Origin of the sequence: Bradyrhizobium sp. Pha-3, assembly GCF_042258615.1 — a bacterium.
Classification (GTDB): domain Bacteria; phylum Pseudomonadota; class Alphaproteobacteria; order Rhizobiales; family Xanthobacteraceae; genus Bradyrhizobium.
Window position 1 is genome coordinate 3,926,422 of sequence record NZ_CP170152.1, and the last position, 55,447, is coordinate 3,981,868.

General features: G+C 64.7%; 53 protein-coding genes (2 of these 53 running past the window's edge). 29 read left to right on the top strand and 24 right to left on the bottom strand.

Features of this window, described 5'->3' with window-relative positions:
- Both ACE10Z_RS18445 and ACE10Z_RS18450 read left to right on the top strand, forming a co-directional pair.
- Positions 1 to 605, top strand: the 3' portion of a protein-coding gene (locus tag ACE10Z_RS18445) for an amidohydrolase family protein (RefSeq protein WP_375789182.1). Its footprint begins 295 nt before the window's first position; the window shows 605 of its 900 coding nt (coding positions 296–900); its start codon lies off the left edge, out of view; its stop codon occupies positions 603 to 605.
- A gap of 307 nt (positions 606 to 912) precedes the next feature.
- Positions 913 to 1,827 (top strand): PhzF family phenazine biosynthesis protein, encoded by a 915-nt coding sequence (locus tag ACE10Z_RS18450; protein WP_375789183.1) that lies wholly within the window; start codon positions 913 to 915, stop codon positions 1,825 to 1,827.
- On the opposite strand, the gene ACE10Z_RS18455 is transcribed toward ACE10Z_RS18450, so the two are convergent.
- Complete coding sequence (locus ACE10Z_RS18455; RefSeq protein ID WP_375789184.1) at positions 1,824 to 2,285, bottom strand: DUF488 family protein; 462 nt, start codon at positions 2,283 to 2,285, stop codon at positions 1,824 to 1,826. The two genes, ACE10Z_RS18450 and ACE10Z_RS18455, sit on opposite strands and share 4 nt — an antisense overlap.
- Before the next feature lie 10 nt (positions 2,286 to 2,295).
- Positions 2,296 to 3,123, bottom strand: coding sequence for a DUF72 domain-containing protein (locus ACE10Z_RS18460; protein WP_375789185.1), 828 nt, complete (start codon positions 3,121 to 3,123; stop codon positions 2,296 to 2,298).
- A gap of 141 nt (positions 3,124 to 3,264) precedes the next feature.
- Between ACE10Z_RS18460 and ACE10Z_RS18465 the strand changes: the two genes are divergently transcribed.
- The 10 genes from ACE10Z_RS18465 (at position 3,265) to ACE10Z_RS18510 (ending at position 14,467) form a co-directional block, all read left to right on the top strand.
- The gene (locus ACE10Z_RS18465) at positions 3,265 to 3,651 is read left to right on the top strand and encodes a hypothetical protein (protein WP_375789187.1); all 387 of its coding nucleotides are present in this window, start codon (positions 3,265 to 3,267) and stop codon (positions 3,649 to 3,651) included.
- A 67-nt stretch (positions 3,652 to 3,718) separates the two neighbouring features.
- Positions 3,719 to 3,922, top strand: a complete 204-nt coding sequence (locus ACE10Z_RS18470) for a hypothetical protein (RefSeq protein ID WP_375789188.1) — start codon at positions 3,719 to 3,721, stop codon at positions 3,920 to 3,922.
- A gap of 438 nt (positions 3,923 to 4,360) precedes the next feature.
- Positions 4,361 to 5,494 (top strand): glycosyltransferase, encoded by a 1,134-nt coding sequence (locus ACE10Z_RS18475; RefSeq protein ID WP_375789189.1) that lies wholly within the window; start codon positions 4,361 to 4,363, stop codon positions 5,492 to 5,494.
- A gap of 7 nt (positions 5,495 to 5,501) precedes the next feature.
- Entirely contained in the window at positions 5,502 to 7,004 is a 1,503-nt protein-coding gene (locus ACE10Z_RS18480; protein ID WP_375789190.1) for a glycosyltransferase family 39 protein, read from the top strand.
- A gap of 79 nt (positions 7,005 to 7,083) precedes the next feature.
- Complete coding sequence (locus ACE10Z_RS18485; protein ID WP_375789191.1) at positions 7,084 to 7,779, top strand: DUF899 family protein; 696 nt, start codon at positions 7,084 to 7,086, stop codon at positions 7,777 to 7,779.
- A gap of 425 nt (positions 7,780 to 8,204) precedes the next feature.
- On the top strand, positions 8,205 to 9,335 hold the full coding sequence (locus ACE10Z_RS18490) for a tlde1 domain-containing protein (protein WP_375789192.1): 1,131 nt from the start codon (positions 8,205 to 8,207) through the stop codon (positions 9,333 to 9,335).
- 190 nt (positions 9,336 to 9,525) lie between these two features.
- A complete protein-coding gene (locus ACE10Z_RS18495; protein ID WP_375789193.1) occupies positions 9,526 to 10,482 on the top strand; it encodes a GAF domain-containing protein in 957 nt (318 codons plus the stop codon).
- A gap of 427 nt (positions 10,483 to 10,909) precedes the next feature.
- A complete protein-coding gene (gene adh / locus ACE10Z_RS18500; RefSeq protein WP_375789194.1) occupies positions 10,910 to 12,427 on the top strand; it encodes an aldehyde dehydrogenase in 1,518 nt (505 codons plus the stop codon).
- 84 nt (positions 12,428 to 12,511) lie between these two features.
- Complete coding sequence (locus ACE10Z_RS18505) at positions 12,512 to 12,862, top strand: DUF779 domain-containing protein (protein ID WP_375789195.1); 351 nt, start codon at positions 12,512 to 12,514, stop codon at positions 12,860 to 12,862.
- Between the two features lie 108 nt (positions 12,863 to 12,970).
- Positions 12,971 to 14,467 (top strand): AMP nucleosidase, encoded by a 1,497-nt coding sequence (locus tag ACE10Z_RS18510; RefSeq protein WP_375789196.1) that lies wholly within the window; start codon positions 12,971 to 12,973, stop codon positions 14,465 to 14,467.
- A 22-nt stretch (positions 14,468 to 14,489) separates the two neighbouring features.
- On the opposite strand, the gene ACE10Z_RS18515 is transcribed toward ACE10Z_RS18510, so the two are convergent.
- Together ACE10Z_RS18515 and ACE10Z_RS18520 are read right to left on the bottom strand one after the other, a co-directional pair.
- A complete protein-coding gene (locus ACE10Z_RS18515; protein ID WP_375789197.1) occupies positions 14,490 to 15,119 on the bottom strand; it encodes a glutathione binding-like protein in 630 nt (209 codons plus the stop codon).
- A 9-nt stretch (positions 15,120 to 15,128) separates the two neighbouring features.
- The gene (locus tag ACE10Z_RS18520) at positions 15,129 to 15,722 is read right to left on the bottom strand and encodes a cysteine hydrolase family protein (protein ID WP_375789198.1); all 594 of its coding nucleotides are present in this window, start codon (positions 15,720 to 15,722) and stop codon (positions 15,129 to 15,131) included.
- Positions 15,723 to 15,850: 128 nt separating this feature from the next.
- Between ACE10Z_RS18520 and ACE10Z_RS18525 the strand changes: the two genes are divergently transcribed.
- Positions 15,851 to 16,690, top strand: a complete 840-nt coding sequence (locus tag ACE10Z_RS18525) for a LysR family transcriptional regulator (protein WP_375789199.1) — start codon at positions 15,851 to 15,853, stop codon at positions 16,688 to 16,690.
- 80 nt (positions 16,691 to 16,770) lie between these two features.
- Here ACE10Z_RS18525 and ACE10Z_RS18530 read toward each other — a convergent pair whose 3' ends face one another.
- The gene (locus tag ACE10Z_RS18530) at positions 16,771 to 17,364 is read right to left on the bottom strand and encodes a TetR/AcrR family transcriptional regulator (RefSeq protein ID WP_375789200.1); all 594 of its coding nucleotides are present in this window, start codon (positions 17,362 to 17,364) and stop codon (positions 16,771 to 16,773) included.
- 256 nt (positions 17,365 to 17,620) lie between these two features.
- Between ACE10Z_RS18530 and ACE10Z_RS18535 the strand changes: the two genes are divergently transcribed.
- The 3 genes from ACE10Z_RS18535 (at position 17,621) to ACE10Z_RS18545 (ending at position 23,048) form a co-directional block, all read left to right on the top strand.
- Entirely contained in the window at positions 17,621 to 18,466 is an 846-nt protein-coding gene (locus ACE10Z_RS18535; protein ID WP_375789201.1) for a DUF3313 domain-containing protein, read from the top strand.
- Positions 18,467 to 18,652: 186 nt separating this feature from the next.
- Positions 18,653 to 22,015 carry an adenylate/guanylate cyclase domain-containing protein gene (locus tag ACE10Z_RS18540; protein ID WP_375789202.1) on the top strand — a complete coding sequence of 1,121 codons (3,363 nt, stop codon included), beginning with the start codon at positions 18,653 to 18,655 and terminating at the stop codon, positions 22,013 to 22,015.
- A gap of 253 nt (positions 22,016 to 22,268) precedes the next feature.
- Positions 22,269 to 23,048 carry a Crp/Fnr family transcriptional regulator gene (locus ACE10Z_RS18545; protein ID WP_375789203.1) on the top strand — a complete coding sequence of 260 codons (780 nt, stop codon included), beginning with the start codon at positions 22,269 to 22,271 and terminating at the stop codon, positions 23,046 to 23,048.
- Between the two features lie 17 nt (positions 23,049 to 23,065).
- Here the strand turns inward: ACE10Z_RS18545 and ACE10Z_RS18550 are convergent, their stop codons facing one another.
- The 5 genes from ACE10Z_RS18550 to groES all read right to left on the bottom strand — a co-directional run bounded on the left by ACE10Z_RS18550 (position 23,066) and on the right by groES (position 26,324).
- Positions 23,066 to 23,263, bottom strand: coding sequence for a hypothetical protein (locus ACE10Z_RS18550; protein WP_342728233.1), 198 nt, complete (start codon positions 23,261 to 23,263; stop codon positions 23,066 to 23,068).
- A 40-nt stretch (positions 23,264 to 23,303) separates the two neighbouring features.
- On the bottom strand, positions 23,304 to 23,519 hold the full coding sequence (locus tag ACE10Z_RS18555; protein ID WP_375789204.1) for a hypothetical protein: 216 nt from the start codon (positions 23,517 to 23,519) through the stop codon (positions 23,304 to 23,306).
- Positions 23,520 to 23,735: 216 nt separating this feature from the next.
- Entirely contained in the window at positions 23,736 to 23,870 is a 135-nt protein-coding gene (locus ACE10Z_RS18560; RefSeq protein WP_375789205.1) for a hypothetical protein, read from the bottom strand.
- Positions 23,871 to 24,325: 455 nt separating this feature from the next.
- The gene (groL, locus tag ACE10Z_RS18565; RefSeq protein ID WP_223976311.1) at positions 24,326 to 25,966 is read right to left on the bottom strand and encodes a chaperonin GroEL; all 1,641 of its coding nucleotides are present in this window, start codon (positions 25,964 to 25,966) and stop codon (positions 24,326 to 24,328) included.
- Between the two features lie 43 nt (positions 25,967 to 26,009).
- Complete coding sequence (groES, locus tag ACE10Z_RS18570) at positions 26,010 to 26,324, bottom strand: co-chaperone GroES (RefSeq protein WP_097674118.1); 315 nt, start codon at positions 26,322 to 26,324, stop codon at positions 26,010 to 26,012.
- A 391-nt stretch (positions 26,325 to 26,715) separates the two neighbouring features.
- Between groES and ACE10Z_RS18575 the strand changes: the two genes are divergently transcribed.
- A complete protein-coding gene (locus tag ACE10Z_RS18575) occupies positions 26,716 to 27,006 on the top strand; it encodes an usg protein (RefSeq protein ID WP_106329501.1) in 291 nt (96 codons plus the stop codon).
- A 109-nt stretch (positions 27,007 to 27,115) separates the two neighbouring features.
- Positions 27,116 to 27,688 (top strand): cupin domain-containing protein, encoded by a 573-nt coding sequence (locus ACE10Z_RS18580; protein ID WP_375789206.1) that lies wholly within the window; start codon positions 27,116 to 27,118, stop codon positions 27,686 to 27,688.
- Positions 27,689 to 27,873: 185 nt separating this feature from the next.
- Here ACE10Z_RS18580 and ACE10Z_RS18585 read toward each other — a convergent pair whose 3' ends face one another.
- Positions 27,874 to 29,130, bottom strand: coding sequence for a NupC/NupG family nucleoside CNT transporter (locus ACE10Z_RS18585; protein WP_375789207.1), 1,257 nt, complete (start codon positions 29,128 to 29,130; stop codon positions 27,874 to 27,876).
- A 115-nt stretch (positions 29,131 to 29,245) separates the two neighbouring features.
- Here ACE10Z_RS18585 and ACE10Z_RS18590 point away from each other — a divergent pair, with 115 nt between their 5' ends.
- The gene (locus ACE10Z_RS18590) at positions 29,246 to 30,469 is read left to right on the top strand and encodes an MFS transporter (protein WP_375789208.1); all 1,224 of its coding nucleotides are present in this window, start codon (positions 29,246 to 29,248) and stop codon (positions 30,467 to 30,469) included.
- 515 nt (positions 30,470 to 30,984) lie between these two features.
- On the opposite strand, the gene ACE10Z_RS18595 is transcribed toward ACE10Z_RS18590, so the two are convergent.
- Entirely contained in the window at positions 30,985 to 31,746 is a 762-nt protein-coding gene (locus ACE10Z_RS18595) for an SDR family oxidoreductase (protein WP_223976325.1), read from the bottom strand.
- A gap of 12 nt (positions 31,747 to 31,758) precedes the next feature.
- Positions 31,759 to 32,520 carry a peptidase gene (locus ACE10Z_RS18600; protein WP_375789209.1) on the bottom strand — a complete coding sequence of 254 codons (762 nt, stop codon included), beginning with the start codon at positions 32,518 to 32,520 and terminating at the stop codon, positions 31,759 to 31,761.
- A gap of 309 nt (positions 32,521 to 32,829) precedes the next feature.
- On the opposite strand from ACE10Z_RS18600, the gene ACE10Z_RS18605 reads away from it, so the two are divergent.
- Positions 32,830 to 34,440, top strand: coding sequence for an ABC transporter substrate-binding protein (locus tag ACE10Z_RS18605; protein ID WP_375789210.1), 1,611 nt, complete (start codon positions 32,830 to 32,832; stop codon positions 34,438 to 34,440).
- A 137-nt stretch (positions 34,441 to 34,577) separates the two neighbouring features.
- Here the strand turns inward: ACE10Z_RS18605 and ACE10Z_RS18610 are convergent, their stop codons facing one another.
- Complete coding sequence (locus tag ACE10Z_RS18610; protein WP_298373414.1) at positions 34,578 to 34,871, bottom strand: GYD domain-containing protein; 294 nt, start codon at positions 34,869 to 34,871, stop codon at positions 34,578 to 34,580.
- Positions 34,872 to 35,725: 854 nt separating this feature from the next.
- Between ACE10Z_RS18610 and pdhA the strand changes: the two genes are divergently transcribed.
- From pdhA to ACE10Z_RS18625, 3 genes are read left to right on the top strand one after another with little or no spacing between them, the layout of a single operon-like run.
- Entirely contained in the window at positions 35,726 to 36,736 is a 1,011-nt protein-coding gene (gene pdhA, locus ACE10Z_RS18615) for a pyruvate dehydrogenase (acetyl-transferring) E1 component subunit alpha (protein ID WP_375789867.1), read from the top strand.
- Positions 36,729 to 37,709: an alpha-ketoacid dehydrogenase subunit beta gene (locus ACE10Z_RS18620; protein ID WP_298373406.1), complete on the top strand. Its 981-nt coding sequence runs from the start codon at positions 36,729 to 36,731 to the stop codon at positions 37,707 to 37,709. The genes pdhA and ACE10Z_RS18620 overlap by 8 nt, the downstream gene beginning before the upstream one ends.
- Before the next feature lie 20 nt (positions 37,710 to 37,729).
- Positions 37,730 to 38,830 carry a dihydrolipoamide acetyltransferase family protein gene (locus tag ACE10Z_RS18625; RefSeq protein ID WP_375789211.1) on the top strand — a complete coding sequence of 367 codons (1,101 nt, stop codon included), beginning with the start codon at positions 37,730 to 37,732 and terminating at the stop codon, positions 38,828 to 38,830.
- A 73-nt stretch (positions 38,831 to 38,903) separates the two neighbouring features.
- On the opposite strand, the gene ACE10Z_RS18630 is transcribed toward ACE10Z_RS18625, so the two are convergent.
- The 3 genes from ACE10Z_RS18630 to ACE10Z_RS18640 all read right to left on the bottom strand — a co-directional run bounded on the left by ACE10Z_RS18630 (position 38,904) and on the right by ACE10Z_RS18640 (position 42,269).
- Entirely contained in the window at positions 38,904 to 39,746 is an 843-nt protein-coding gene (locus tag ACE10Z_RS18630) for a transglutaminase domain-containing protein (RefSeq protein WP_375789212.1), read from the bottom strand.
- 152 nt (positions 39,747 to 39,898) lie between these two features.
- On the bottom strand, positions 39,899 to 40,843 hold the full coding sequence (locus tag ACE10Z_RS18635; RefSeq protein WP_375789213.1) for an alpha-E domain-containing protein: 945 nt from the start codon (positions 40,841 to 40,843) through the stop codon (positions 39,899 to 39,901).
- A gap of 7 nt (positions 40,844 to 40,850) precedes the next feature.
- Positions 40,851 to 42,269 (bottom strand): circularly permuted type 2 ATP-grasp protein, encoded by a 1,419-nt coding sequence (locus tag ACE10Z_RS18640; protein WP_375789214.1) that lies wholly within the window; start codon positions 42,267 to 42,269, stop codon positions 40,851 to 40,853.
- Between the two features lie 227 nt (positions 42,270 to 42,496).
- On the opposite strand from ACE10Z_RS18640, the gene ACE10Z_RS18645 reads away from it, so the two are divergent.
- From ACE10Z_RS18645 to ACE10Z_RS18655, 3 genes are all read left to right on the top strand, one after another.
- Complete coding sequence (locus ACE10Z_RS18645) at positions 42,497 to 43,249, top strand: molybdopterin-binding protein (protein WP_223976339.1); 753 nt, start codon at positions 42,497 to 42,499, stop codon at positions 43,247 to 43,249.
- A 6-nt stretch (positions 43,250 to 43,255) separates the two neighbouring features.
- Positions 43,256 to 43,783, top strand: a complete 528-nt coding sequence (gpt, locus tag ACE10Z_RS18650; protein WP_375789215.1) for a xanthine phosphoribosyltransferase — start codon at positions 43,256 to 43,258, stop codon at positions 43,781 to 43,783.
- 186 nt (positions 43,784 to 43,969) lie between these two features.
- On the top strand, positions 43,970 to 44,593 hold the full coding sequence (locus tag ACE10Z_RS18655; RefSeq protein WP_375789216.1) for a hypothetical protein: 624 nt from the start codon (positions 43,970 to 43,972) through the stop codon (positions 44,591 to 44,593).
- 16 nt (positions 44,594 to 44,609) lie between these two features.
- On the opposite strand, the gene ACE10Z_RS18660 is transcribed toward ACE10Z_RS18655, so the two are convergent.
- Positions 44,610 to 45,632 (bottom strand): methionine synthase, encoded by a 1,023-nt coding sequence (locus tag ACE10Z_RS18660; protein ID WP_375789217.1) that lies wholly within the window; start codon positions 45,630 to 45,632, stop codon positions 44,610 to 44,612.
- Between the two features lie 99 nt (positions 45,633 to 45,731).
- Between ACE10Z_RS18660 and ACE10Z_RS18665 the strand changes: the two genes are divergently transcribed.
- The 3 genes from ACE10Z_RS18665 (at position 45,732) to ACE10Z_RS18675 (ending at position 48,171) form a co-directional block, all read left to right on the top strand.
- A complete protein-coding gene (locus ACE10Z_RS18665; RefSeq protein ID WP_375789218.1) occupies positions 45,732 to 46,436 on the top strand; it encodes a glutathione binding-like protein in 705 nt (234 codons plus the stop codon).
- A 149-nt stretch (positions 46,437 to 46,585) separates the two neighbouring features.
- The gene (locus tag ACE10Z_RS18670; protein ID WP_375789219.1) at positions 46,586 to 47,197 is read left to right on the top strand and encodes a 2-hydroxychromene-2-carboxylate isomerase; all 612 of its coding nucleotides are present in this window, start codon (positions 46,586 to 46,588) and stop codon (positions 47,195 to 47,197) included.
- Positions 47,197 to 48,171 (top strand): NADPH:quinone oxidoreductase family protein, encoded by a 975-nt coding sequence (locus ACE10Z_RS18675; protein ID WP_375789220.1) that lies wholly within the window; start codon positions 47,197 to 47,199, stop codon positions 48,169 to 48,171. Before ACE10Z_RS18670 ends, ACE10Z_RS18675 begins: the two co-directional genes overlap by 1 nt.
- 153 nt (positions 48,172 to 48,324) lie before the next feature.
- Here the strand turns inward: ACE10Z_RS18675 and ACE10Z_RS18680 are convergent, their stop codons facing one another.
- The 6 genes from ACE10Z_RS18680 to ACE10Z_RS18705 form a co-directional block, all read right to left on the bottom strand.
- On the bottom strand, positions 48,325 to 48,999 hold the full coding sequence (locus ACE10Z_RS18680) for an esterase/lipase family protein (RefSeq protein WP_375789221.1): 675 nt from the start codon (positions 48,997 to 48,999) through the stop codon (positions 48,325 to 48,327).
- Positions 48,996 to 49,886 carry a crotonase/enoyl-CoA hydratase family protein gene (locus tag ACE10Z_RS18685; protein ID WP_375789222.1) on the bottom strand — a complete coding sequence of 297 codons (891 nt, stop codon included), beginning with the start codon at positions 49,884 to 49,886 and terminating at the stop codon, positions 48,996 to 48,998. The genes ACE10Z_RS18680 and ACE10Z_RS18685 overlap by 4 nt, the downstream gene beginning before the upstream one ends.
- A 128-nt stretch (positions 49,887 to 50,014) precedes the next feature.
- Complete coding sequence (locus ACE10Z_RS18690) at positions 50,015 to 51,433, bottom strand: amidase (protein ID WP_375789223.1); 1,419 nt, start codon at positions 51,431 to 51,433, stop codon at positions 50,015 to 50,017.
- Positions 51,426 to 52,598, bottom strand: coding sequence for a M20 aminoacylase family protein (locus ACE10Z_RS18695; protein ID WP_092115210.1), 1,173 nt, complete (start codon positions 52,596 to 52,598; stop codon positions 51,426 to 51,428). The genes ACE10Z_RS18690 and ACE10Z_RS18695 overlap by 8 nt, the downstream gene beginning before the upstream one ends.
- Positions 52,599 to 52,605: 7 nt before the next feature.
- Positions 52,606 to 54,126: a M81 family metallopeptidase gene (locus ACE10Z_RS18700; RefSeq protein ID WP_375789224.1), complete on the bottom strand. Its 1,521-nt coding sequence runs from the start codon at positions 54,124 to 54,126 to the stop codon at positions 52,606 to 52,608.
- 275 nt (positions 54,127 to 54,401) lie between these two features.
- Positions 54,402 to 55,447 carry the 3' portion of an ABC transporter ATP-binding protein gene (locus tag ACE10Z_RS18705; RefSeq protein WP_375789225.1) on the bottom strand. Its footprint extends 604 nt past the window's final position, so 1,046 of the gene's 1,650 nt are visible here — the last part of the coding sequence; its start codon lies beyond the right edge, outside the window; its stop codon occupies positions 54,402 to 54,404.

The window sequence follows — 55,447 nt, forward strand, 5'->3', positions numbered from 1 at the left end:
GCCTCAAGGCGACCAATGGCCGCCTGCGCGGCATCGCCGTGGTCGACGTTGCCGCTACCGCCGACGAACTGCGCGCGCTCGATCGCGCCGGGGTGGCGGGCATTCGTCTCAATCTGGTCGGCCAGAAGCTGCCTGATCTTTCGTCGCCGGAGTGGACGGCGCTGCTGGCGCAGATCAGGACGCTCGACTGGCAGGTCGAGATCCAGCGCAACGCCGGTGATCTCGCGACGCTCGCACCTCAGCTGCTCGACCAGGGCGTGAAAGTCGTGCTCGATCATTTCGCCTTGCCTGATCCGAAGCTCGGCATCGACGATCCCGGATTCCAGTCGGTCCTCAAGCTTGGCGCGACGCGAAATGTCTGGGTGAAGATTTCGGCGCCCTATCGCAACGGCGCGGCCGGTGAGGCGTTCGCGAAGCAGGCCTATCCGCTGCTGCGCCAGGCTTTCGGCGTCGACCGGCTGCTGTGGGGCAGCGACTGGCCGCACACCCAATTCGAGGCGACGCAGAGCTACGCGAAGAACCGAAAGTTTCTCGACGAGCTCGTCACCGACGCCGACGAGCGCGCCCGCGTGCTCGCGTCACCACGCGAGCTGTTTCGGTTCTAGAGCGGGATGAGTCTTGGTTGAACCGGCTTGCCGCGGCTTCGGTTCACCTCTCCCCATCGGGGAGAGGTCGGATTGCAAAGCAATCCGGGTGAGGGCTCTTGCTCTCTCGATAGACCGTAACCCCTCACCCGATTTGCTGCGCAAATCGACCTCTCCCAAAGGGAGAGGTGGACTTTCGACGCCGTTCCAGCTCAACCTAATCTCATATGCTCTAGCTCGCGCGCGATTGCACCGAGTGCTCTGAAGGGCGTCATCGCTGCTGTGCTACGATGACGCCATCGGAATGACCGGCACAAGGACACGCAAGATGCAGCGCCGCTATATCACCGTCGACGTTTTCACGGACCGCGCCTTCGGCGGCAACCCGCTCGCCGTGGTGCTCGACGCCGAAGGTCTCTCGACCGAACAGATGCAGGCGATCGCGACCGAGTTCAATTATTCCGAGACGACCTTCGTGCTGCCGCCGCAGGATAGGGCCAACGACGCCCAGGTTCGCATCTTCACGCCGGTCAGAGAACTGCCGTTTGCCGGGCATCCCAATGTCGGCACCGCCTTCGTGCTGGCACAGCTTGCGAAGGAGCCGAAGCCACGTCTGATCTTCGAGGAAAAGGCGGGGTTGGTTCCGGTCGATGTCGCGCGAGAGGGCGGCAGGGTCGTTGCCACTGAACTGACCGCGCCGCAGCCGCTATCGCGCCTGTCGCAGTTCTCCGCTGCCGAGGTCGCTAGCCTGATCTCGCTCACGGCAGACGACGTCAGGACGGATCGCCAGGCACCGCAGGTGGTCGGCGTCGGAACGCCGTTCCTGGTCTTTGAGGTCGCATCGCGCGATGCAGTCCGGCGGGCAAAGCCGGATGCGGCGGCGTTCGCCCGCTTCTTCCCGCGAGACGGAGCCTTCTCCGCGTACTTCTACACGCGCGACGTCCCCGTCGCCGAGGCGCCTTGCGATATGCAGGCACGGATGTTCTTTCCGGGATCGAGCGGCCTGATCGAGGACCCGGCCACCGGCAGCGCCACGGTCGCCGCGGCCGCGCTGCTTGCCACGCTCGATGCGTTGCGCGACGGCATCCTGAAGCTGACGGTCGGCCAGGGTTTTGACATGGGCCGGCCGAGCCTGCTGCTGACGCGCGTGCGCAAGCAGGATGGCGCAGTCCTATCCGCACATGTCGGCGGGGCGTGTGTGCAGATGATGGAGGGGACGTTGCGCCTGGTGGGTAAGGGCTAGACCTGCGGTGCGGCCAGGTTTTCGATCCTGACGCCGTCGCGCTCCTCGATGATCTCGGCGATCCAGCGACGGTGGCAGTGTTCGTGGTCGCGCTCGTAGCAGAGGATGCAGACCGGACCGGACTTCTTCACCAGCGCCGACAGCTCGTCGAGCTCCTCCTTGGCCTGCACCGTCTTGAGGTGCGCCGAATAGATCTTGTGCAGCAGCGCATATTGCCCGCTGCGCGCCGCCTCGCGCCCGCTCTTCGGCGTGCCGAGGCCGCGGAGGTGGACGTAGCCGATGCCGCGCTCGTCGAGACCAGCGGCGAGCTGGGTCTTGGAGAAGCCGGGGCGGCGCGAGGAGGCGACCGCGCGGACATCGACGAGGAGCTTGACGCCGGCATGCTGGAGTTCGTCGAGCACGGCCTTGGACGGCGTCTGCTCGTAGCCGATGGTGAACAGCTTTTTCGCCTTCGCCATCGGTTCTCCCTCACTTCACCCGTTCGATCAATTCCATCGCGCCCGCCGGCGCGCGGATCTTGCCCTCGTGGATCACGTAGGCGAACACGTCGCGCGGCGCCTTCTTCGGCGCTGATTTGTCGACCCGCGGCAGATCGTCCGGCTCGCTGCCGCCGGCCCAATCCTGAAACCGCTTGGCCCATGCGTCGAGCTGTTTCGGCGGATAGCAGGTCTTCAATTCGTCATTGCCCTTCTGCAGCCGGGCATAGACGAAGTCGCTGGCGATATCGGCAATCGCCGGATATTTGCCGTGCTCGGCGAACACCACGGGCACCTCGAACTGCCGCAGCAGCGCGATGAACTCCGGCACGCAAAAGCTGTCGTGGCGCACTTCGACGACATGGCGCAGCGCGCGGCCGTCGAGCTTGCGCGGCAACAGCTCGAGGAACTTGCCGAAATCGGCGCCGTCGAATTTCTTGGTCGGCGCGAACTGCCAGAGCACCGGCCCGAGCCGGTCCTTCAGCTCGAGCACGCCCGAATCATAGAACCGCTTCACCGAATCGCCGGCCTCGGCGAGCACGCGGCGGTTGGTGGCGAAGCGCGGCCCCTTCAGCGAGAAGATGAAGCCGTCGGGCACTTCGCTCGCCCATTTGCGAAAGCTCTCCGGCTTCTGCGAGCCGTAATAGGTGCCGTTGATCTCGATCGAGGTCAGCTTCGATGCGGCGTAGGACAGCTCCTTCGCCTGCGTGAGCTTCTCGGGATAGAACACGCCGCGCCATGGCTCGAAGGTCCAGCCGCCAATGCCGATATAGATGTTGCCTGCGTTTGTCTTGGTTGCCTTGGTGGGAGCTTTGGCCACGACTGCACTCATCGCGAGGAGGGGGAACGGGGATCGAGAGTAGTCAAAATAATCGTGATTGGCCAGTTTACCAGATTGGCGCGGGGGTGCTTATCGTCGTTGTCGCTCTTCGCTACGATGCGCCAAAATGGAGAACAACACATGCGCATGCTGGTTGCGGCCGCCCTCTTGATCACGTCCTCCGCTGCCATATCGTCCGCTGCCATATCGTCTGCTGCAATGGCCGACGAGGTCGACGATGCGCACAAGCTCGCGATCACCGGTCGCGACGCCTACTGGAATTGCCTCGCCCGCGAATATCCCCGCGACAGCAACAAGACGATGTCCGACCAGGAGTTCAGCTCGCTGATCGCCAATGTCTGTCCCTCGGAGCGGCAGAACTTCCGGGTATCGCTGATCGACTTCCTGTCGCTGCAGTTTCCCAAGCAGGATGCCGACGCCAATCTGACGACGGCCAATCGCGCGATCGAGCTGGCGCAGAAGGACATCGTGACCGCCTTCACCCGCCGCAGGGCCGCGGCGAAATAGGTTCCCGAATCCTGTTGCGGCCGGCCGATTTTTGATATCAATCCGCGCAGGCGAGGGGATGATCGGCATGAGCTCACAATCGACGGCAGGCTTCTTGGGCGCAGTGGTCGCGGCCGTGGCGCTGGCGGCCGCGTTCATCTACGGGCCGTCGCCGAGCCAGCTCCGTAATCCGACCCAGCCCGCAGCAGCGCAGCCGCAGGCGGCTCCCGCCGCCGAGGCCGCGCCGGCGGCCCCGCGCGGCCCGGTGATCCGGGAAGTCCCGAACAACTAGACCGGGATGAATTTTGGTTGAATCGGCTCGCCAAGGTTTCGGGTCACCTCTCCCCGCCGGGGAGAGGTCGGATTGCGCTTGGCGATGCGAAGCATCGTCCAGTGCAATCCGGGTGAGGGCTCTTGCTCTCTCGATAGACCGTAACCCCTCACCCGATTTGCTGCGCAAATCGACCTCTCCCAAGGGAGAGGTGATCATTGCCCCTTGCGGACCGCATGGGGGCTACTTACTTAGGTCATAACGGCGACGTTGCAGCTTAAGGGCTCCGGCGCCGGGACGACCACGACATTGTTTGGCTGCGCCGGATGTACGCGCGCCCCTTGTTCGTGGTCGTTGGCATTTTCGGACGGTTTTTGCCCCGTTTTCCCGCTTCCCGAGACAGCGTTTGGGCCGGCCCGCCTTGGCAGCGGGGGAGGCTGCGGCTATACGCTGGCGCTCATGAATGACGCCATCAAGCTAGCCCCCGAAACCTCCACGCAGGCAGCAAGTCTGCCGCAACTTTCGGTGGTCGTCCCGACCTTCAACGAACGCGACAATGTCACGGTGCTGTACCGCAGGCTCGACGCGACCCTGAAGGACGTGTCCTGGGAGGTCATCTTCGTCGATGACAATTCGCCCGACGGTACCTGGGACGTGGTGCGCGCCCTGGCACGGAAGGATTCGCGCGTGCGCTGCATCCGCCGAATCGGCCGGCGCGGCCTGTCCGGCGCCTGCATCGAGGGCATCCTGGCGTCGAGCGCGCCCTATGCCGCGGTCATGGACGCCGACCTCCAGCATGACGAGACCCAGCTCCCGAAGATGGTCGCGCTGCTGCAGAGCGGCGAGGCCGAACTCGTGGTCGGCAGCCGCTATATCGAGGGCTACAAGAGCGAAGGCTTCAACAAGCAGCGCGCCGGCGCCAGCGCCTTTGCCACCGAGATCGCGCGCCGTTCCTTGAAGGTCGAGATCGCCGATCCCATGAGCGGCTTCTTCATGATCCGCCGCGACCGTTTCGAGCAGCTTGCGCCGCAGCTTTCGACCCAGGGCTTCAAGATCCTGCTCGACGTCGTGGCGACGGCCGAAGGCAAGCTGCGCGCGGTCGAAATTCCCTACACGTTCGGCGCCCGCCAGCATGGCGAGAGCAAGCTTGACTCGATGGTCGCGCTCGACTTCCTTGGCCTGGTGCTGGCGAAGCTGACCAACGATCTGATCTCGCTGCGCTTCATTCTGTTCGCAGCAGTCGGCGGCCTCGGCCTGCTGGTGCATCTCAGCGTGCTGTTCATCGCGCTGGAACTGTTCAAGGTGCCGTTCCCGGAGGCCCAGGCCACCGGCGCGATCGTCGCCATGACCAGCAACTTCATCCTCAACAATTTCCTGACCTATCGCGACCAGCGGCTGAAGGGCTTTGGCATCCTGCGCGGCCTGCTGCTGTTCTATCTGGTCTGCAGCGTCGGCCTGCTCGCCAATGTCGGCGTCGCGTTCTCGGTCTACGACCAGGAGCCGATCTGGTGGCTTGCGGGCGCGGCCGGCGCGCTGATGGGCGTGGTGTGGAACTACGCGATGTCCGGGCTGTTCGTCTGGCGCAAGCGATGACGGTGGCATGAACGCGAACGAGGCGCGGCTGGCCCGGAACACCGCTCTTGCGGTGTGCGCGCTGGTCGTGTTGCGGCTGGCCGCCGCCGCATGGACGCCGCTGACCTTCGACGAAGCCTATTACTGGATGTGGTCGAAGGCGCTCGCCGGCGGCTATTACGACCATCCGCCGATGGTCGCTGTCGTGATCCGGCTCGGCACCATGATCGCGGGCGACACGCCGTTCGGCGTGCGGCTGGTGTCGATCCTGCTCGCGTTGCCGATGAACTGGGCGATCTACCGGGCGGCCGAGATCCTGTTCGGCGGCCGGCGCATCGCCGCGAGCGCAACGATCCTGCTCAATGTTACGCTGATGGCCGCCGTCGGCACGCTGATCGTGACGCCGGATGCGCCGCTGCTGGTTGCCGCGAGCTTCCTGCTGTATTCGCTCGCAAAGGTGCTGGAGAGCGGCCGCGGCGCCTGGTGGCTTGCGGTCGGCGTCAGCGCCGGCCTGGCGCTGCTGTCGAAATACACGGCGCTGTTCTTCGGACCCGCCATCCTGATCTGGCTCGCGATGGTGCCGAAGCTGCGGCGCTGGTATCTCTCGCCATGGCTCTATCTCGGCGGCCTGGTTGCGGCCGGCCTGTTCGCGCCGGTCATCCTCTGGAATGCCGATCATCAATGGGTGTCGTTCATCAAGCAGATGGGGCGCGCCCGGATCGAGGATTTCCGGCCGAACTACATCGCCGAGCTGATCCCGACGCAGTTTGCGTTCGCGACGCCCTTGGTCTTCATCCTCGGTGTGATGGGTCTCTACGCGCTCTACCGGCGCCGCGCCGGCGCGATGCCGGCGCGCGTGCTGGTCAACACGATGTTCTGGACCATCGTGGTCTACTTCACCTGGCACGCGCTGCATGCGCGGGTCGAGGCCAACTGGTTCGCGCCGGTCTACCCGGCCTTTGCGGTGGCGGCCGCGGTCGCGGCAATCCAGGTGCAGTGGGCACCGCGCGAGCAGCGCACGATCGATTTCTGCCGCCGCTGGGCCGCGCCCACAGGCGTCGTGCTATTCGCGCTGCTGATCGTGCAGGCCAACACCGGCATGCTCTCGGGCTACCGCCGCGACGCCACCGTGCGCAGCGTCGGCGTCGGCTGGCAGGAGCTCGCGGGCGAGATCGAGGCGGTGCGCGCGCGGTCCGGCGCGAGCTGCGTGCTGGCACCGGACTACGGCACCACCGGCTGGCTGGCCTTCTATCTCCCCAAGGGCACCTGCGTCGCGCAACAAGGCCAGCGCATTCGCTGGGTCAACATGCCTGAGCCGAGCCCGGCGCAGCTGTCCGGCAAGCTGCTGTATGTGCATGAGGTCGAGCAGGCGATGCCGGCCTCGGTGCGCGACAATTTCGCCCATGTCGAAACCGTGGCCGAGGCCAAGCGCATGCGTGGGCCGCTGGTGATCGAGACCTACGCGCTCGATCTGCTCGACGGCGCAAAGGGCAAGGTCTTCGACCGTTCGCCGCCGCCGGAGCTACAGTAAAATCGCCGCCGCTGGGTGTCGGATTGCCCGGTTCCGGCTCGTCTTCCAGGGAGCCCGTCAAACACGCGAGGTTCCAACCATGACCAGTTCCGTCCTTAAGCCCGCCGCCGAACTCGCCAGCACCAATGCCAGGCGCTTTCCCAATGAGAGCGCCGAATATCGTCGCGCGCGCCAGGCGCTGCTCGTCGAGGAGATCGAGCTGCGCCGGCACATCGCGCGCGTCGCCGAGCTGCGCCGCGCCTTGCCGCCGGGCGGCGAGGTGACCAGGGCCTATGAGTTCACGGGCGAGTCCGGCGCGGCCTCGCTCGCCGATCTGTTCGGCAACAAGCAGACGCTCATCATCTACAGCTACATGTTCGGCCCACAGCGCGAGAAGCCGTGCCCGATGTGCACGTCGTTCATGGGCACATGGGCGGAGAAGCTTCCGGATATCGAGCAGCGCGTGTCGTTGGTGTTCGTGGCGCGCTCGCCGATCGCGCGGCTGATCGAGGCGAAGAAGGCGCGCGGCTGGACGCGCCACAAGATTTATTCGGATGCGTCGGGCGATTACACGCGCGACTATGTCAGCAAGGATGACAGCGACGTGCCCGGCTACAATGTCTTCGCCCGCCACGACGGTGCGATCCGGCATTTCTGGGCCGGCGAGATGGGAGCCGGCACCGTCGACCCCGGCCAGGACCCGCGCGGCGCGCCGGACATGGATCCGCTCTGGACCCTGCTCGACACCACGCGCGAGGGCCGTGGCGCGGACTGGTATCCGAAGCTCAGCTATTGAGAGATGATTTTTGCTCGATCCCCGCGCGATTACGGGGCCGTCGGCAAGGAAATTCTCCCTAGGATTTATCTCGGCATGCGGCGGCGGAGCCGCGTGCCGGAATGTCCCATCATGGGACAAAAAAGCCGTTTTGGCGGTCCAATGCCATCTTAAAAAAGCCCTACGCCACAGGCACTTCCCGCGTTGCAGGGGATCGCATCCGGTTAAGTCGCATTTAACTAAAAGTCGCCTTAATGGCCGTCTGTGCCCCCGCGCGACGTTGAGCCGAACACCGTTCGACGATGCGTCGAGTGAGGGACAAAGGTGGACCTGTTTTGAGCGCCGGGCGTATGGGTACGAGTGCGAGTGCGTATGTTCTTGGGGCGCCAAGCCGCAAGAAATCCTCCCGAAAAATCCTCCCGCAGCATTTCCTCGGCAGCGCCGCGGTGGCTGGGCTGGTGCTTGGCTGCGCCTGGACCGTCTATGCCAACATCTTTGCGGCGAGCGTCTATCCGTCGGTCGGCAATGCGTCGTTTGATGCGCCGGTCGCGAAGCGGCCCGTCGCCGTTGCCGCGCGGCCCGCACCCGCGTTCAACGAGGTGTTCGCGTCCCTGACGCCCGCGCCGGCGGCGCCCGCCAAGACCGAGGTCGCGAAGTCGGAAGCCCCGGCACCGTCACTTATGTTTAACGATCGGTTTGCGGCCGCCGCGCCTGAGGGCGTCGCATCCAGCGTCGTGGCTGACGCCGCACCGCAGATCGACCCGATCAAGCAGGCCGCTGAACCCAAGGTCGCCGTAGCGGCGAGGGCGGTGGCGACGGCAGAACTCGCCGAGACATCGAAGCCGTTGCCGGCGCCGAAGTCGGTCGAGACCGCCAAGAAGCAGGCCGCCGCGAATCTGAAGGTGGCGCTCAACGATCCCTCCGCGACGGTTCAGCCCAAGACAGCCGAAGCGAAGCCTGCCGAGACCAAGCAGGCTGCGAAATCAGGCGGCGTCCGCGACATGGCCGCGCGCGCCAAGGCCGCGGTGCTGTCGATCGCGTCGAGCGAGCGGCAGACCATGGTCGAGAAGCTGTGGGGCAAGCGCGAGTCGAGCGGCGGGCTGCTCTCCTTCGCCTCAGCCGACGCCAATGTCACCGGCAGCATCCCCTCGACGCTGGACCAGAACCCGATGCTCGGCGGCTCGCCGCCCTATGACCGCCAGACCGCGGTCTACGACATCTCGGCCAAGACCGTGTACCTGCCGGACGGCACGCGGCTCGAGGCGCATTCGGGCCTCGGCTCCCGGCTCGACGATCCCAGATCCTCGCACATGAAGATGGTCGGCGTGACGCCGCCGCACATCTACGAACTCAAGCCGCGCGAGGCGCTGTTCCACGGCGTGCCGGCGCTGCGGCTCAATCCGATCGGCGGCGAGGGCAAGATCTTCAACCGCGACGGCCTGCTCGCGCACACCTTCATGCTCGGCCCGAACGGCGACTCCAACGGTTGCGTTTCGTTCAAGGACTATTACGCGTTCCTCGACGCCTACCGTAACAAGGGCATCCGCCGCCTCGCGGTTTTGGCGAGGATTCAGTAAGCGCCGTCCTCCTGGGGGCGCCGCCCCCAAGGCGTGAGCTACGCGATCAGCCCCTACCTGTCCGAACGTCGCAATGGCCGTCCCTTGAAAGGCCGTTGGGGGCGCTATATCCTGCGAAATACAAAGGTGCCAGGGCCAACAGCGCCGCGCTCCCGAGGGTCACGGAACCCGCGGAGCAGGGGAGGGAAGCATGAGCCGGTCGCCAGGCGTCATGCACACGGACAAGGTTCTCGACGTGCTGGCCGGAGGCGGGGCGCCATCCGACCTGTCGGCGTCGTGGCGCCGCTCCGGCCATCTGCACGCGCTCGATCCGGCGAGCCGCCTGCCTTCCCATCGTCTCGGCCAGGCTGAAATCGCCGCTGCACAGCAGCGCCTCGGCGAATTCCTGAAAGTCGCCCAGAGCACGCTCGACCGGCTGTTTCTAGCGGTCGGCGGGGTCGGCTGTTCGGTGCTGCTGGCGGACCGCGACGGCGTCGTCGTCGACCGGCGCGGCGCGGGCGCCGATGATGCGACGTTCGACGCCTGGGGGCTCTGGACCGGTGCGGTCTGGAGCGAGAAATACGAGGGGACCAACGGCATCGGCACCTGCATCGTCGAGAAGCGCCCGCTGTCGATCGACCGCGAGCAGCATTTCTTCACCCGCAATTCAGCCCTGTTCTGCACCACCGCGCCGATCTTCGACGAGCATGGCGAGCTTGCCGCGGCGCTCGATGTCTCCTCCTGCCGGGCGGACCTGACCGACGGATTTTCCCGGCTGATCGCGACCACGGTGACGGACGCCGCGCGCGCGATCGAAGCCGAGAATTTTCGCCGGGCGTTTCCCGATGCCCGAATTCTGCTGACGCCGCGAAGCGAGCGCGCCGTCAACTCGCTGCTCGCAGTCGATCGCGACGATCTCGTGATCGGTGCAACGCGCGCCGCGCGCCGCGCGCTTGGCCTCAACGCGGCGTCGCTGGCGCGGCCGTTGCCGGCGGCCGATCTGATCGGCGAGACGCGCGACGATGGCGGCCTGGCCGCCGCGGAACGCGCAGCGTTGCAGCGCGCGCTGGCGCGCGCCGGCGGCAACGTGTCGAAGGCGGCCAAGGACCTCGACATGTCCCGCGCCACATTGCACCGCAAGCTGAAGCAGCTCGGCCTGCACCGCTAGGGCGCGATCAGTTTAGTTGAATCGGCTTGGCGCGGTCTCGGTTCACCTCTCCCCGTCGGGGAGAGGTCGGATTGCTCTCGGCGATGCGAAGCATCGTCCGGTGCAATCCGGGTGAGGGCTCTTGCTCTCTCGATAGACCGTAACCCCTCACCCGATTTGCTGCGTAAATCGACCTCTCCCAAGGGAGAGGTGAACTTTCGACGCCGTTCCAGCTCAACCTAATCTCATCGTGCTCTCTAGGGCATTTCCGCAAGCTCAAGACCGGCGTCCGGAGCGTTGGCGTGCCTGTGCCAATTTGCGGCGCACTCTGTCTCAGATTTGCGACAGTTCCCCCGCGGCCCTTGGGGCGGGCCCCTGTTCTGCCGGCCTGATTTGACCGAGCGTCCCGGCCAACGCCGTGTGCATCGGCGTGCCAACGGAGGAACACATGAACAAGGTTGACATGCAGTCCGTGCTCAAGGCGCCGTTCGCCAAGCGCTACGGCAATTTCATTGGCGGCGAATGGCGCGAGCCCCGCTCCGGAAAGTATTTTGAGAACATCTCGCCGGTGACCGGCCTTCCGGTCTGCGAGATCCCGCGCTCCGACGCGTCGGATATCGAGGCGGCGCTCGATGCCGCGCACGCAGCCAAGGACGCCTGGGGCAAGACCAGCGTCGCCGAGCGTTCGCTGATCCTCAACAGGATCGCCGACCGGATGGAGGCCAATCTCGAAAAGCTCGCCACCGCCGAGACCTGGGACAACGGCAAGCCGATCCGCGAGACCATGGCCGCCGACATGCCGTTGGCGATCGACCACTTCCGTTACTTCGCGAGCGCAATCCGCGGGCAGGAAGGCTCGATCTCGGAGATCGATCACGACACGATCGCCTATCACTTCCACGAGCCGCTTGGCGTCGTCGGCCAGATCATTCCCTGGAATTTCCCGATCCTGATGGCGGTCTGGAAGCTTGCACCGGCGCTCGCCGCCGGCAACTGCGTCGTCCTCAAGCCGGCCGAGCAGACCCCGGCCTCGATCCTGGTCTGGCTCGAACTGATCGGGGACCTGCTGCCCAAGGGCGTGCTGAACGTCGTCAACGGCTTCGGCCTCGAGGCCGGTAAGCCGCTCGCCTCGTCGAACCGGATCGCCAAGATCGCCTTCACCGGCGAGACCACGACCGGCCGGCTGATCATGCAGTATGCCGCGCAGAACCTGATCCCGGTGACGCTCGAACTCGGCGGCAAATCGCCTAACATCTTCTTCAAGGACGTTCTGGAGGAAGACGATGATTTCTTCGACAAGGCGGTCGAGGGCTTCGTGATGTTCGCGCTCAACCAGGGCGAGGTCTGCACCTGTCCGAGCCGGGCGCTGATCCAGGAATCGATCTATGACCGCTTCATGGAGCGCGCGTTGAAGCGCGTCGAAGCGATCACCCAGGGCAGCCCGCTCGATCCGACCACGATGATCGGCGCGCAGGCGTCCTCCGAGCAGCTCGAGAAGATCCTCTCCTACATCGACATCGGCAAGAAGGAAGGCGCCGAGGTGCTGACCGGCGGCGAGCGCAACAATCTCGGCGGCGGGCTCTCCGGCGGCTACTATGTCAAGCCGACCGTGTTCAAGGGCCACAACAAGATGCGGATCTTCCAGGAGGAGATTTTCGGGCCCGTGGTGTCCGTGACCACCTTCAAGAACGACGAGGACGCGCTCTCGATCGCTAACGACACGCTTTACGGCCTCGGTGCCGGCATCTGGAGCCGCGACGTCAATCGCTGCTACCGGTTCGGCCGGGCCATCCAGGCTGGCCGGGTCTGGACCAATTGCTACCACGCCTATCCCGCGCATGCGGCGTTCGGCGGCTACAAGCAGTCCGGTGTCGGCCGCGAGAACCACAAGATGATGCTCGACCACTACCAGCAGACCAAGAACATGCTGGTGAGCTACAGCCCGAAGAAGCTCGGCTTCTTCTGATATCCCGGCTGCCCCGCGTTCAGGGAAGGAAGACGTCAGGCTTCGGCGGGGTGTCCCGCCGGAGCCTCCATCACGGAGGCCGAGATGGCTGACAAGGTGACCGCGACGCCGGCTGCGCTGGCGCTGATTGCCGAGATCGTCGCCGATCATGGGCCGGTGCTGTTTCACCAGTCCGGCGGCTGCTGCGACGGTTCGTCACCGATGTGCTATCCGCAAGGTGACTTCCTGATCGGCGATTATGACGTCAAGCTCGGCGAGATCGGCGGGGCGCCGTTCTACATCAGCGGCTCGCAATACGACGTCTGGAAGCACACCGACCTGATCATCGACGTCGTTCCCGGCCGCGGCGGCATGTTCTCGCTCGACAACGGGCGCGAACGCCGGTTCCTGACCCGGTCCGAAATCTGCGCGCTGCCGCCGCGCGAAGGAGAATAAAGCAGTGCGGCGCGATCGGCGTCGATCTGGAACTGGAGGCCATTGTCGCTATACTGCACAGATCCAGGGCGAGTCCCAACTCGGCAACGGATCCGGTGCAAAGCGAACATGTCTCCGACACCTCCCATCGAAACCCCACCGCCGATCACGACCGAAGCATTCGTCGATGCTAGCGCCGCCGTTGCCCGTCTCGAAGAGATCTACGAGCGCAACACCGGATTCCTGCGCAATCGCTTCGAGGCCTATGTCAGCGGCGTCCCGTGTACGACGCGGGTGCGGGCGCATTACCCGTTCGTCCGCATCACGACCTCGTCGCATGCCCGGCTCGATTCCCGTCTCGCCTACGGTTTTGTCGCGGGACCCGGCGTCCACGAGACCAGCATCACGCGGCCGGACATTTTCCGGACCTACCTCACCGAGCAGATCGGGCTCCTGGTCAAGAACCATGGCGTGGCGGTCGAGATCGGCGAGTCCAACGAGCCTATACCGATCCACTTCGCCTACCGGCGCGACATCAATATCGAGGCGGCGCTGACCATCGCCGACAGCTCGGCGTTCACAAGGTCGCTGCGCGACGTGTTCGATACGCCCGATCTTGCGGCGATGGACGATGCGATCGCCGACGGCACATTCGAGCTGACGCCAGGGACGCCCGAGCCGCTGGCCTTGTTCCGTGCCGCGCGCGTCGATTACTCGCTGCGCCGGCTCTATCACTACACCGGCACCGATCCCGAGCACTTCCAGAATTTCGTGATCTTCACCAACTACCAGTTCTATGTCGACGCCTTTGCGCAATCGAGCCTGCAGCGTCTCGCCGCGGGCGAGGAGGGCCTCGAGGCGTTCGTTGCGCCCGGCAATGTGATCACGCGCAACGCGCTGGCAGGCGGCGGCGTGAGCGGGACGGCATCGGAGCGCGTCCCGCAGATGCCGGCGTTTCATCTCGTCGAGCCCGGCTATCGCGGCATCACCCTGATCAATATCGGGATCGGTCCATCGAACGCGCGCAACATCACCGATCACGTCGCGGTGCTCCGGCCGCATGCCTGGCTGATGATCGGGCATTGCGCTGGCTTACGCAACACGCAGCGGCTCGGCGATTATGTGCTCGCCCATGGCTATGTCCGTGAGGATCACGTGCTCGATCACGAGCTGCCGCTCTGGGTGCCGATCCCCGCGCTCGCCGAGATGCAGGTCGCGCTGGAGGAGGCGGTTGGCGAGGTGACCGGGCTCACCGGTTTCGAGTTGAAGCGGCTGATGCGCACCGGCACGGTCGCGAGCGTCGACAACCGCAATTGGGAGATCAGCGGCCCGCAGGTGATCCGGCGGATGTCGCAATCGCGCTCCATCGCGCTCGACATGGAATCCGCGACGATCGCCGCCAACGGCTATCGTTTCCGCGTGCCCTACGGCACGCTGCTGTGTGTCTCGGACAAGCCGCTGCACGGCGAGATCAAGCTCGCGGGCATGGCGAGCGAATTCTATCGCCAGCGCGTCGGCCAGCATCTTCAGATCGGCCTGAAGGCGCTGGAGCGGCTCAAGCAGCAGGAATCCGAGCGCCTGCATTCGCGCAAGCTGCGCAGCTTTGCCGAGGTCGCGTTTCAGTAACGCCGCGCCGGGCGCGCGGCGATCACGCCGCGACGCTCTTCCATAGCTGCATCTCGGTGCCGATGGCGGCCTTGACCTGCGGCCGCGCCTGGATGCGTCCGAGATAGGCGGCCAGCGGCGGCCATTGCGCCACATCGACGTCGGCGGCGCGAAGCAACAACAGAGCCCAGGCGAGATGCGCGTCCGCTACCGTGAAGCGGTCACCGACCAGAAATTCGCGGTCGGCAAGATACACTGATGGCACCGACAAGATCTGTCCGATCCTGGCGCGCGGCTTGGCAAGCGATGCATCGTCCTTGTACCAGAAGGTCGGGAACAGGAATCCCTTGTGGATCTCGGTGCCGATGAAGCTGAGCCATTCCTGCAAGCGGTAGCGATCCGGATGGCCGGCCGGCGGCGCGAGGCCGAGCTCGGGCTTGAGGTCCGCGATATATTGCAGCACCGCCGCGCTCTCCGTCAGCCGCTCGCCGTTCTCGAGCACCAGCACCGGCACTGCGCCCTTCGGCGCGACGGCGCGGAAGTCACCGTCGTCCTCCAGCACCTTCTTGGTCCAGAGATGGACCATGTGATAGCGCGCGTCGATGCCGGCCTCCATCAGCGCGATCCGGCTGGCGAGCGAGCAGGCCATCGGCCAGAAATAGAGCTGGAGCATGGCGATGTCTCAAGCGAGGGCGTTGCCGCGCGCGATGATCGCGAAGCGGTCGGACAGTTCGGCGAGTGCGACGTCGTGAATGAGCTTCGCGGCAATCGTGCCGCCGGTGCCGTCGGGCAGGTCGCGGGTGGCGCAGCTGTCGGCATCGATCGTGGTGCGGAAGCCGAGATCGAGCGCGGCGCGGGCGGTCGAGCTCACGCACATATGCGTCATGAAGCCGGCGAGCACGAGCTCCTTGCGGCCGGTCGCGGCAAGCTGCGCGTTCAAGTCCGTGCCGGCGAATGCGTTCGGCAATTGCTTCTCGATCACGATCTCGCCCGCCCGCGGCTTAAGCGCCGCGACGATCGCGCCACGCTCGGCGGAGCGATCGAACAGGCTTCCAGGCGCTCCCTTGTGCGCGATGTGAATGATGGCAGCGCCGCTTTCCCGCGCGCGGGCGAGCAATGCGGTGGCGCGCGCAATCGCGGGACTGGCGTCGGGCAGCGCCAGGGGACCGGCGAGATATTCGTTCTGGATATCGATCAGCACCAGGCAGGCCTCGCCGAGGCGGGGCGGGGTGAGGTCGATGCCGGCAAGCTGCATCAAGGTTTTGGCTGCGGTCATGGTCGCGAGAACTCCGGAGGATGCGTCTTGCGAAAATATAGCCGTGGACGAGCCTGCCGTTATGCAGGGATATTGCAGCCGATGGCTGCATTATTGCAGGTAGGCGAGATGCCATGTAGCCTGACGCCATGAACTGGGACGACCTTCGCATCATCGCCGCCGTCAGGGACGAGGGCACCTATGCCGGCGCCAGCGCACGGCTGCGGATCGACGAAACCACGGTCGGCCGCAGGCTGGCGCGGATCGAGCGTGCGCTCGGGCTGCGGCTGTTCGAGGCCGCCGACGGCGTCCGCAAGCCGACCCGGCAGTGCGATGTGGTGCTCGCGCACGTCCAGGCGATGGCCGCGCATGCCGAGGAGATCGGCCGGATCGGCGAGAGTCTGCCCGGCCCGGTCGGCCGGCTGCGCATCGCCTCCACCAATGCGATCGCGGAGGAGGTGCTGGCGCCGCGCACCAGCGAATTGCTGCGTGCCAATCCGGGCCTCACGCTGCAGTTCCTGACGTCGAGCGACAACGTCAAATTCTCGCGCTGGGAAGCCGATCTCGCGATCCGCCTGCGCAAGCCCGACAAGGGCGACTTTGCGATCTCGAAACTCGCCGAAGTCCGGCTGTATTTCTTCGAGCCGGTCGCGACGACAGCGGGAGAGGCGGTGGCGTGCGCCTATCCCGACGAGCTCGGCGGGATTCCGGAAATGCAGTTCCTGCGCGCGAAGCGGCTTCGTGCCCGCTGCGTGACCGACAATGTCCGGATCATCCACAAGCTGATCCAGTCGCATCAAGCGGTCGGCGTGCTGCCGGAGCACAGTTGCGTGGACCTGATGACCGATCGCCGTCTGCGCGCCACGCTGCTGCCGAAACGGCGCGACGTCTGGCTTCTGGTGCAAAGCCACCTCAAGCGCGACGCGGCGACGCGCGTCACGATCGACTGGCTGCGCGCCTGCTTCCAGGATGTCGCGCGCGGCGGGTGAGGTGGCGGCGGGACGACGGACTTCCCCTCCGTCATTCCCGGTGCGCAATTGCGCAGCGGGGAATGACCAGGAGAGCGACCTCAGATCTCGGCCTTCAGATTGGCGAAGGCATCCTGGACGTATGTGGTGAGCTTGCGCTTGCGGCCGTGCTCGATCCACGTGTCGACGGCGAGGCGAAGCGTTCCGATCGAGACCATCGCGACGAGCCGGAGGCGGTCGCGGCGTTCCCTGGCTGGCCATATCTCGCAGAGTGTCTCGTAGACCACCTGTTCGCGCCGCAGATTGTTGCCGTACCTGCTGGCGCTCAACGCCTCGCTCTGCCGGATCAGGCGGATGATCGCCATGAGCCGAGAGGTCTCGAAACGGGCAGCGACGTCGAGCATCGCTTCGCGGACGACATCGATCGGCGAACCGGCGGAGTCATGTTCAAGGACCGACGCCTTGAGCTCGTCATCATAGCCGGCAAGATGCGCGAGCAGGATGTCATCCTTGCTCTTGAAATAATAGAAGAAGGTTCGGCGCGAGATGCCGGCCGCTGCCGCGATTTCGTCCAGCGTCGTTGCATCGTAGCCCTTGGCAAGAAACAACTCGATGCCGACCTCGGCGATATGCTGAAGTGTCTGCCGACGATTGCGCTCGCGCAGGCCTTCGGGTTTGGTCACCGCCTCGGACATCAGCCGCTATCTCATCAATAGAAAATCAGGACATTACTCTGCGGCCGTCGGTTCGACCGGCCGTCGGTGTCAACGCGCGTACCGGCACGATTGAACATGTGTCCTGCGGTCGCAGCCGGTGATCAGGCCATAAAATCGCCCAACACGATATTTACACTTAGTGTAATAATTACACCTAGTGTAACTCACCGGTGCCCCAATGACAACCTGCTTGCGCGTAGGCCGGATCAAACCGATTCCGGCGGCAAATGGATTCGTGAGCAAGCGGGGGGCATTCTTCCGCGCCTTTGCGGCGGCGAACCTGCTCGGTCTTTTGGTCTCGGGCTGCGCGACGGCGACGCTGGATCAGGCCGGTTCACTGCGCTCCTACGACAATATGGAGCAATCGGACGGGATGTTGACCCGTTCGAAGCTGCGGGTGAGCAAGGACGCGGTGCTGGCGGCGAAGACGATCAGGATCGTGCCCACCGTGTTCTCCGACGGAACGGCAGTGCCCTTCACGGCTGCGCAGCGCAGGCTCGTCACCAACGCCGCCGACCGTGCATTGTGTGCGGGCCTGAGCGAACGCTTCTACGTGGTTGCGTCAGAGCCGGCCGACCTGACCGTTCACGCTGTCATCACGCATGTGGTGCCGACCGATCCGACGGCGGTCGGCGTCTCCAAGGGTGTGTCGGTCGCGAAGACGATTCTGTTGCCCGGCGTGCCGGTGCCCGTTCCGCGCATTCCGGTGGGGCTCGGCAGCCTGTCGCTTGAAGCCGAGGCGCGCGATCCGGCCGGACAGCAGAAGGCGGCGATGGTCTGGGGCCGCGCGGCCAATGCCTTCGACAACGGACGGATGTCGGAGGAGGGGGATGCGTACGGCCTTGCGGCATCGTTCGGCGGCGATTTCAGCCAGATGCTGGTCACCGGCGTGACGCCGTTCGGCGGCGTGCCATCGATGCCCTCGATGCAGCGGCTCGGCTTCCTGCTCGGCGGCGCGCCGAAATATCCCGCCTGCGAAGCGTTCGGACGCGCGCCCGGTCTCGTCGGCATGGTCGGCGACAGCGCCGGCGTGCCGCCGGATTGGACCGACAAGGGACCGGTTGCGGCGAAGGTGGAGTGAGGCGGCCGGCACGCATACGAATGTTCGCGTGCACACGGCTGTAACGGGGCACCGCCGTGGCACAATTCGCGTATCCTGCTCTGCGCGGACTTGCCGCAAAACAGAAGGTGCCAGCACAGACAGATTGCGATAACGTCTGTTTGCCGTGGTCCATTCGGCCAGCCGTCAACCCCGTCGGTGAAGCCAATGCAGCAGATTGCGGAATGGCTCGAGAAGCTGGGGCTTGGGCAATACGCGCTGCGTTTTGCCGAGAACGGCATCGATGTTGGTGTTCTTCCCGAATTGACGGATGAAGACTTCGACAGGCTCGGGGTCCTGCTCGGCCATCGCCGCAAGATGCTGCGTGCCATCGCCGATTTCAATCAAACCGAACTGATCGCCGCGCCGGCTCCATCGCACGATGCCGAGCGACGCCATCTCACCGTGATGTTCTGCGACCTGGTCGGCTCGACGGCCTTGTCGGCGCGTCTCGATCCCGAGGACATGTGGGAGGTGATCCGCGCCTATCGCGCGGCCTGTGCGCGGGTCATCGCGACATATGATGGCGTCGTTGCCAGATTTATCGGCGACGGGATCCTCGCATATTTCGGCTACCCACGTGCGCATGAAGACGATGCGGAGCGCGCGGTGCGCGCCGGCCTCGACGTCATCGCCGCGATCGGCAAGCTCGAGACCCGCGCGGACGAGGGGGTCGCGGTGCGGATCGCGATTGCGAGCGGGCTCGTCGTGGTCGGCGACCTCGTCTCCGGCGGTGCATCGGAGGAGCAGGCGCTGGTCGGCGATGCGCCGAACGTCGCCGCGCGGCTGCAGAGCCTGGCGGAGCCGGGTGTGGTCGTCGTGGCCTCCTCGACACGCCGGCTGCTCGGCAATCTGTTCACGCTTCGCAACCTCGGTCGCCGCGAGGTCAAGGGTATCTCCGAGCCGATCGCGGTGTGGGCTGTCGAAGGCGAGCCGGCATCGGAAAGCCGTTTCGAGGCCGTGCGGACCGCGCGCTCGATCGGCTTTGTCGGCCGCAAGGCGGAGATCGAATTTGCATTGTCGCGCCAGCAACTGGCGTGGCAGGGCCAGGGCCAGGCGGTGCTGATATCGGGCGAAGCGGGTATCGGCAAATCCCGCATCGTGGCGATGCTCTCCGACAGCCTCGTGCCCGAGACGTACTGCCGGGTGCGCTATCAATGCTCGCCCTATCATACCAACAGCGCGCTGCATCCCTTCGTCGCCCAGCTCGAGCGTGCCGCCGGCATCCGCCTGGAAGATGTGCCGGAGCAGAAATTGGACAAGCTCGAGGCCATGCTGGCGCTCGGGACGCAGCATGTGCCCGGCGTGACACCGCTGATCGCGGCGCTGCTGTCGATCCCGACCGGTGAACGCTATCCGCCGCTCGGCCTGAGCCCGGCGCAGCAGCGGCGGCAGACATTCGCAGCGCTGCTCGACCAGCTCGAGGGCCTTGCCCGGAAGCAGCCGGTGCTTGTCGTCTGCGAAGACGTGCATTGGGCCGATGCCACGTCGCTCGAATTGCTCGACCTTGCGGTCGACCGGATCAGGGGACTGCCGATCCTTATGCTGATGACATTCAGGCCCGAGTTCGAACCGCCGTGGGCGGGGCTCGCCAATGTCAGCCTGCTGCGGCTGGATCGGCTCGACCGGCAGGACACGCGCGCCCTGATCGAGCAGGTGACTGTCGGCCGGTTGCTACCCGGCGAGATGATAACACAGATCATCGAGCGGACGGATGGTGTGCCGCTGTTCGTCGAGGAGCTGACCAAGATGGTCATGGAGTCGGGGCTGCTCGTCGAGAATGCCGGACGCTACCGCCTCGACAATCCGCTGCCGCCGCTGGCGATCCCGGCGACGCTGCAGGACTCGTTGATGGCCCGGCTCGACCGCCTGGCGCCGGTCAAGGAGGTGGCGCAGATCGGCGCAGCGATCGGCCGTGAGTTCTCATACGCGCTGCTGCGCAGCGTGGCCGGTCGCGATGATCTGACGCTTGCCGCGGCGCTCGCCCAGCTCGAGGAGGCGGAGTTGCTGTTGCGTCGGGGCACGCCGCCGGATGCAAGCTACAGTTTCAGACACGCATTGGTCCAGGAAGCGGCTTACGAGAGCTTGCTCAAGAGCCGCCGGCAATTGCTCCACAAGCAGATCGGCGATGTGCTGCGCGCCAAGTTTGCCGAGATCGCCGAGATCGAGCCGGAAGTCGTTGCGTATCATTTCACCGAGGCGGGGCTCGGCCAGACCGCGCTGGCGTGGTGGCGCAAAGCCGGTCAGCAGGCGCTGAAGCGCTCGGCCTATTGCGAGGCGATCGCACATCTCGGCAAGGCGGTCGCCATCGCCGATGAACTGCCCGACGAGCGGGGTCGGATGATCGGCCGGCTCCATCTGCAAATCGCCTACGGCCGCGCGCTGCGGGGCAGTCTTGGGCACAGCGCCCCCGAGACGGTGGCCGCCTGGACGCGAGCCCGGCGGTTCGCCTCTGACATTGACGATCCAATCGAACTGGCGCCGATCCAGTCGGGCCTCTTCAACGCCTGCTTGACCCACGGTGAGCTCGCGCCGATGCGGGAGTTGGCGGAGGCGATCATGGGCGCGGCGGAACGGCATCCGGAATCGCCGGTGGCGACGATCGTCGCGGGCTGGACCAACGGAGTGACCTGCTGGTTTGCGGGCGACTATCTGAGCGCGGGCATCCATCTCGAGAAGGCGTTGGCTGCCTATGCGACCGAGCCGGATCCGGCAACGTTCAAGGCGTCGACGCTCGATCTGCCGTTCGTCATCATGAGATTCCTGGCGCTCGTGCTCTGGCCGCGTGGCGAGATCGATCGAGCCCGGCAGCTCGCGGGCGCGGCGGTGAGCGTCTCCGGAGAACAGCGCGCGCTCGCGCGTGCCAATGCGCTGGTTCACAAGGCCGTTTTCGACGGGCTGTGCGGCAGCCGGTTGCGGCAGACCGAGACGATCCTTGCCCTCGGACTGGCGCAGGATCACACGATGCCGCTGTATGTCGCCGCCGGCACCTATCTTAATGGCTTGGCGAAGTGGCGTGCCGGCGACCTGGCGGCAGGTCTCGCGGAGATGCAGCGCGGCTGGACATTGCTTCACGAGAACGACTGCTACCTCTGTGATCCCTTCTGGGGACTGCATATCGCGGTGGCGAACGCGGACGCAGGGCATGTCGAGGCGGGGCTCGACATCATCAACGAGCTGATCGACGCGACGGAGCAGTCCGGGCAGCACTGGCTGGATGCCGAGCTGTACCGTGTATTGGGCGAATTGCGGTCGCGTCGCGACACCCCTGACATCTCTGGCGCCGAGGATGCCTTCCGCCGCGCCATTGAGATTGCTCGAAGGCAGCAGACGAAGACGTTCGAACTGCGCAGCGCGCTGGGACTTGCCCGTCTTTGCAGTTGCAGCGATCGGGCAGACGAGATGTCTCAATTGTTGTCGCCGGTGCTCGCCAGCTTCGACGCGGCGCTCGATCTTGCCGAAATCGACGACGCACAGAAGCTGCTCACGCAGGCGCGTTGGCGGCCTGACCACCGCTCGCGCGCGTCCTGACTGACGACGCACTGGAGCGGTCAGACCGTCGGGCGCGGCGCTTGCGGGGCTCGAAAATTGGAACTCTTGGGTTCCCGAAGTTTTACGGTGCGACTATGCTCATTTTGCTGTTGCGTCCGGCAGCGCATTTGCATCTAACTATTTCGGATCGTGTCGCAGGGAATTCCGCCGCGCGGTCAAGTGTTTGGAATTCGTTGTTTGGCCTGTGTTCGAGTGAGTTTGCTTTGCGACCCTTCATCACGAGTTCCCGCAGGTGAGCATTTCCGGCGGAAGTCGTAATCGTCTTCTAGCAACATTGTCGCCGGCGGATTTGGACCTCCTGAGGCCCGAGCTGGAGACTGTCGCGCTCGAACAGGATGAGGTTCTGGCGCGCGCCGGCGACGAGATCGACTACGTCTTCTTTCCCCACAGCGGGGCGATCTTGTTGATGATCGACATGGCGGATGGGCACACGGTCGCGACCGGTGTGGTCGGAAACGAAGGGGCCGTGGGCAGCCTTTCGGTGCTCGGAGCGTCACCGTCAGGCATCACCGCAGTCGTCCGTGCTGCTGGTATGGCCTCGCGGGTTCCCGCGTCGCGCTTTCATGCCGCTTTCGTCCGCAGTCCCGGGATCCGGCAGGCGATCCAAAAGCACGTCAGAGCGATGCTGATCCAGTTTCAGCTCGGGTCCGCCTGCAATGCGCTCCATCCGGTCGAGGCGCGGATGGCGCGCTGGCTGCTCCAGCTTCGCGAACGCGTCGACAGCGACGTCCTCCCGTTGACCCAGCACGCGCTGTCGCAAATCCTGGGCGTACGGCGAACAACGGTGACGTTGCTGATGGGCAATCTGCGCAAGCGCGGTGCGATCAGGTCCGATCAACGAGGCCGGATCGAAATCGACCGGGGGCGGCTGGTGGCGGCGGCGTGCGAATGCCATCGCGTCATGCGTCTTGAGGCCGAGGAGATATTCTCGGGTGGCAAGGCTCGAGCTCGAGGAATGGCTCCGGCCGACGATCTCCGCATCTCGGAAATCGAGGCGGACGACACCGTGTGAGCGCGTTCCCGGCGCGATCAGCTTGCTGGCCGCCGATCACGCTTCCGCGCTGAGGAGGATGCCGCCTCGAGCTTCGCAATCTCGCGCAGCACGTGCGCCGTCTCGCGCAATTCATTGCGCTCGGGGCCCGGCTTCAGCCGTCGTGCTTCATGGAGAAAGTCCTTGGCCTGCAGCAGCCAGGCAGACGTTTCCGTTGAGTTCTGCGCATGCGCCATGGTGTCCCTCCATCGCGATCATCAAGAGTGGTGGCCGGTTTCAGGCCGGTGAACCGGCGCTGCGGCGTTGCCGCACGCGGATGCTCGGCTCGTCGACCCAGGCGTCCCCAGCAAACCAGGCGTGATCGGCGCGGCAAAATGGGCAAGGGGTGCGCGAGAAGAACACCGTACTGCGTCGAAAGCTCTCGCGATCGGTTTTGATCCCGGTGGAGATCGCGTGCCCGGTTTGCGGACATTTGACCATGACCATGCCCATGTGAGCCTCCCTCCCATATTGTTCTTTTGGTCTTGCAGAAAAGCTCCGGCCGGTTGGATTGGCCTCAGGTCGGTGCGGGGTAGTTGGGGGCATCTCGCACCTGCGGCGGTTGACAGAGCATTGGGCAGTGGGGGCTGCATGCTCGTCACTGGGCTTTTTCCAACCGGCCAGATTCCTCCTCAAACGAATCCTCGATGTGAGTTGAACGCCGCTTTTTCAGGCGGCTTGGCGAAGCACCTCGGCAAATCGTTTCCTGGCTGGTTCGCGTGCTTTCGTCACGCCCGCCTGGTCGAACGGGTGGCTCGACGACGGCATCTCGAAGCGACGCGTGCCCTTCACGATGACTTTCATTTGGCTTTCGCTCACCGCACAGCCTCCCGCTCAAGCGCAAGCATTCTCCGCAACGCTTGCCCGCGTCACGGGAGCTGACGCTCCGTGCTCGATTCAGATTTTTGAGTGAACTTCGATCCTGTCCCGAGCTTACTGTGCGGGACGAGGCCGAGACTGTCGGTTCGGTTTGCGACTCTCGCCGATAATTTTTTTGAGAATGTCAACCCGAACGAACATGGGTTTATGGGGAGTGCTGTGCATAAGTGAATGCTGCCGTGAGCGGCAGCGTGCCTTCTCCAGCGCGAGGTCGCGCAGAACACCCACATTGAGCGCGCTGCAACAAGTGCTCGGTCAGCTTCCCAAACAAAAACCCCGGCATCGCTGCCGGGGTTTTGCATTTCGTCGTCGTTGAGCGAGATCCCGGCTCTGCGGTGCACCGCTTTGCGCTGCACCGCGTCCGGGACGACTTCGTCGTCTTAGAAGTCCATGCCGCCCATGCCGCCGCCCGGAGGCATCGCGGGGCCGCCGGCGTTCTTCTTCGGCAGCTCGGCAACCATGGCTTCCGTGGTAATCAGCAGCGCGGCAACCGAGGCAGCGTTCTGGATCGCGGTACGGACGACCTTGGTCGGGTCGATGATGCCCTTCTTGACCAGATCGGCGTAGTCGCCGGTCTGGGAGTCGAAGCCGTAATTGTAGGCCTTGTTCTCCAGGATCTTGCCGACGATGACCGAGCCGTCTTCACCGGCGTTGATCGCGATCTGGCGAGCCGGAGACGACAGCGCCTTGCGCACGATCTCGACGCCGGTCTTCTGGTCGTCGTTCTTGGTGCGCAGGCCCTTGAGCTGCTCGGAAGCACGGAGCAGAGCGACGCCGCCGCCCGGGACGATGCCTTCCTCGACAGCCGCACGGGTTGCATGCATCGCGTCATCAACGCGATCCTTGCGCTCCTTCACCTCGACTTCGGTCGCACCGCCGACGCGGATCACCGCGACGCCGCCTGCGAGCTTGGCGAGACGCTCCTGCAGCTTCTCACGGTCGTAGTCCGAGGTGGTCTCCTCGATCTGCGCCTTGATCTGGGCAACGCGGGCGTCGATGTCGGCCTTCTTGCCGGCGCCGTTGACGATCGTGGTGTTTTCCTTGTCGATCATCACCTTCTTGGCGCGACCGAGCATCTGCAGCGTGACGTTCTCGAGCTTGATGCCGAGGTCTTCCGAGATGGCCTGGCCGCCGGTCAGGATCGCGATGTCCTGCAGCATGGCCTTGCGGCGATCGCCGAAGCCCGGAGCCTTGACGGCCGCGACCTTCAGGCCGCCACGCAGGCGGTTGACGACGAGGGTGGCGAGGGCTTCGCCTTCGACGTCTTCGGCGACGATGACCAGCGGCTTGCCGGTCTGCACCACGGCCTCGAGCAGCGGCAGCAGCTCGTTCAGCGAGGAGAGCTTCTTCTCGTTGATGAGGATGTAGGCGTCGTCCATCTCAACGCGCATCTTGTCGGCGTTGGTGACGAAGTAGGGCGAGATGTAGCCGCGGTCGAACTGCATGCCCTCGACGACGTCGAGTTCGGTCTCGAGCGACTTGGCTTCCTCGACCGTGATCACGCCCTCGTTGCCGACCTTCTTCATGGCGTCGGCGAGGAACTTGCCGATCTCGGCATCGCCGTTGGCCGAAATGGTTCCGACCTGGGCGATCTCCTCGTTCGAGGTGACCTTCTTCGAGTTCTTCTGGAGGTCCGCAACGACGGCTTCGACCGCGAGGTCGATACCGCGCTTCAGATCCATCGGGTTCATGCCGGCGGCAACCGACTTGGCGCCTTCACGCACGATCGCCTGGGCGAGCACGGTGGCGGTGGTGGTACCGTCGCCGGCCGCGTCAGCGGACTTGGAGGCGACTTCGCGCACCATCTGGGCGCCCATGTTCTCGAACTTGTCCTCGAGCTCGATCTCCTTGGCGACGGTGACGCCGTCCTTGGTGATGCGGGGAGCGCCGAACGACTTCTCGAGCACGACGTTGCGGCCCTTCGGGCCGAGAGTGACCTTCACCGCATTGGCGAGGATGTCGACGCCGCGCAGCATCTTGTCGCGCGCATCGACGGAGAATTTGACTTCTTTAGCTGCCATCTGAATTTTTCCTTGAGAGGTTTACCTGGGAGGGAAGAGGCGCTTAGGCCGCCTTCTTCTTGGAAGCGGGGACGTCGAGCACGCCCATGATGTCGCTTTCCTTCATGATCAGCAGGTCTTCACCGTCGATCTTGACCTCGGTGCCGGACCACTTGCCGAACAGGACGCGGTCGCCGACCTTGATGTCGATGGGGATCAGCTTGCCAGCTTCGTCGCGGCCGCCCGGGCCGACGGCGATGACTTCGCCCTGCGAGGGCTTTTCCTTGGCGCTGTCCGGAATGATGATGCCGCCAGCAGTCTTCTCTTCGGCGTCGATACGCTTGACCACGACGCGGTCGTGAAGCGGACGGAATTTCATGCAGTCCTCCTAAACGTTTGCATATGCTGTAGATTTTTGGAGAGTTAGCAGTCCAGTCCGGCGAGTGCCAGACCGACTGGGCAGGAGATAGGCCAAGCCTTGGCGGCGGGCAAGTGGCTCTAGCAGAAAAATTGGCACTCGCGAATGACAGCTGCCAGGATCATTTTGGGATCATTTCGGCATCCTTAATGCCGCCCGGCGGTGGTCTCCGGGGCTATTAGCAGACGCGGTAAGCTGCTGCTAACGCAAGATATTTCAACAACCTATTAAACATTTAGGCTTGAGATGGGTTAGTCGCGTGGTCACATTTCTATCATGTGAGCGCATCCATTGCCGGTGGTCCGGCGGGGGTCGGCCGCCATGTGAATGCGCTCCGTCACAGGAGGTTGGCATGGTCTCGCGAGTTGGTGGGGTTGTTTCCGACGATTTCCGGAAGCAGTTGCTGGGGTATGGACTGACGACGGCGCAAATCCTGTATCGGATGCCGGACCATCCCTCGTTGCTGCAAACCTATGTCTGGCAGAACTACGACCTGTTTCCGAAATTTCCGGCGCTGCAGGATTTCCTCGCCTTCTGGCAGGAGAAGCTCGAAGGCCCGCTGTTTTCGGTGACGGTGGCGCATTCCAAGCTGGTCAAGCCGGCCGAACTGCGCGCCGTCGACGGCGTGTTCCGGCTGCATTGATCCGCAAAGCGGCAAGGCAAGGGGCGAGGCGCGGCATGCGCCTTTGCCCACCTCGCGCGGCGCGACTTGTGTTAGCCTTCGCCTGTCACAAAAAGACGGGAGGCGAACAATGGCCAAGAACAAGAAGACGGCATCAAGATCCGCAGCCAAGACCGCGGTGAAGAAGAAGTGGTCGGGGCTCGGCGCCGGCGCCAAGAAGTCGTCCGCGAAATCTTCCGCGCGCAAGACCATCAAGTCCAAGGGCCGCGTCACCGCGGCCAAGAAGAGCGCGCCCAAGGCAACGACTCGGGCCAAGCCGAAGCAGCGCGTCGCCATCAGCCATCACCGCGAAGAGGATTTCAAGGCCGACGGACTGCGCGCCTATGCCAAGTATCGCGACCTCGGCATTGCCGCCGCCTCGAACGGCCTCGCGCAGGCGCACGTCATCCGGCTGCAGGGACCGTGCAATCCGGACGAGGTGTCGAAGCTGCACTTCCACGACGTCGACTTCCAGATGGTCTATGTGCTCAAGGGCTGGGTGAAGACCTACATGGAAGGCGAAGGCGAGACGCTGATGAAAGAGGGCAGCGCCTGGACCCAGCCGCCGCGCATCCGGCACATGATCCTGGACTGCTCCGACGACGTCGAACTGCTGGAAGTGATCCTGCCGGCCGAGTTCAAGACGGTGGAGCTGAAGGCGTAAGGCTCACTGCGTCATGGCCGGGCTTGACCCGGCCATCCATCTAGCTTCGCAAGAGTCGTCGTTGATCGATGGATGCCCGGGTCAAGCCCGGGCATGACGAAATTGTAGCCCGGATGGAGCGAAGCGAAATCCGGGATTCGCGCCCGCAGTCAGACGGTCCCGGATTGCGCTTCGCTTCATCCGGGCTACGGCTGCGTCAACACGCCCACGATCGCCCCCATCAGGCACGTCGTCAGCGTGCCCGAGACGATCGACTTCAGGCCGAGCGCGTTGATCTCGTCGCGCCGCCCGGGCGCCATGATGCCGAGGCCGCCGATCATGATGCCGAGGCTCGCGAAGTTGGCAAAACCGCACATCGCGTAGAGCATGATCAGCCGCGAGCGCGGATCGAGCGCGTCGGGGCCGAGCTTCGACAGGTCGACATAGGCGATCAGCTCGTTCAGCACGGTCTTGGTGCCCATCAGGCTTCCCGCCGTGATTGCCTGCGGCCACGGCAGGCCCATCAGCCAGCACACCGGCGCCATGAGATAACCAAGCAGTCGCTGGAGCGAAATCTTCGCGCCGCCGACCTCCGGCAGCAGGCCGATGATCACGTTGACGAGATAGACCAGCGCGACCAGCACCAGCAGCATCGCGATGATGTTCATCAGGAGCTCGAGCCCGGCCGCGGTGCCCTTGACGATCGCGTCCATCGTCGAGGAGACCTGGACATCGGGATCGTCGAGCGATCCGCCGGTGCGCTTGTCCGACGTCTCGGGAATCATGATCAGGCTGATCAGGATCGCGGCCGGCGCGCCGAGCACCGAGGCGATGACGAAATGCGCGGCCGCATCGGGAATCAGCGGTGCGAGCAGCGTCGCGTAGAGCACCAGCACGGTGCCTGCGATCCCGGCCATGCCGCCGGTCATCACCAGAAACAATTCGCTGCGGGTCAGCTGTGCCAGATAGGGGCGGATGAAGAGCGGGGCCTCCACCATGCCGAGGAAGATGTTGGCCGCGGTCGAGAGCCCGACCGCGCCGCCGACGCCGAGCGTGCGCTCGAGAATCCAGGCCATGCCGCGCACCACCGGCGGCAGCACGCGCCAGTAGAACAACAGCGTCGTCAGCACGCTCATGACCAGCACGATCGGCAGCGCCTGGAAGGCGAGGATGAAATCCGAACCCGGCGCCTTGGGATCGAACGGCGCCGGACCGCCGCCGACATAACCGAACACGAAGGCGGTGCCGGCGCGCGTCGCAGCCGCGATGGCGCCGACGGCATCGTTGATCGCGCCGAACGCCTGCGTCACCAGCGGCACCTTGATCAACACCAGCGCGGTCACGACCGTGACGACGAGCCCGATCGCCGCCTGCCGCAACGACACCATCAGACGATTCTCGCTCAACGCCCAGGCGATCAGGAGTAACGCCACCACACCGAACGCCGATTGCAACTGCAGCATCACGCCCCCAGGAAACTCCGCGGGATTATGGCAGGGGCTTCGCGCAGCGCAATGCTGTTGCGCGTTCAGCTCGCGACCATTGACAAGTTGTAGGCCCTCGGTCACGCCATCTCGCATGTCCTCCGCAACACCGGCCGGCGCCCGCGATCTGCTCGGTCATAGATCTTTCCTGTTCTTCCTGTCGTCGCGCAGCCTGTCGCGCTTCTCCAACCAGATCGCGGCGGTGGCGGTCGGCTGGCAGATTTACGATTTGACCGGCAGTGCTTTTGCCCTCGGCATGGTCGGGCTGGTCCAGTTTTTGCCGACGGCTCTGCTGGTGTTTGTCGCCGGCCATGCCGCCGACCGGTTCGAGCGTCGGCGTGTGGTGCAACTCTGCCAGCTTGCGGAAGTGCTGACCGCGCTTTTCCTCGCGGTGAGCACCTTTGCCGGTACCATCTCCGAGTTGCAGATTTTCGCCGCGACCTTCGTGCTGGGGATTGCCGGTGCGTTCGAGAGTCCGGCGACCGCCGCGCTGCTACCGCTGATCGCTCCGCAAGGTTCGCTGCAGCGCGCGACCGCAATCTCGAGCGGCGCGGCGCAGGTCGCGACCATCACCGGGCCTGCGCTCGGTGGCCTCGCCTACGCAGCGATGCCGGGTATGGCCTACGCCGTGATGACCGTGTTCTGGCTGCTCAGCATGATCCTGACCGGCGGCATCGGCCGGCTGCAGCAAGCGCCGGCAAAGGACGGGGAGGTGTCGGATGACCTGTTTGCCGGCGTCACCTTCGTTCGCAGCAACCCGGCGATCCTTGGCACCATCTCGCTCGATTTGTTCGCGGTGCTGTTCGGCGGCGTCACCGCGCTGCTGCCGATCTATGCGCGCGATATTCTGCAAACCGGCCCGCTCGGCCTCGGCATCCTGCGCGCCGCGCCCGCGGTCGGCGCGCTGCTGATGACCATAGTGCTGGCGCGGCACACCATTAACCGCCGCGTCGGCATGCGCATGTTCCAGTCGGTGATCGTGTTCGGCTTAGCTACGGTGGTGTTCGCGCTGTCGCACTGGATGTGGCTGTCGGCGCTGGCGCTCGCGGTGCTCGGCGCCGCCGATACGATCAGCGTCGTGATCCGTTTTTCGCTGGTGCAGCTCGCCACCCCCGACGAGATGCGCGGCCGCGTCGGCGCGGTGAACTTCCTGTTCATCAACGCTTCGAACCAGCTCGGCCAGTTCGAGAGCGGCGTCACTGCGGCGCTGCTCGGCACCGTGCCGTCGGCCGTGCTCGGCGGCGTCGCCACCGTCGGGATCGCGCTGCTCTGGATGAAGCTGTTCCCGACACTGCGGGATGTGGAGAAGCTGGAGTAGGAGAGTTCTGCATCCGCAGACACAGCCTCATCCTGAGAGGATGTGAGGCCATATCCTCGTCCACCGCTGTCATCGCCCGGCCTGTGCGCAATTGCGCACATGGACCGGGCGATCCAGTACGCCGCGGCCTCTCGGCTCGAGCACTGCGGTCTCTGGAATACTGGATCACCCGCATGCGCGGGTGATGACACCGGGCAAGATGAGCAATCACCCCGTCATCCTGCGGAGAAGCGGCGCGCCAGGCGTCTGCACGATTTCGGAATAATGGAAAAATATCGCTGATTTGCCCGACGTGTCAAGTTGCCGTGTCGAACGCCGATAGCTGCCGGCTACTTTGCATGGGGTTGTTTTCGATATTTTGGCAGTGCGCCCTTGGAACGGCATGCCCGGGACAAGCCCGCCGCGCAATCTCGTGTCCCGGAGCCGGGACCCATCCCATGTACGACGGATCGGGCCGGTGGGCCCCGGTTCAGCAGCGCGTCATTGCATGCCGCGCTGCGCCCGGGGCACGAGAGTTAGCCCCGGCCGACGAACGGCATCTTGGTCGCCATGACCGTCATGAACAGCACGTTGGCGTCGAGCGGCAGGCCGGCCATGTAGGCGACGGCGTCGCCGACCGCCTTGGCGTCCATGCGCGGCTCGTGCTTGGTGGTGCCGTCCGGCTGCAGCACGCCGGGGCCGTTGACCATGCGGTCGGTCATCGGGGTCGCGGCATTGCCGATATCGACCTGGCCGACCGCGATGTCATACATGCGGCCGTCGAGGTTGGAGGCTTTTGTCAGGCCGGTGATGGCGTGCTTGGTCGAGGTGTAGGCCGCCGAGAACGGCCGCGGCGCATGCGCCGAGATCGAGCCGTTGTTGATGATGCGGCCGCCGCGCGGCGTCTGGTCCTTCATGATGCGGAAGGCGTGCTGGGTGCACAGGAACGGCGCGGTGAGGTTGGTGTTGACCACGGCCTGCCACTGCTCGAGTGGCAGATCCTCGAAGTTCACCGGCGGCGCGCCCATGCCGGCATTGTTGAAGAGAACGTCGAGCCGGCCATAGGTCGCCTTCACCTTGTCGAACAGCGCGGCGATCGCAGCCGGATTGGCCATGTCGGCGGTGACGCACAGGCTCTTGCCGGCGGGACCGAGCTTGCTGGTCTCTTCCAGCATCTCCAGGCGGCGCCCGACGAGCACCACGGTATAACCCTTGTCCATCAAAGCGAGCGATGCCGCGCGTCCGACACCGGTGCCGGCGCCCGTCACGAGCGCGATCTTGCTGGTTGCTTCGGTCATCCGAGTTTCCTCTTACTTGGTTTTTGCTTCGGTTTCGTTCTTGTAGGGTGGGCGTGGAATGTTCTGATGCGCCGCGCGCAGCGCCGCCGACCAGCGCGAGCGCAAATCGTGGAAATAGGGCTCGCCGGCCTCGATACGGTGATTGAGGTCGGCCTCGCAGGCGTCGGCGCGCACCACGAGCACGTCGATCGGCAGGCCGACGCCGAGGTTGGAGCGCATCGTCGAATCCATCGAGATCAGCCCCGTTTTGAGCGCCTCGTAGAGCTCGACGTCGTAATGCATGGCGCGGTCGAGCACAGGCTTGCCGTATTTGTGCTCGCCGATCTGCAAATACGGCGTGTCGGTGGTGCATTCGATGAAGTTGCCGGCGGTGTAGACCATGAACAGACGCATCCGCGAGCCCTTGATCTGGCCGCCGAACAGGAACGAGACGTCGAAGGAGATATCCTCCGAACGCAGCGCATCGCCCTCGGTGGCGTGCACCGACCGGATGGCGCGGCCGATCCGCTGCGCTGCCTGGAACATGGTCGGCGCGTTCATCAGCGTCTCGAGCTCGCCGGTGTGCGGATCTTCCATGCCCTCGGTCAGGGTCGACAGCACCGATTGGCTGATCGCGAGATTCCCCGCGCTGGCGATCGCCATGATGCGGTCGCCGGGCTTCTCGAAGATGTGCAGCTTGCGGAAGGTCGAGACGTTGTCGAGGCCGGCATTGGTGCGGGTATCGGCGATCATGACGAGGCCGTCGCGCACCAGAATTCCGCAGCAATAGGTCATTTGCAGTCCTCAAACGGTCCGAGTTTCTCGGCGCCAAACGTGTAGCCAATTTCGAGGTCGCATCCAACCCTAATTCCCCGTCACGGGACATGCGATGGCGGGTCAAGAGGGGCCGGTCCCGCTCGCGGCGACGGTCCGTGGCGGGACTTGTTTCCACCGCTGGCCGCCTGAAAATCCCGCTCCGCGCCCCGGCCTCGTTCTGCGTTGCGCGCAGCCGGCAATGATCTGCGCCCCGTGTCATTGCGGGGCACCGGGCGTTGTGGTCGACTGCCCATAACTGACAACAACAAGAAATTCCGGGAGGCGAGAATGTCGTTCAAACTGGCCACGTGCATCATGGCATTGGGCGCAGCAGTGATGGCGGCGAGCCCCGCATCGGCGCAGAAGAAGGGCGGCACGCTCCGGCTCTATCACAACGACAATCCGCCCTCGACCTCGCTGCTCGAGGAATCCACCATCGCCTCGGTGATGCCGTTTGCGGCCGTGTTCAATAACCTCGTGGTGTTCGATCCGGCCAAGGTGCACGAAAGCGTCGACACCGTGATCCCAGACCTCGCCGAGAGCTGGTCGTGGGATCAGACCAACACAAAGCTCACCTTCAAGCTGCATCACGGCGTGAAGTGGCATGACGGCCAGCCGTTCACGGCCAAGGACGTGCAGTGCACCTGGCGGATGCTGATCGGCAAGAGCGAGACCCAAGACTCCAAAACCCAGGACTTCAAGCGCAACCCGCGCAAGGTCTGGTATTCGAAGCTCAAGGACATCAGCATCAACGGCGACGATGAAGCGACCTTCGAGCTGACCGAGCCGCAACCCGGCCTGCTGGCGCTGCTCGCCAGCGCCTTCTCGGTGGTCTATCCCTGCCACGTGCCGCAGCAGGTGATGCGCACCAAGCCAATCGGCACGGGGCCGTTCAAGTTCGTCGAATTCCGGCGCGGAGACTCGATCCGCCTGGTGCGCAATCCCGACTACTTCAAGAAGGACCGGCCGTATCTCGACGAGATCACGGTACGCTCGATCGACAGCCGCGCCACGCGCATGCTGGCGTTCGCCACCGGCGACTACGACATCACCTTTCCGTCCGACGTCAGCATTCCCCTGATGAAGGACGTCAAGGCGCGGGCCCCGAACGCGATCTGCGAGATGACATCGACCAATCTGCAGATCAATCTGCTCGTCAACCGCGTCAATCCGCCGTTCGACAATCCGGAGATCCGCAAGGCGATGTCGCTCGCACTCGATCGCAAGGCCTTCAACAGCATCCTGTTCGAAGGCACCGGGCGGCTCGGCGGCGCGATGCAGGCCAAGCCGGAAGGCGAGTGGGGCATGCCGCCGGAGATCCTGTCGACGCTAATGGGCTACGGTCCGGATACCGACAAGAACCTCGCCGAAGCGCAGGCGATCATGCAGAAGCTCGGCTACAGCGACGCCAAGCCGCTGTCGATCAAGATCCAGACCCGCAACCTGCCGACCTATCGCGACCCGGCGGTGATCCTCGCCGACCAGCTCAAGAAGATCTACATCGTTGCCGAACTCGATATCCTCGACACGCCGCGCTGGTACTCGCGGCTGCAACGCAAGGATTACACGATCGGCCTCAATGTCACCGGCGTCAGCGTCGACGATCCCGACGGCAATCTGGTCGAGAACTATTCCTGCAACTCCGAGCGCAACTACACCCAGTATTGCAATGCCGAGGTCGACAGGCTGCTGGCTGCGCAGTCGCGCGAGGTCGACAAGGACAAGCGCCGCAAGATCGTGTTCGACATCGAGCGCCTGCTGGTCGATGACGCCGCGCGGCCGGTCATCCTCCACTCATCGGCTGGCAATTGCTGGCAACCTTACGTGAAGAACTTTCATCCGCACGACAACAGCCAGTACAACAATCTGCGCTTCGAGGATGTCTGGCTGGACAAATAGTGCGTGCTGCCCCCCGGCGGGCGGCGACGTATGTCGTCGCCCTGCACACACGCGGAGCGCTCGCGCCGATCGCCGGGTGTCAGAATAGCGACGGTACCCGTCAGGCCGCGCAGAAATCCACTGGACATCCGAAGCCGCTACGGAAGCTCGGATATCAGCTTGGTCCACTCGGACTCGGGCCAGGCCCGTGACGTGCAGGTCCGTATGTTTCCCTGAGAACTGAGGGCAAGCGCGAGCTTTGTGATGTTGTCACCGAGAGGCGCTTCGGCGAGGAGAAGGATGTCATGCTCACCGGAGGTGAGATAGACCTCCTTGATTTCGACACCGAGCGTCTTGGCGAGTTCTTTCGCCGCTCGGCTGCGCTTGGGAGCTTCCTTGACATTACGAATTCCCTGGTCGGTCCAGTCGATCCTCACTATGAATGTCGCCATGTCGTCCTCCAAGGGTTACGCACTGCCCTTGTCTGCCGCGCGCGGCAGGCCAACGTGCTTCATGTTGAAGTTGAGGGAGCGCCCCATAAGGCAGGCGCTGCTTTCAGACTGCGATGCCTGCCGACGGCCTGACCACTGCCTGTTCCATCAGACGGCGACGTCGGCCCGTCCCGTCTCAAAGGGCAGTTCGGTAGAGATTACGCCATGTCGTTTGCTGGAGAAAGAGGGCTCCCCGCGTTGTGATCGCAAACGCGGTGGCAAGGCTCGGCGATCACCCAAAAATGGCCTGAGGGACACGCTGCGTCGAGGTCGCACGCTCGTCGCAAGGGGTAAGGGCCGCAGAAAGCCTTCGCGCGCCGCACTTCCATCTGGCGCAAGTCAGGTGTGGGTGTAATCACCCGGTTTCAATCCGAGCGCTTTGACGGCCGCTTCGGGAAGCAGCCCCCACGCGTCGACCCTTTCATTCGGGGCCATCATTTTCGCAACAATTGCCGTGGCCTTTGCCGCATCTCCTTCAGCCACGAAGAAGACCGAGCGAACAGGCGGACCGCCGTCCAACGGCTCAGTTGTTACGAGGACAACCTGACCATTTGCCATGTTCTCTTATACCGCTATCGCGGTGCTGTTTCCACGGATCTCATCGATCGATCCCAGCGATCCGGCTGCCGACGCAGGCGCCAAATGCAAAGCTGCCCAGTATTGCATCGTCGCGGCTCGAACACCAAATAGCAGAACGTGGGACGCAGAACCGCTCCAGGAGCGAGAGCGTGGCCAGCAAGAGAGCAAGCGAAGAGCTCCCCATCATTGCGCGCTTTGAGGTACGCCGCCGCAGCTACCTCGCGCCGGATGGTTCGATGAGCCGGCCGCTTCCTGCCTTCGCCACCGATGCCAAGCTGCTGGTCGAACTTTACCGGTCGATGGTGTTGTTGCGCCTGTTTGACCGAAAGGCTGTTGCATTGCAGCGCACTGGTCGGCTGGGAACCTATGCCATTTCGCTCGGCCAGGAGGCGGTGTCGGTCGGTATCGCGAGTGCGATGCGGGAAGATGACGTTTTGCTGCCTTCCTATCGCGACAATGGCGCGTTGCTCTGGCGCGGCGTCAAGCTGGAGGAGATCCTGCTGTTTTGGGGTGGCGATGAACGGGGCAATCAATTCTCCGGTTCTGTCCTCGATTTCCCGTTCTGCGTTCCGGTCGGATCACAGGCGCCGCATGCCGCCGGTGTGGCCTATGCCTTCAAGCTGCGCAGGGAGCCGCGTGTCGCCGTATGCCTGTTTGGCGACGGCGCGACCTCGAAAGGCGATGTCTACGAGGCGATGAATTTTGCCGGCGTGCACAAATTGCCGGTCGTGTTCGTCGCCACCAACAATCAATGGGCCATATCGGTGCCGTTGCGGCTGCAGACCGCTTCCGAAACGCTGGCCCAGAAGGCGATAGCTGCCGGGTTCAGCGGCGAACAAGTGGACGGGTGTGACGTGGTGGCGATGCGCGCCGCGGCCGAGGGGGCCATTGCCGCTGCCCGCGACGGCAAGGGGCCTCACTTCATCGAAGCGGTCACCTACCGGCTCGGCGATCACACGACGTCAGATGATGCATTGCGCTATCGTTCGGTCGAAGAAGTCCAGGCGCATTGGAAGGAGGAGCCGATCGCGCGCCTCAGGTCTCATCTTGTGGGTCAAAAGATGTGGACCAAGGCGGACGAGGAGCAGCTTGCCGCCGAGTGCCATGAGCGCATCGAGGCGGCGGTGCAGCGCTATCTGACGACGCCGCCGCGCCGGCCTGAAACCATGTTCGACAACCTCTATGCCGATCTCCCTGAGGCCTATGCGGCGCAACGTCGCGAACTCGCAGGAGAGGACGATGCCTGAAGTCACGTTGGTCGAAGCCATCAATCTGGCGCTCGGCCGCGCGATGGCGGATGATCCTGATGTGGTTGTGCTCGGCGAAGATGTCGGCGTCAATGGCGGCGTCTTCCGCGCCACCGTTGGCTTGCAGGAGCGCTTCGGTCCGGAGCGCGTCCTTGATACGCCGCTTGCCGAACTCCTGATCAGCGGGCTCTGCGTCGGCATGGCCGCGCAGGGACTGAAGCCCGTCGGTGAAATCCAGTTCATGGGATTCATTTATCCCTGTCTCGATCAGCTGGTGAACCATGCATCGCGCATGCGCAACCGTACCCAGGGACGGCTCACCTGTCCGATGGTTCTGCGCACGCCGCATGGTGCCGGCATTCGCGCGCCCGAGCATCATTCCGAAAGTACCGAGGCGATGCTCGCCCACATTCCAGGCTTGCGTGTCGTCATGCCCTCGTCGCCGGAGCGCGCTTATGGACTTCTCCTTGCCGCGATCCGCGATCCCGATCCGGTGGTGTTTCTTGAGCCGACGCGGCTGTACCGCGCGGCGAAAGGCGAGGTGGAGGACAACGGCGAAGCGTTGCCGCTGGATGCTGCCTTTATCCTGAGGGAAGGTCGCGACGTCACGCTGATCAGCTGGGGCGCGATGCTGAGGGAAACGATGGCCGCGGCTGATGCGCTCGCCGATGAAGGCATCGCTGCCGAGGTCGTCGACCTCGCCACGCTCAAGCCCTATGATGAAGATACCGTGCTCGGTTCGGTCGCAAAGACCGGGCGCTGCGTCATCGTGCACGAGGCGGCGCACACCGGTGGATTTGGCGCGGAGATCGCAGCCCTGATCGCCGAGCGCGGGCTATCCTCGCTGCTCGCGCCCGTGACCCGCGTCACCGGCTACGACACGGTCGTCCCGATGGCACGCCTTGAGCAACACTACATGCCGTCGGTCGGACGCATCGTGGCCGCAGCTCGAAAGGCGTACCAGTACAACTGAACACCGACGGACCTCGTCCCATGCGCCAGTTCACGTTGCCGGACCTTGGTGAAGGTCTTGAAGAAGCGGAGATCGTCACCTGGTATGTCAACGAGGGCGACCACGTCGTGACCGACCAGCCGCTCGTTTCGGTCGAGACCGACAAGGCGGTGGTTGAGATACCGGCGCCGTCGAGCGGACGCATCGCGCGCCTGTTCGGTGCCAAAGGCGATATCGTGAAGGTGGGCGCGCCGCTCGTGGAGTTTGCCGAAGGCGCCACGCAGGACACGGGGGCGATTGTGGGCGAGCTCGGCATCGACGAGCAAAAGCCGGCGGCGGCAACTCCTTCGGCGGCGCCCAACGCGTACGGAGCTCAGGTGTTTCCGGCGGTGCGCGTGCTCGCGCGCAGGCTCGGCGTTGCCCTCGATCTCGTCGAGGCGACGGGGCCCGGCGGTACCATTACGCGGGCCGATGTCGAGAGGGCGGCGAAGCAGATGTCTCACGGCGGCCCCGCTGAGCCGCTGCGCGGCCTGCGCCGCGCGATGGCCCAGCGCATCACGGCGGCGCATGCGGAAATCGTCCCTGCGACTGTCACCGATGAAGCCGACATCAACGACTGGCGACAGGGCGAGGACGTGACAATCCGTTTGGTGCGTGCGATTGCCGCCGCATGCAAATCAGAGCCCGCGCTCAATGCCTGGTATCATTCCGGCTCGGAAGAGCGGCGTCTGATCGAGCGGATCGATCTCGGCATTGCTGTCGACACCGGCGGCGGCCTGATCGTTCCCGTGCTGCGCAACGTCGCGGAGCGGAGCGTATCGGACCTGCGGGCTGGGCTCGACCGCCTGCGGGCCGACGCAATCGCGCGCGCGATACCGCCGGAAGAGCTGCGCGGTGCGACGATCACGCTATCGAACTTCGGAATGATCGGAGGACGGTTTGCCAATCTCATCATCGTGCCGCCGCAGACGGCAATCGTCGGCGCCGGGCGGATTTCGGAGCGCGCGGTCGCGCATCAGGGGCAGGTTGCAGTCAGACGCACGCTGCCGCTATCGCTCACCTTCGACCATCGGGTGGTGACGGGCGGCGAAGCGGCCCGTTTCCTGGTTGTCCTCAAATCCGACCTTGAGCGCATTCCCTGACCCCACCATTCGACCGTCATCGGCGGCGCATAGCGCCGACCGGGTGGCTCGTGAGGGCGCGGTGTCGTGTCCCTTACGACTGCGTCTGGCTCTGCCACTGGCCGGGGCGGCCGGCCTGGTCGACCTTGACCGCGACCGACAGGGTCTCGTTGCCGCCGCCATATCGGGTGCCGCGGACCGGGGCGGCACCGAGATAGTCGAGGCCGATCGCAACGCGGGCATGGGCGTCGGTGGTGCAGATGCCGTTGGCGGCGTCGAAACCGACCCAGCCGAGGTCGGGCACGAAGGCCTCGGCCCAGGCGTGGCCGGCCTGCTGGTTGACCATGCCGTCGGAGCGCAGGAAATGCCCGGAGACGAACCGCGCCGGAACGCCGCCGGCGCGGGCGCAGGCGATCAGGATGTGCGCGTAGTCCTGGCAGACCCCGCGCTTCAGCGCGAACGCCTCGGAGGCCGAGGTGGCGCTGTTGGTCGGGTCCTCGTCGAAGGTCATGTGCTCGTAGATCTGCACCATCAGCGCGTGCAGGAAACCGAGCACGTCGCTACCTGCTTCCGCGCGCAGTTCGCGCACGGCGGCGGTCATGGCCGGGTTGAGGTCGGTCAGCGGCGTGGCACGCAGGAACAGGCTCGGGGGAAACCGCTCGTCGGTGCCTTTCAGCACGCCGCCGGTGTCCTGGGTTTCGACCAGGCCCTCGCAATGGATGGTGAGGTCGGTGATCGAACCATGCGTCAGCACATGGGTGACGTTGCCGAATGCGTCCTCATGGATGTCGAGCCGGGAATCGGTGGAGACGTCGATCTGCCAGTCGGCGACATACTGGCCGTCATGGCTGCCCGGCGTCATCCGCAGAATCTGGATCACGCCCGAGGCGGCCGGCTCGTAGCGATAGGTGGTGGTGTGGGCTATCCGCAGGCGCATGGCTCAACCGGAGTTCAGTCGGTTTTCTGGGGCCGGAACGTCATGCCCGGGCACCCACGTCTTTCTTCCTAATCGGCCGCGAAAGCAAGACATGGGTGACCGGGATCGACCCGGTCATGACGACATTTTGAGCACTTTTCCCGCCGCGGCGGTCAGATCAAATATTGCTTGGTGATGATCTCACCCAGCCGTGAATTATCCGCGATGAACTCCTGGATGAATTCGTGCACGCCGTGCTGGAAGATATCGTCCATGTGGCTGTGCTCGAGCCGGTTCCTGATGCCGCGGGCGTGGCGCTGGGCGGCGCCCTGGCGGCCATAGGCGACGCCGATCTGGTCCAGATTGCGCACCAGGTTGCTGTAGCAGCTGGCGAGCGACCGCGGCAGCGTGTCGTTGAGGATCAGGAGGTCGGCGATCAGCCAGGGCTTCAGGGTTTCCCGGTACACCCAGTGATAGGCGGTCGTCGCCGACACCGAGCGCAGGATCGAGGTCCACTGGTAGTAATCCAGCGGGCCGCCGACATGCTCCTCCTCGGGCAGCAGCACGTGATACTTCACGTCGAGAATGCGTGCGGTGTTGTCGGCGCGCTCGAGATGCACGCCAAGCCGCGAGAACCAGTAGGCGTCGTTGCGCAGCATGGTGCGGTAGGCCGAGCCGTCGAAGCGCAGCGAGGTCTCCTGCACGAAGCGCAGGAATTTGGCCAGTTCCTCGCGGTTGGCGGGACCCTTGTTCCAGACTGCCTGCAGCTCGATCCACGCTGAATTGATGGTGTCCCACATCTCCGACGTCAGCGCGGTGCGCACCGAACGCGAATTGAGCCGCGAGGCCTCGATGCAGTTCTTGATCGAGGACGGATTCTCCGACGAGAAGGACAGATACTCGACGACGTTTCGCTCGTTGGCTTCTTCGTAATGGTCGTAGAAGGCGGCGCCGACACCGGCGGTGAGCAGTGCGGAGTCCCACTCATTGGTCTTGCCGACATAGGCCGCGGGCAGCGCGGTGACGCGGAGCGTGGCGTCGATCGTGCGCGCGAGATACTCGGCGCGTTCGACATAACGGGCCAGCCAGAACAGGTTTTCGGCGGTGCGCGACAGCATGCTTCAACTACTCGCTCAGTATCCAGGTGTCCTTGGTGCCGCCGCCCTGGCTCGAATTGACCACGAGCGAGCCTTCCTTCAGTGCGACGCGGGTCAGCCCGCCGGGCACGATGGTGGTGTGGCTGGAGCCGGTCAGCACGAACGGGCGGAGGTCGACGTGGCGCGGCGCGAGGCCCTTGTCGGTGCAGGTCGGGCAGGTCGACAGCGCCAGCGTCGGCTGGGCGATGAAGCCCTCCGGCTCGCGCTTGAGCTTGTCGCGGAACGCCTCGATGGTCGCCTTGGTGGCGGCGGGACCGATCAGCATGCCGTAGCCGCCCGAGCCGTGGACTTCCTTGACGACGAGGTCGGCGAGGTTGTCGAGCACGTAGGACAGATCCTGCGCCTCGCGGCAGCGCCAGGTCTGCACGTTCTTCAGGATCGGCTCCTCGCTGAGATAGAATTTTACGATATCAGGCATGTAGGAATAGATCGCCTTGTCATCGGCAATGCCGGTGCCGACCGCGTTGGCGAGCGTGATGTTGCCGGCCGCGTAGGCCGACATCAGGCCGGGGACGCCGAGCGCGGAATCGGGGCGGAAGGTGAGGGGATCGAGGAAGTCGTCGTCGACGCGGCGGTAGATCACGTCGACACGCTTCAGCCCCTCGGTGGTGCGCATGAACACCTCGTCGTTCTTGACGATGAGGTCGCGCCCCTCGACCAACTCGATGCCGAGCTTGTCGGCCAGGAAGGAGTGCTCGTAATAGGCCGAGTTGTAGACGCCGGGCGTCATCAGCGCCACCGTCGGCTCGGCCGAGGCGCTGTGCGGCGCCACCGACCGCAGCGCCGACAGCAGCTCGTCCGGATAGCGCTCGACCGGCGCGACGCGATGTCGCGCGAACAGGTCCGGAAACAGCCGCATCATGATCTCGCGGTTTTCCAGCATGTAGGAGACGCCGGACGGCGTCCGTGCATTGTCCTCCAGCACGATGAAGCTGTCCGGATCGGTGCGGATGATGTCGATGCCGGCGATGTGGACGTAGATGTCGTGCGGCACGTCCTGGCCGTTCATCTCCGGCCGGAACACCGGGTTCTGGAAGATCAGGTCTTCCGGGATGACGTTGGCGCGCAGGATGTCGCGGCCGTGATAGATGTCCTTGAGGAACATGTTGAGCGCGAGCACGCGCTGCTTCAGGCCCTTCTCCAGCAGCGTCCACTCGGTCGCGGACATGATGCGCGGAATGACGTCGAACGGGATCAGCCGTTCCTGGGCCTCGGAATCGCCGTAGACCGCGAAGGTGATGCCGATCCGGCGGAACAGCAGCTCCGCTTCCTGGCGCCGATATTCGAGCGCATCCGGCGGCGTCTCTTTGAGCCAGCGGGAGAGCTCCTGGTAGGCCGGGCGGAGATCCTCGCCGAGGCCGTTCATCTCATCGAACGCGACTGCCATATATCCCGACTGCCCTCCCAAGCCATGTGACACACTGCATGACTTGGTGGGATGGTAGCAAGGGGCGGGCCAGCACGATATGCATTGGCTTGTGGCATTTGCTAAGGGTGAGGCGGAGGGCCTGCCCGAAAAACCGGCTGAGGTCTGCTTAATTCGGCGGCAAAACCCCGTGACATCAAGGCATTGGAACGGCAATGTCAGGGGATCAAGTTTAAGGAAATGAGACCATGAGCGAGATCGTCACGGCAGGGATATTGGTGATCGGCGACGAGATCCTGTCCGGCCGGACCAAGGACAAGAACATCGGCTTCATCGCCGAATACCTGACCAATATCGGCATCGACCTGAAGGAGGTCCGCGTCGTCGCCGACGACGAGGCCGATATCGTCTCCGCCCTTGATGCGCTGCGGCATAGGTACAATTACGTGTTCACCACCGGCGGCATCGGGCCGACCCATGACGACATCACCGCCGACAGCGTGGCGAAGGCGTTCGGGGTCGAGATCCACCATCATCCCGACGTGGTGGCGCGGTTCAGGGAGCGCTGGACCGAGCAGGACCTCAACGAGGCGCGGCTGCGGATGGCCCGGGTGCCCGATGGCGCCGAGCTGATCCAGAGCGCGACCATCCTGGCGCCGGGCTTCAAGCTCGGCAACGTCATCGTGATGGCCGGCATCCCGACCATCATGCAGGCGATGATGGATATCGTGGCGCCGACCCTGAAATCCGGCGTGCGAATGCTGTCGGATTCGGTCCGCGCCGACGCGCGGGAAGGCGATATCGGCGGCCCGCTGCGGGCGATCGCGGAAGCCAATCCCGACACCATCATCGGCAGCTATCCGTTCCAGGACGAGAACCAGAAGCCGAACACCAATCTGGTGGTGCGCTCGCGCGATCCGGAGAAGCTCGCAGCCGCGATGGCCGCGGTGAAGGAGATGCTGAAGCAGGTGCAGGCCGCGCAGAAGAAGCCGGCGGGTTGAAGCGACATGGTTGAGCGAAATTCCGAACCGAGTGCACAGGAACGGGCCGGCCGGCCGTTCCCGGTCTCCTGGGATCAATTCCACCGGGACTGCCGGGCGCTGACCTGGCGGCTGAACGAAGTCGGCCCGTTCCATGCGGTGATCGCGATCACCCGCGGCGGACTGGTGCCGGCGGCGATCGTGGCGCGCGAACTCGGCTTGCGGGTGATCGATACCGTCTGCGTCGCAAGCTACGACCACGACAAGCAGGGCGACCTGAAAGTGCTCAAGGGCATTTCGGAGCAGACCGCCAAGCTCGGCGGCGGCACCGGCAAGGGGCTTTTGATCGTCGACGACCTCGTCGATACCGGCAAGACCGGCAGGCTGGTGCGCGAACTGCTCCCCGAAGCGCATTTCGCAACCGTCTATGCCAAGCCCAAGGGCCGCCCGCTGGTCGACACCTACATCACCGAAGTGTCGCAGGACACCTGGATATTCTTTCCCTGGGACACCGCGCTGTCGTTCCAGCCGCCGATCCGGGATGGGGCGGCGTAGCGAGTCACCTCGCCCCGTGTGCGGGGAGAGGTCGGATCGCATCGTTAGATGCGATCCGGGTGAGGGAGACTCGCCCCGGGTTCATCTCTCACTATCTTTGCGGATACAGCCCCTCACCCCGACCCTCTAAGAGGGAGCTCCGCTCATCTCGACCCCGCAAGAGCGGGGCGAGGGGGAAGTCAGAAGATGCCCCTGCAAAACCGCGTCACGCCCACCGGCGACATCGTCGCGATCGAACATCGCGGCACCTTCACCGGCAATCGCGGCATCATCCACGATCCCGCGACCCGCACGCTGTTGAACAAGCGCTGGTCGAGCCCGGCCTGGCTTACCTGTGTCTGCGAGTTCAGGGGACGGCGGCGCAAGGTGATGACCCGGCAGAGCTGGACCGAGCTGTTCTTCCTCGATGAAGCCACCGCATTCGCGGCCGGGCACCGGCCCTGCTTCTACTGCCGCCGCGACGACGCCAAACGGTTTCGCGCCGCCTGGGAGGAGGGCAACGGCACGAACGATCTCAGCGCCAAGGCAATGGATACGGTGCTGCATGCCGAGCGCCTCGACCGCGGCAAGAAGCGGCTGCATGCGTTGCCGTTGCCGCTCGCTGCGCTACCTGACGGCGCGATGGTGCAGGCGAACGGCGAAAGTTATCTCGTTGCAGACGGCAAGACGCTGCGCTGGTCATTCGCAGGCTACGAGCGGGCCAATGCGACCGCTCCCGCCATGCTGCTGACGCCGCCCTCGACAGTCCGTGCATTTCAGGCCGGCTATCGACCGGTGCTGCATCCGAGCGTGGCGGCTGCTTTGGACTGAGCCGCCGACGCTGCCCTTACGCCAGCCGCTGCCTTGCCAGTTTTGCGCCGGCGCCGAGCGCGATCAGCTTGGCTTCGGCGATATCCCGCCGCATCGGGGCCATGCCGCAATTGGTGGTCGCGATGATGTTGGCCTTCGGCACGTGTTTCGCCACGGCCTCGATCACCTTGACGACGTCCTCCGCCGTCTCGACCTCGTCGCTGGCGACGTCGATCACGCCGGCCTGCACGATCTTGCCGGGCAGCGCCGCGAGCAGTTCGATCGGCACCTTCGAGTTGCGGCATTCGATCGCGACCTGCTGGATCGTGCTCTTGTCGATCACCGGGAAGGTCTCTTCATATTGCCGCCACTCGCCGCCGAGCGTCTGCTTCCAGTCGGTGTTGGCTTTGATGCCGTAGCCGTAGCAGATGTGCACGGCGGTGGCGCAGGAGAGGCCCTCGGCGGCGCGCTCCAGCGCCTTGATGCCCCAGTCGCGCACCTCGTCCATGTAGACGTTGAAGGCGGGCTCGTCGAACTGGATCATGTCGACGCCGTCGGCTTGCAACGCCTTGGCTTCCTGATTCAACAGTTCGGCGAAGGCGAACGCCATCTTCACGCGGTCGCCATAATATTTGTCGGCGATGGTGTCGATGATCGTCATCGGGCCGGGCAGGGTGAACTTCAGCCGATTCTTCGTGTGCGCGCGCGCCGCACGCGCCTCGCTTTCGTGGACGCGGCCCTTGAGTTGCAGCGGCGCGACCACCTGCGGGACCATGGCCTTATAGCGGTCCTTGCGGATGCCCATCTCGACCTTGTGGGCGAAATCGATGCCCTCGATCCGCTCCAGAAAACCGTGCACGAAGTGCTGGCGCGCCTGCTCGCCCTCGGTGACGATGTCGACGCCGGCATCCTCCTGCAGCTTGACTGCAAGCACTGTGGCGTCGCGCTTGGCGCGGGCGAGTTCGGCGCCTTCCGATTTCCAGGGTGCCCACAGCATATTCGGCTCGGCGAGCCATTCCGGCTTCGGCAGGGAGCCCGCGATCGTGGTTGGAAACAGCATGGGTGCCTCCCGGTGGGTTCTGATTGAGCGCCTGTGTGCCATGTCCTAGAGTGGAGGTACAGAACAACAAAAGTCTTTGTCACGGGGAAGTGGACGCCGATGATCGACCTGCACTACGCGCCGACGCCGAACGGCTGGAAGATCTCGATCATGCTGGAGGAACTGGGGCTTCCCTACAAGGTGATCCCGGTGAACATCCGCGCCGGCGAGCAGTTCCGGCCCGAATTCCTGGCGATCAGCCCGAACAACCGGATTCCCGCGATCGTCGACCTTGCGCCTGCCGACGGTGGCGGGCCGTTCCCGGTGTTCGAGACCGGCGCGATCCTGATCTACCTCGCCGACAAGACCGGCCGTTTCCTGTCGCGGGAGTTGCGTGCGCGGTCGAACGTCATCCAATGGGTGATGTGGCAAATGAGTGGCCTCGGGCCGATGCTCGGCCAGCACGGTCATTTCGCGCTCTATGCCGCCGAGAAGATTCCCTATGCGATCGAGCGCTACCGCGACGAGACGGCGCGGCTCTATGGCGTGCTCGACCGCCAGCTCGGCAAGACTGGCGCCTACATCGCCGGCGATGACTATTCGATCGCCGACATCGCCTGCTTTCCCTGGACCATGACCCACAAGGCGCAGGGCTTCACTCTCGACGACTACCCAAACATCAAGAGCTGGTACGCGACCGTGCGCGCCCGGCCGCAGGTGCAGGCGGGGCTTGCGATCGGAAAATTCGTCAAGGAGCCGTTCGACGAGGAATCACGCAAGAACATGTTCGGCCAGCGTGCCAAGGAGTTGGTCGAGAAGAAGTAGGTATCGTCATCCTGAGGTGCGAGCTCTTGCGAGCCTCGAAGGATGCGAAGCCGGAGGCCCTCCATCCTTCGAGGGCCGCTGAAGAAGCGGCCACCTCAGGATGACGGGAAACTACAGCGCTGCAAACATGACAACACAAGGAAACGCCAATGATCGAATTCTTCTTCGACTGCTCCAGTCCCTGGACGTATCTCGCCTGGCACAACATCCAGCCGCTCGCGAAGGAGTTCGACGCGCCGATCAGCTGGCGGCCGATCCTGGTCGGCGGCATCTTCAACACCGTCAATCCGTCGGTTTACGCGCAGCGCGAGACGCCGGTGCCGCTGAAGGCGCGCTACATGAAAAAGGATCTCGGCGACTGGGCGCGCTCGGCTGGGCTGGCGATCAAGATGCCGCCGACCGTGTTCCCGGTGAACAGCGTGAAGGCGATGCGCGGCTGCATCTGGCTCGGCAACGAGAAGATGGTGCCGTTCGCGCGCGCGGTGTTCGAGGCCTATTGGGGTGACGACAAGGACATCTCGCAGGATGCGGTGCTGACCGAGATCTGCAGCAAGCTCGGGATCGATCCGGCGCAATTCCTGGCCGGCATCGGCGACCAGGCGATCAAGGACCAGCTCAAGGCCAACACCGAGGAGGTGATGGCGCGCGGCGGCTTCGGCTCGCCCACGATCTATCTCGACAAGACCGATATGTATTTCGGCAACGACCGCCTGCCGCTGATCCGCGAGGCGCTGGCCCGTCTCAAGGCGCGAGCCGCCTGATGCCGAAAGCCGTCGTTTGCCGCGAGCTCGGCCCGCCCGAGCGCCTTCAGCTCGAGAATTTTGCCTCGGTGCCTCTGCAGCCGGGGCAGGTGCGCGTTGCGATCCGTGCCGCCGGGATCAATTTCCCCGATATCCTGATGGCCGCGGGTGAGTACCAGCTCAAGCCGCCGCTGCCGTTCACGCCGGGCTCGGAAGCCGCCGGCGATGTCGTCGAGGTCAATGGAGCCGCGGGTGTCGCCGTCGGCGACAAGGTGATCGTCAAGATGCGCTTCGGCGCCTACTGCGACGAGACGGTCGCGACACCATCGCAGCTCGTGCCGGTGCCGTCGACCTTCGACTATGCCGAGGGCGCGACCTTCCTTGCCGCGCACGGCACGGCGTATCACGCGCTGATCGATCGCGGGCAGATCAAGCCGGGCGAGGTGCTGCTGGTACATGGCGCCGGCGGCGGTGTCGGGCTTGCCGCGGTCGAGATCGGCAAGCTGCTCGGCGCGACCGTGATCGCTGCCGCCTCGAGCGAGGAGAAGCTTGCGATCGCCAAAGAACGTGGCGCGGATCATCTCGTGCTCTACGCGCGCGAGCCGTTCCGCGATGCGGTCAAGGGCCTCACCGATGGTCGCGGCGCCGATGTGGTGTTCGATCCCGTCGGCGGCGAGGTGTTCGAGAACTCGATGCGCTGCATCAACTGGGGCGCGCGGATTCTCGTCGTCGGCTTCACCGGCGGCATCGGTCTTGCCCGCACCAATCTGTTGATGATCAAGGGCGCGAGCGTGCTCGGCGTTCGCGCCGGTGAGGCGGTGCGGAAGGACCCCGCGCTTGGCGAGGTCAGGTTCAAGGCGCTGAGCGAATGGGCCGAGACGGGTAAGGTGCGGCCCAATATCTCACACCGGTTGCCGCTGGAGGATTACGCGAAGGCGATGCGACTCCTGATTGAGCGCAAGGCGATCGGGCGTGTGGCGCTGATGATGCAGTAGTTCGTCATTGCGAGCCAACGGGTCGGCGCGTAGCGCCGCCCGATGACAGGCTCCGCGAAGCAATCCATAGTCACCGTGCGGCGGTATGGATCGCTTCGTCGCTTCAGCGCAAAATTGCTTTGCAATTTTGTCGCGAGCTCCTCGCAATGACGGCTACGGCCTTGTGAACTTCCCTTCTCTCAGAAATACAATCGTCTGCGCGATCGCATCCCTGTTGCGCACCAGCCAGGGATGCGAGGTGCGGATCACGATGTGATCGGCCATGCGGTCGAGCCTGGTGTTGGCAACCGACACCCGGCCGTCGTGCGGACGTGGCAGTCCCATCGACGTGATCGGATAGACCGAGCGGTTACCGGCGATGATACCAGCGGGATAATCGATCAGTGGCAGCAGCGCGCTGGTCGCGGCATCGCGGCGGGTGACGAGCTGCTGGCCGGCCGGCCCGAAGAAGGCACGATAGGCCGCGAGGTTTTTCAGGCGGTCGGCGACCTCGCTGCCGCCATTCGGCGTGCCAAGCATCACGACGCGGCCGAGCCGCGCGGGGCGATATCGTGCGAGGTAGACGCGAGCCAGGAGACCGCCCATGGAATGGCAGACGAAGTGTACGGAGCCGTCGAGGCCCTGCGCGAAGCGATCGAGCGAAGGATGGATGTCTTCCGCCAGCGCATCGAGAGGCTTGCGCCGGCTGTCATAGTCGAGATTGAGGGTGGCAAAACCGGCATCCCTGAGCGCCAGCTCCATCCTGCGAAACGAGCGCGCCGTCCTGCTGATGCCGTGCAGCAGGACGACGCCGTCAGATGTGGACGCCGCGGGACGCCGTTCGCTCACTTATAGTCGCGCTCTTGCCACCACGGGAAATAGTCGGGCATGTCCGACGACACCTTGTTCTTGAACTGCGCCGGGCGCTTTTCCAGGAACGACACCACGCCTTCCTTGACGTCCTCGGAGCGGCCGCGGGCATAGATGCCGCGGCTGTCGACCTTGTGCGCCTCCATCGGATCGTCGGCGCCCATCATGCGCCACATCATCTGGCGGATCAGCGCCACCGATACCGGCGCGGTCTTGGCCGCGAATTCCCTGGCGAGCGCGCGCGCGGTCGGCAGCAGATCCTCCGGTGGTACTACCTTGCTGACGAGACGGCCGGCGAGCGCTTCCTGCGCCGGGAACACGCGGCCCGAGTAGCACCACTCCAGTGCCTGCGAGATGCCGACGATGCGCGGCAGGAACCAGCTCGAGGCGGCTTCCGGCACGATGCCGCGCTGGGAGAACACGAAGCCGAAGCGTGCGGCTTCGGAGGCGATGCGGATATCCATCGCAAGCTGCATGGTGACTCCGATGCCGACCGCCGGGCCGTTCACCGCGGCGATCACCGGTTTCAGGCACTTGAAGATGCGCAGCGTCACCTGGCCGCCGCCGTCGCGCACCTGGGGATCGCTGTAGTCGACGCTGCCGTCGGCATTGCGCTTGACCGGACCGCGCCGCGCATCGCGGTCGAAGGTGTTGGCGCCGGAGGACAGGTCGGCGCCGGCGCAGAAGCCGCGGCCCGCGCCGGTCACAATGATCGCCCTGACGTCGTCGTCCTTGTCGGCTTTGTCGAACGCGTCGATCAGCTCCTGCTGCATCGTGGCGTTGAAGGCGTTGAGCTTGTCGGGCCGGTTCAGCGTGATGGTCAGGATCTGCTCGGCGACCTCGTACTTGATCGTCTCATACGCCATGGGGATGATTTCCTTCCTTTTTTATCCATTCGTCATTGCCGGGCTTGACCCGGCAATCCATCCCTTCTTTATGAAGAAGATGGATGCGCGGGTCGAGCCCGCGCATGACAATTTGGAAGGTTGAGGCGCTACTTCTTCGGTGGCGTGGGCCACGGCTTCTGCGGGCCGCGCAGGCCTTCGAACGCCTTGCCCATGCCGAGCACGCCGACGTCGTCGAAGCGGCGGCCGATGATCTGGACGCCGATCGGAAAGCCCTTCTTGTCATAGCCGCCGTTGATCGACAGCGCCGGGTTCTCCGACATATTCCACGGCACGGTAAAGCAGATGTGCTCGAACGGCTTTGCCGGGTCGTTGAGCGGTGCTGCGAACTCCGCCGGGAAGTTCACGACCGGCGACACCGGCGAGATCACGTAGTCGACCTCGCAGAACAGCTTTGCGGCGGCTGCGCGGATCGCCATCGTCTGGTTGAAGCCGCGCACCACATCGACGCCGGAGAGCTTTGCGCCGGCCTCGGCCCAGTTGAGGATGTAGGGCAGCGTCTTGCCGCGATCGGCCTGCGACAGCTTCGACAGTTCGTCCCAGGTCCGCGCACGCCAGAAATTGTCGAGCCCCTCGAGCATCTCAGGTGTCAGGATGCCATCGATCTCGGTGATGACGGCGCCGCCGGACTCGAACGCCTTCGCCGCCCTGACGACGATTTCGCGAACGTCCTTCTCGACCTTCTGGCCGGATCCGGCGTCGAGCATCAGCCCGATGCGGAGCTTGCGCGGCGACTTCTCCAGCGCCTTCCAGTTCACCTCGAGCGCCGGCAGGCTCATGCCGTCGCGGCGGTCGGGGCGCGACAATACGCTCATCATCAGCGCGGCGTCGTCCACGGTGCGCGTCATTGGTCCGGCGACGCGGCCGACATAGGGCGGGTCGATCGGCACACGGCCGAGGCTCGGCTTCAGGGCGACGAGGCCGCACCAGGAGGCCGGCAGCCGCACCGAGCCGCCGATGTCGGTGCCGAGATGCAGCGGCCCATAGCCGGCAGCACCGGCCGCGCCTGCGCCCGAGCTTGAGCCGCCCGGGTTCTTGCTGACGTCCCAGGGATTGCGGGTGAGGGGATGGAACGACGACAGTCCCGACGACAGCATGCCGTAATCCGGCATCGTGGTCTTGGAGAAGATCACGCAGCCGGCTTCGCGCAGTCGGGCGGCAGGTGGCGCATCCTTTTCCGCAGGCGCGAGCTTGACGCTCGCCGCACCCAGCGGCACCGGCTGGCCTTTGGTCGCGACGTTGTCCTTGATGGTGACGGGCACGCCGTCGAGCGTGCCGACCGGCTCGCTCTGCTGCCAACGCTCGGTCGCGGCCTTCGCGACCTTCCGCGCGCCCTCGGGGTCGTACAGATACAGCGCCTTGATGTGCGGCTCCCAGGTCGCGACCTGGGAGATGATTTCCTCGAGCACTTCGGACGGCGAGAACTGCTTTGCACGGTAGCCGGCGAGCAGGTCGACGGCCGAGAGATCGTGCAGCGACGTGATGGCGTCCCCTTTCGGCTTATGCATGCGCACCTGCCGGCATGCGTTTCTCGATGATGCGGGCGAACATGCTGGCGCCGATCGGCAGGATCTTGTCGTCGAGAACGTAACCGGGGTTGTGCACGGGCACTGAACCGTCATGGCCGACCCAGAAATACGCGCCGGGAATGGCCTGCATCATGTCGGCGAAGTCCTCGCTGCCCATCTTGGGCGTCGAGCGGGTGATCACCTTGGCCGGATCGACAACGGTGCGCGCGACTTCCTCGACGACGCGGGACTGCTCTTCCTGATTCACCAATACGCTGAAGCCGTCGCGGATCTCGACCGAGATTTCGGCGTCATAGGCCGTCGCAAAGCCGGCGGCGATTTCGCGCATGCGCTTGCGGATCAGCTCACGGATCTCGTCGGAGAAGCAGCGCACCGTGCCGCACATCCAGGCTTCGCCGGGAATGACGTTGTACGCCGACCCGGAATGGATCTGCGTGATCGACAGCACCGCAGCTTGCAGCGGATCGACGTTGCGGCTGACGATCGACTGCAAGGCTTGTCCGAGCGTCATTGCGATCACGACCGCGTCCTTGGAGCGCTCCGGCATCGCGCCATGCGCGCCGTAGCCCTGGATCCGGATGTCGAAGAAGTCGGCTGCGGCCATTGCCGGGCCCGGCAGGATCGCGATCTCGCCATGGTTGAGGTCGGGCGCGTTGTGCAGGCCGTAGACCTCGTCGCATGGGAACTGCTTGAACAGGCCGTCCTTGATCATGGCGCGGGCGCCGCCGAGGCCTTCCTCGGCCGGCTGGAAGATGAAATGCACGGTGCCGTCGAAATTGCGGGTCTCGGCGAGATAGCGCGCGGAGCCGAGCAGCATCGTGGTGTGGCCGTCATGGCCGCAGCCATGGAAGCGGCCGGGGATGGTGGAACGCCACTTCAGATTGGTGTTCTCTTCCATCGGCAGCGCGTCCATGTCGGCGCGCAGTCCGATCTTCTTGGAGCTGTTGCCCTTGCCCTTGAGCACGCCGACCACCCCGGTGCCGCCGAGGCCGCGATGCACCTCGATGCCCCAGCTCGTGAGCTTGTCGGCGACGATGCCTGACGTGCGGACCTCCTCGAAGCCGATCTCGGGATGCGCATGCAGATCCCGTCTGATGGCGGTGAGTTCGTCGGCAAAACTGTCGATGCGCTCAATGGTCGGCATGGTCTCTCTATCCGTTTGTGCGTGATGGGGAGGAGGGGGTGAAAGTAGGGCCGTTAGGCTTGATACGAATGCCGGGACGTAAATGTTTCCACGGCAGTGCGGCGGTATCGGCCGGCATTGCGCCGGGCGCGGCGCAGATCAGCAGTTTCTCGGCGATCGGCTCGAAATCGGCGCGGAAATGCACCGAGCTCTTGTTGACCAGGATCTTCTGCGCGGTCGGCTCGATGCCGACATAGCGGTACATCGACTGGTCGGCAAGCTGGGCCTTGTAGGAGCCGACGACGACGCGGACGTCGCCGACCCGCAGGCAGGCCGAGGGCCCCATATCCATGTCGCGGCCGCCGAAATACGGGCCGGGTGCAACGAACTTGCCGTCCGAGAGCTTCTCGACCACGAAAGTCTCCCGGTACGGCGCGTCGCCGGGAATGCCGGACTTGCCGCCGAGCTCGAGCGTGACGGTGGCGCCGACGCCCGCTGCGTGCGCGGCCTTTGCCGATTGCGGGTCGTAGATCACGCCGGTTGCGGCACTCGCTTTGTTGCGTACCAGCGCGCGCAGCATGCCTGTGGTGTCGGAATCGCCGCCGGCGCCGGGATTGTCCTGGGTATCGGCGATGATGATCGGCTTGCTCGCCGACTTCGCCAGTTCCATCGCCAGCTGCACGCCCTCGTCGGGCGAATAGATCCGGCCGTCGAAATCGTCCTCATGGCTCTCGACCAGGGCGACGACCTTGTCGGCGGCGGCGTCCGCGTCGGCCTGCGTCCGGCCGTAGGCGAACACGCTCGGCCCGCAATCCCTGAAATCGGCGGCCGGAAAGCCCGGCGCAAACGACAGCGTCGGCACGGCATCGCTTTCGAGGGCCGCGAGCTTTTGATAGATGCCTTGGGTGGGCTGGTCGTTGGTGCATTGCCAGCTGATCGGGATCAGGAACGGCAATTGCCGGAATGCCTTGGCAAACCGCTGTCCTGATTTCAGCATCAGCGCCAGATGCCTGGCGCAGGCGCGGCCGGTGTCGGCCATGTCGACATGCGGATAGGTGCGGTAGGCGATCAGGGCATCGGCATGCTCGATCATCTTGGGCGAGACGTTCGCATGCAGGTCGAGGCTCACCACCAGCGGCAGATCATTGCCGATGGCCTTGCGCACGCGGGCGAGGGTCTCGCCTTCACCGTCGTCATAATGCTCGGTGACCATGGCGCCGTGCAGGTCGAGATAGACGGCATCGATCGGGCCGGCCGCGACGATGCCGTCGACCATTTCCGTCACGATCCGCTCGAACGCATCCTTGCTCACATGCGCCGACGGGCTTGCCGCGGCGAAGATCGTCGGCACCAGCTCCCAGCCGTTGGTTTCCGCGGCCTCGACAAAGCCGGCGAGGCCGACATTGATCTTGCGCATGACCTTGAGCACCTCGGTGCCATGCGTCATCGACGGCCAGCCGCCGCCGTGCACGAAGTCGTCATAGGTTGCCTTCGTCGGTGCGAAGGTGTTGGTCTCGTGCAGGAAGCCGCCAACGGCAATGCGGGTCATCAAGTTGGTCTCGATACGTTTCTTCGGTCGTGATGCGATCGGAACGGTTCGCGCCACGATCTCGTTTCGTTGGTTTGAGCGCGATCGTTCGGGGAGACCAGTGTCCGCCTTCCAGGTCATGCTCTAGCGCGCGACGTTAAGCGTGTCGTCGCGCCAAGCGCAAGCCGTCGAGCACTTCCGGATTTGCATGCCCTATGGGCGTAAAGGCCCAAGGCAGAGACCAAGGCTAAGCCAAGGCAGAGACCAAGGCCGAGACCGAGGCTACGGCTAAAGGCTTAGGCCGTTGCCACAACGCCTTCCGAAACGGGGCGGAAATTCGCAAAATCCCAGCCGCGCCCGGGTGCAGCCTCGAGCAGCGCACGGGTGTAGGCCTGTTGCGGATTGGTCAGCACCTCGGCCGCCGGTCCCTGTTCCACGACGCGGCCACGTTGCATCACGGCGACGTCGTCGCAGATCTGTGCGGCGACGCGCAAATCATGGGTGATGAACAACAGCGCGATGCCGAGCCGCCGCTGGATTTCGTCAAGCAAATTCAGAACCTGCGCCTGCACCGAGACGTCGAGCGCGGACACCGCCTCATCCGCCACCAGCACGTCGGGATCGAGTGCCAGCGCGCGCGCGATCGCGATGCGCTGACGCTGACCGCCGGAGAACTGGTGCGGATAGCGCGAGATCGCGTCGGGCGGCAGGTGGACGAGCTCGAGCAGCTCGCGGGCCCGCGCCAGCGCATCCTTGCGCGGCATGCCGTAATTGATCGGGCCTTCCGCGATGCTCTCGCCGACGGTGACGCGCGGATTGAGGGAGCGGTAGGGGTCCTGGAAGATGATCTGGATTTTCTGGCGATGCGGCTGCAACAGCCGGCGCGACAGGTCGGATATCTCGCGGCCGACGAGCCGAACTCCGCCCGAAGTCGGATCGATCAGGCGGACGATGCAGCGTGCCACCGTCGATTTGCCGGAACCGCTCTCGCCGACGATGCCGAGCGTGCGGCCCTTGCGCAGGGTGAGCGTGACGTTGCTGGCGGCGGCAACCTCGCGGGCTTTGCCGTACAGCGACCGCTCCCGGTAGATCTTGCTGAGCTCGTTGGCCTCCAGCACCACTGGCTCGGTGGTGTCCGGGCGCGGCGCACGCGGCACGAGGCTCGGCACCGCGGACAGCAGGTTGCGCGTGTACTCCATCGTCGGGTTGCGCAGCACATCCTGCAGCGGGCCGGTCTCGACCAGCCGGCCGTGCCGCATCACCGAGACGCGGTCGGCGATCTCGGCCACCACGCCCATGTCGTGGGTGATGAACAGCACAGCCGTGCCGTGATCGCGTTGCA

What these genes read in the sequence shown, in the direction of transcription:
- ACE10Z_RS18450 (WP_375789183.1), top strand. Translation starts at nt 913, where the DNA reads ATGCAGCGCCGCTATATCACCGTCGACGTTTTCACGGACCGCGCCTTC.
- ACE10Z_RS18455 (WP_375789184.1), bottom strand. Translation starts at nt 2,285, where the DNA reads ATGGCGAAGGCGAAAAAGCTGTTCACCATCGGCTACGAGCAGACGCCG.
- ACE10Z_RS18465 (WP_375789187.1), top strand. Translation starts at nt 3,265, where the DNA reads ATGCGCATGCTGGTTGCGGCCGCCCTCTTGATCACGTCCTCCGCTGCC.
- ACE10Z_RS18470 (WP_375789188.1), top strand. Translation starts at nt 3,719, where the DNA reads ATGAGCTCACAATCGACGGCAGGCTTCTTGGGCGCAGTGGTCGCGGCC.
- ACE10Z_RS18475 (WP_375789189.1), top strand. Translation starts at nt 4,361, where the DNA reads ATGAATGACGCCATCAAGCTAGCCCCCGAAACCTCCACGCAGGCAGCA.
- ACE10Z_RS18480 (WP_375789190.1), top strand. Translation starts at nt 5,502, where the DNA reads ATGAACGCGAACGAGGCGCGGCTGGCCCGGAACACCGCTCTTGCGGTG.
- ACE10Z_RS18485 (WP_375789191.1), top strand. Translation starts at nt 7,084, where the DNA reads ATGACCAGTTCCGTCCTTAAGCCCGCCGCCGAACTCGCCAGCACCAAT.
- ACE10Z_RS18495 (WP_375789193.1), top strand. Translation starts at nt 9,526, where the DNA reads ATGAGCCGGTCGCCAGGCGTCATGCACACGGACAAGGTTCTCGACGTG.
- adh (WP_375789194.1), top strand. Translation starts at nt 10,910, where the DNA reads ATGAACAAGGTTGACATGCAGTCCGTGCTCAAGGCGCCGTTCGCCAAG.
- ACE10Z_RS18505 (WP_375789195.1), top strand. Translation starts at nt 12,512, where the DNA reads ATGGCTGACAAGGTGACCGCGACGCCGGCTGCGCTGGCGCTGATTGCC.
- ACE10Z_RS18510 (WP_375789196.1), top strand. Translation starts at nt 12,971, where the DNA reads ATGTCTCCGACACCTCCCATCGAAACCCCACCGCCGATCACGACCGAA.
- ACE10Z_RS18515 (WP_375789197.1), bottom strand. Translation starts at nt 15,119, where the DNA reads ATGCTCCAGCTCTATTTCTGGCCGATGGCCTGCTCGCTCGCCAGCCGG.
- ACE10Z_RS18520 (WP_375789198.1), bottom strand. Translation starts at nt 15,722, where the DNA reads ATGACCGCAGCCAAAACCTTGATGCAGCTTGCCGGCATCGACCTCACC.
- ACE10Z_RS18525 (WP_375789199.1), top strand. Translation starts at nt 15,851, where the DNA reads ATGAACTGGGACGACCTTCGCATCATCGCCGCCGTCAGGGACGAGGGC.
- ACE10Z_RS18530 (WP_375789200.1), bottom strand. Translation starts at nt 17,364, where the DNA reads ATGTCCGAGGCGGTGACCAAACCCGAAGGCCTGCGCGAGCGCAATCGT.
- ACE10Z_RS18540 (WP_375789202.1), top strand. Translation starts at nt 18,653, where the DNA reads ATGCAGCAGATTGCGGAATGGCTCGAGAAGCTGGGGCTTGGGCAATAC.
- ACE10Z_RS18550 (WP_342728233.1), bottom strand. Translation starts at nt 23,263, where the DNA reads ATGGCGCATGCGCAGAACTCAACGGAAACGTCTGCCTGGCTGCTGCAG.
- ACE10Z_RS18555 (WP_375789204.1), bottom strand. Translation starts at nt 23,519, where the DNA reads ATGGGCATGGTCATGGTCAAATGTCCGCAAACCGGGCACGCGATCTCC.
- ACE10Z_RS18560 (WP_375789205.1), bottom strand. Translation starts at nt 23,870, where the DNA reads ATGAAAGTCATCGTGAAGGGCACGCGTCGCTTCGAGATGCCGTCGTCG.
- groL (WP_223976311.1), bottom strand. Translation starts at nt 25,966, where the DNA reads ATGGCAGCTAAAGAAGTCAAATTCTCCGTCGATGCGCGCGACAAGATG.
- groES (WP_097674118.1), bottom strand. Translation starts at nt 26,324, where the DNA reads ATGAAATTCCGTCCGCTTCACGACCGCGTCGTGGTCAAGCGTATCGAC.
- ACE10Z_RS18575 (WP_106329501.1), top strand. Translation starts at nt 26,716, where the DNA reads ATGGTCTCGCGAGTTGGTGGGGTTGTTTCCGACGATTTCCGGAAGCAG.
- ACE10Z_RS18580 (WP_375789206.1), top strand. Translation starts at nt 27,116, where the DNA reads ATGGCCAAGAACAAGAAGACGGCATCAAGATCCGCAGCCAAGACCGCG.
- ACE10Z_RS18585 (WP_375789207.1), bottom strand. Translation starts at nt 29,130, where the DNA reads ATGCTGCAGTTGCAATCGGCGTTCGGTGTGGTGGCGTTACTCCTGATC.
- ACE10Z_RS18590 (WP_375789208.1), top strand. Translation starts at nt 29,246, where the DNA reads ATGTCCTCCGCAACACCGGCCGGCGCCCGCGATCTGCTCGGTCATAGA.
- ACE10Z_RS18595 (WP_223976325.1), bottom strand. Translation starts at nt 31,746, where the DNA reads ATGACCGAAGCAACCAGCAAGATCGCGCTCGTGACGGGCGCCGGCACC.
- ACE10Z_RS18600 (WP_375789209.1), bottom strand. Translation starts at nt 32,520, where the DNA reads ATGACCTATTGCTGCGGAATTCTGGTGCGCGACGGCCTCGTCATGATC.
- ACE10Z_RS18605 (WP_375789210.1), top strand. Translation starts at nt 32,830, where the DNA reads ATGTCGTTCAAACTGGCCACGTGCATCATGGCATTGGGCGCAGCAGTG.
- ACE10Z_RS18610 (WP_298373414.1), bottom strand. Translation starts at nt 34,871, where the DNA reads ATGGCGACATTCATAGTGAGGATCGACTGGACCGACCAGGGAATTCGT.
- pdhA (WP_375789867.1), top strand. Translation starts at nt 35,726, where the DNA reads ATGAGCCGGCCGCTTCCTGCCTTCGCCACCGATGCCAAGCTGCTGGTC.
- ACE10Z_RS18620 (WP_298373406.1), top strand. Translation starts at nt 36,729, where the DNA reads ATGCCTGAAGTCACGTTGGTCGAAGCCATCAATCTGGCGCTCGGCCGC.
- ACE10Z_RS18625 (WP_375789211.1), top strand. Translation starts at nt 37,730, where the DNA reads ATGCGCCAGTTCACGTTGCCGGACCTTGGTGAAGGTCTTGAAGAAGCG.
- ACE10Z_RS18630 (WP_375789212.1), bottom strand. Translation starts at nt 39,746, where the DNA reads ATGCGCCTGCGGATAGCCCACACCACCACCTATCGCTACGAGCCGGCC.
- ACE10Z_RS18635 (WP_375789213.1), bottom strand. Translation starts at nt 40,843, where the DNA reads ATGCTGTCGCGCACCGCCGAAAACCTGTTCTGGCTGGCCCGTTATGTC.
- ACE10Z_RS18640 (WP_375789214.1), bottom strand. Translation starts at nt 42,269, where the DNA reads ATGGCAGTCGCGTTCGATGAGATGAACGGCCTCGGCGAGGATCTCCGC.
- ACE10Z_RS18645 (WP_223976339.1), top strand. Translation starts at nt 42,497, where the DNA reads ATGAGCGAGATCGTCACGGCAGGGATATTGGTGATCGGCGACGAGATC.
- gpt (WP_375789215.1), top strand. Translation starts at nt 43,256, where the DNA reads ATGGTTGAGCGAAATTCCGAACCGAGTGCACAGGAACGGGCCGGCCGG.
- ACE10Z_RS18655 (WP_375789216.1), top strand. Translation starts at nt 43,970, where the DNA reads ATGCCCCTGCAAAACCGCGTCACGCCCACCGGCGACATCGTCGCGATC.
- ACE10Z_RS18660 (WP_375789217.1), bottom strand. Translation starts at nt 45,632, where the DNA reads ATGCTGTTTCCAACCACGATCGCGGGCTCCCTGCCGAAGCCGGAATGG.
- ACE10Z_RS18665 (WP_375789218.1), top strand. Translation starts at nt 45,732, where the DNA reads ATGATCGACCTGCACTACGCGCCGACGCCGAACGGCTGGAAGATCTCG.
- ACE10Z_RS18670 (WP_375789219.1), top strand. Translation starts at nt 46,586, where the DNA reads ATGATCGAATTCTTCTTCGACTGCTCCAGTCCCTGGACGTATCTCGCC.
- ACE10Z_RS18675 (WP_375789220.1), top strand. Translation starts at nt 47,197, where the DNA reads ATGCCGAAAGCCGTCGTTTGCCGCGAGCTCGGCCCGCCCGAGCGCCTT.
- ACE10Z_RS18685 (WP_375789222.1), bottom strand. Translation starts at nt 49,886, where the DNA reads ATGGCGTATGAGACGATCAAGTACGAGGTCGCCGAGCAGATCCTGACC.
- ACE10Z_RS18690 (WP_375789223.1), bottom strand. Translation starts at nt 51,433, where the DNA reads ATGCATAAGCCGAAAGGGGACGCCATCACGTCGCTGCACGATCTCTCG.
- ACE10Z_RS18695 (WP_092115210.1), bottom strand. Translation starts at nt 52,598, where the DNA reads ATGCCGACCATTGAGCGCATCGACAGTTTTGCCGACGAACTCACCGCC.
- ACE10Z_RS18700 (WP_375789224.1), bottom strand. Translation starts at nt 54,126, where the DNA reads ATGACCCGCATTGCCGTTGGCGGCTTCCTGCACGAGACCAACACCTTC.